The organism is Pseudomonas sp. FP2335, assembly GCF_030687535.1.
Classification (GTDB): Bacteria; Pseudomonadota; Gammaproteobacteria; order Pseudomonadales; family Pseudomonadaceae; genus Aquipseudomonas.
In genome coordinates this window covers 5,300,536-5,355,482 of sequence record NZ_CP117437.1, presented here as the reverse complement: position 1 = coordinate 5,355,482, position 54,947 = coordinate 5,300,536, and the positions used below count along the sequence as shown (strand labels likewise).

60 protein-coding genes and 1 pseudogene (2 of these 61 only partly in view) are annotated in these 54,947 nt (G+C 60.6%); 32 read left to right on the top strand and 29 right to left on the bottom strand.

Annotated elements, in window-relative coordinates:
• Positions 1-654, top strand: partial view of a catalase gene (locus tag PSH81_RS24110; RefSeq protein WP_192299099.1) — the 3' portion only. It extends 795 nt beyond the left edge of the window; the window shows 654 of its 1,449 coding nt (coding positions 796-1,449); its start codon lies beyond the left edge, outside the window; it ends in the stop codon at positions 652-654.
• 155 nt (positions 655-809) lie between these two features.
• Positions 810-1,274, top strand: a complete 465-nt coding sequence (gene bfr / locus PSH81_RS24105; protein WP_003176400.1) for a bacterioferritin — start codon at positions 810-812, stop codon at positions 1,272-1,274.
• A gap of 67 nt (positions 1,275-1,341) precedes the next feature.
• Here bfr and uvrA read toward each other — a convergent pair whose 3' ends face one another.
• Positions 1,342-4,176 carry an excinuclease ABC subunit UvrA gene (uvrA, locus tag PSH81_RS24100; RefSeq protein WP_305391612.1) on the bottom strand — a complete coding sequence of 945 codons (2,835 nt, stop codon included), beginning with the start codon at positions 4,174-4,176 and terminating at the stop codon, positions 1,342-1,344.
• 178 nt (positions 4,177-4,354) lie between these two features.
• Here uvrA and PSH81_RS24095 point away from each other — a divergent pair, with 178 nt between their 5' ends.
• From PSH81_RS24095 to tam, 4 genes are all read left to right on the top strand, one after another.
• Entirely contained in the window at positions 4,355-5,749 is a 1,395-nt protein-coding gene (locus tag PSH81_RS24095; protein WP_192299097.1) for an MFS transporter, read from the top strand.
• Positions 5,750-5,758: 9 nt separating this feature from the next.
• Entirely contained in the window at positions 5,759-6,274 is a 516-nt protein-coding gene (locus tag PSH81_RS24090; RefSeq protein ID WP_003232445.1) for a single-stranded DNA-binding protein, read from the top strand.
• 96 nt (positions 6,275-6,370) lie between these two features.
• Positions 6,371-7,204 carry a hypothetical protein gene (locus tag PSH81_RS24085; RefSeq protein ID WP_305391611.1) on the top strand — a complete coding sequence of 278 codons (834 nt, stop codon included), beginning with the start codon at positions 6,371-6,373 and terminating at the stop codon, positions 7,202-7,204.
• Between the two features lie 81 nt (positions 7,205-7,285).
• Positions 7,286-8,047, top strand: a complete 762-nt coding sequence (gene tam, locus PSH81_RS24080; protein WP_226455845.1) for a trans-aconitate 2-methyltransferase — start codon at positions 7,286-7,288, stop codon at positions 8,045-8,047.
• A 21-nt stretch (positions 8,048-8,068) separates the two neighbouring features.
• Here the strand turns inward: tam and PSH81_RS24075 are convergent, their stop codons facing one another.
• Positions 8,069-8,632, bottom strand: coding sequence for a cysteine hydrolase family protein (locus PSH81_RS24075; RefSeq protein ID WP_192299094.1), 564 nt, complete (start codon positions 8,630-8,632; stop codon positions 8,069-8,071).
• Between the two features lie 96 nt (positions 8,633-8,728).
• Here PSH81_RS24075 and PSH81_RS24070 point away from each other — a divergent pair, with 96 nt between their 5' ends.
• From PSH81_RS24070 to PSH81_RS24060, 3 genes are all read left to right on the top strand, one after another.
• Positions 8,729-9,688 carry a GlxA family transcriptional regulator gene (locus tag PSH81_RS24070; RefSeq protein ID WP_192299093.1) on the top strand — a complete coding sequence of 320 codons (960 nt, stop codon included), beginning with the start codon at positions 8,729-8,731 and terminating at the stop codon, positions 9,686-9,688.
• Positions 9,689-9,858: 170 nt separating this feature from the next.
• Positions 9,859-10,968 carry a DUF3182 family protein gene (locus tag PSH81_RS24065; RefSeq protein WP_305391610.1) on the top strand — a complete coding sequence of 370 codons (1,110 nt, stop codon included), beginning with the start codon at positions 9,859-9,861 and terminating at the stop codon, positions 10,966-10,968.
• On the top strand, positions 10,958-11,713 hold the full coding sequence (locus PSH81_RS24060; protein WP_305391609.1) for a S9 family peptidase: 756 nt from the start codon (positions 10,958-10,960) through the stop codon (positions 11,711-11,713). The genes PSH81_RS24065 and PSH81_RS24060 overlap by 11 nt, the downstream gene beginning before the upstream one ends.
• Before the next feature lie 149 nt (positions 11,714-11,862).
• Here PSH81_RS24060 and PSH81_RS24055 read toward each other — a convergent pair whose 3' ends face one another.
• The 3 genes from PSH81_RS24055 to PSH81_RS24045 are packed head-to-tail and all read right to left on the bottom strand — an operon-like array spanning position 11,863 to position 14,847.
• Positions 11,863-12,819, bottom strand: coding sequence for a lysylphosphatidylglycerol synthase domain-containing protein (locus PSH81_RS24055; protein ID WP_305391608.1), 957 nt, complete (start codon positions 12,817-12,819; stop codon positions 11,863-11,865).
• A complete protein-coding gene (gene clsB / locus PSH81_RS24050) occupies positions 12,809-14,071 on the bottom strand; it encodes a cardiolipin synthase ClsB (RefSeq protein WP_226455841.1) in 1,263 nt (420 codons plus the stop codon). The genes PSH81_RS24055 and clsB overlap by 11 nt, the downstream gene beginning before the upstream one ends.
• Positions 14,068-14,847 (bottom strand): endonuclease/exonuclease/phosphatase family protein, encoded by a 780-nt coding sequence (locus PSH81_RS24045; protein WP_192299090.1) that lies wholly within the window; start codon positions 14,845-14,847, stop codon positions 14,068-14,070. Before PSH81_RS24045 ends, clsB begins: the two co-directional genes overlap by 4 nt.
• A gap of 170 nt (positions 14,848-15,017) precedes the next feature.
• Here PSH81_RS24045 and PSH81_RS24040 point away from each other — a divergent pair, with 170 nt between their 5' ends.
• Both PSH81_RS24040 and PSH81_RS24035 read left to right on the top strand, forming a co-directional pair.
• A complete protein-coding gene (locus PSH81_RS24040; RefSeq protein ID WP_305391607.1) occupies positions 15,018-17,102 on the top strand; it encodes a mechanosensitive ion channel family protein in 2,085 nt (694 codons plus the stop codon).
• Between the two features lie 87 nt (positions 17,103-17,189).
• Entirely contained in the window at positions 17,190-18,074 is an 885-nt protein-coding gene (locus PSH81_RS24035; protein ID WP_226455838.1) for a sugar nucleotide-binding protein, read from the top strand.
• Between the two features lie 155 nt (positions 18,075-18,229).
• On the opposite strand, the gene PSH81_RS24030 is transcribed toward PSH81_RS24035, so the two are convergent.
• The 5 genes from PSH81_RS24030 to PSH81_RS24010 form a co-directional block, all read right to left on the bottom strand.
• Entirely contained in the window at positions 18,230-18,928 is a 699-nt protein-coding gene (locus PSH81_RS24030) for an OmpW family protein (protein WP_192299087.1), read from the bottom strand.
• Between the two features lie 97 nt (positions 18,929-19,025).
• On the bottom strand, positions 19,026-19,544 hold the full coding sequence (locus tag PSH81_RS24025) for a DUF3299 domain-containing protein (protein WP_192299086.1): 519 nt from the start codon (positions 19,542-19,544) through the stop codon (positions 19,026-19,028).
• Between the two features lie 11 nt (positions 19,545-19,555).
• A complete protein-coding gene (locus tag PSH81_RS24020; protein ID WP_192299085.1) occupies positions 19,556-20,821 on the bottom strand; it encodes an ABC transporter permease in 1,266 nt (421 codons plus the stop codon).
• 1 nt (position 20,822) lies between these two features.
• On the bottom strand, positions 20,823-21,533 hold the full coding sequence (locus tag PSH81_RS24015; RefSeq protein WP_305391606.1) for an ABC transporter ATP-binding protein: 711 nt from the start codon (positions 21,531-21,533) through the stop codon (positions 20,823-20,825).
• 6 nt (positions 21,534-21,539) lie between these two features.
• Positions 21,540-22,133 carry a DUF2796 domain-containing protein gene (locus tag PSH81_RS24010; protein WP_226455835.1) on the bottom strand — a complete coding sequence of 198 codons (594 nt, stop codon included), beginning with the start codon at positions 22,131-22,133 and terminating at the stop codon, positions 21,540-21,542.
• Between the two features lie 131 nt (positions 22,134-22,264).
• Between PSH81_RS24010 and PSH81_RS24005 the strand changes: the two genes are divergently transcribed.
• The gene (locus PSH81_RS24005; protein WP_305391605.1) at positions 22,265-22,606 is read left to right on the top strand and encodes a hypothetical protein; all 342 of its coding nucleotides are present in this window, start codon (positions 22,265-22,267) and stop codon (positions 22,604-22,606) included.
• Here the strand turns inward: PSH81_RS24005 and trxA are convergent.
• The 3 genes from trxA to PSH81_RS23990 all read right to left on the bottom strand — a co-directional run bounded on the left by trxA (position 22,603) and on the right by PSH81_RS23990 (position 24,754).
• Positions 22,603-23,475 carry a thioredoxin gene (trxA, locus tag PSH81_RS24000; protein WP_192299081.1) on the bottom strand — a complete coding sequence of 291 codons (873 nt, stop codon included), beginning with the start codon at positions 23,473-23,475 and terminating at the stop codon, positions 22,603-22,605. The genes PSH81_RS24005 and trxA overlap by 4 nt on opposite strands.
• 170 nt (positions 23,476-23,645) lie before the next feature.
• Positions 23,646-24,302, bottom strand: a complete 657-nt coding sequence (locus tag PSH81_RS23995) for a methyltransferase (protein WP_305391604.1) — start codon at positions 24,300-24,302, stop codon at positions 23,646-23,648.
• The gene (locus tag PSH81_RS23990) at positions 24,299-24,754 is read right to left on the bottom strand and encodes a YbaY family lipoprotein (protein ID WP_192299079.1); all 456 of its coding nucleotides are present in this window, start codon (positions 24,752-24,754) and stop codon (positions 24,299-24,301) included. Before PSH81_RS23990 ends, PSH81_RS23995 begins: the two co-directional genes overlap by 4 nt.
• A 139-nt stretch (positions 24,755-24,893) precedes the next feature.
• On the opposite strand from PSH81_RS23990, the gene nrdR reads away from it, so the two are divergent.
• Positions 24,894-25,358 (top strand): transcriptional regulator NrdR, encoded by a 465-nt coding sequence (gene nrdR / locus PSH81_RS23985; RefSeq protein WP_185708644.1) that lies wholly within the window; start codon positions 24,894-24,896, stop codon positions 25,356-25,358.
• Positions 25,355-26,491, top strand: a complete 1,137-nt coding sequence (gene ribD, locus PSH81_RS23980) for a bifunctional diaminohydroxyphosphoribosylaminopyrimidine deaminase/5-amino-6-(5-phosphoribosylamino)uracil reductase RibD (RefSeq protein ID WP_192299077.1) — start codon at positions 25,355-25,357, stop codon at positions 26,489-26,491. The genes nrdR and ribD overlap by 4 nt, the downstream gene beginning before the upstream one ends.
• A 60-nt stretch (positions 26,492-26,551) precedes the next feature.
• Here the strand turns inward: ribD and PSH81_RS27635 are convergent.
• Positions 26,552-26,602, bottom strand: a pseudogene (locus tag PSH81_RS27635) (hypothetical protein); the annotation flags it as partial.
• Here PSH81_RS27635 and PSH81_RS23975 point away from each other — a divergent pair.
• From PSH81_RS23975 to PSH81_RS23935, 9 genes are all read left to right on the top strand, one after another.
• Positions 26,581-27,201: a riboflavin synthase gene (locus PSH81_RS23975; protein WP_370694927.1), complete on the top strand. Its 621-nt coding sequence runs from the start codon at positions 26,581-26,583 to the stop codon at positions 27,199-27,201. The pseudogene PSH81_RS27635 and the gene PSH81_RS23975 sit on opposite strands and share 22 nt — an antisense overlap.
• A 15-nt stretch (positions 27,202-27,216) precedes the next feature.
• On the top strand, positions 27,217-28,308 hold the full coding sequence (gene ribBA / locus PSH81_RS23970) for a bifunctional 3,4-dihydroxy-2-butanone-4-phosphate synthase/GTP cyclohydrolase II (protein ID WP_192299076.1): 1,092 nt from the start codon (positions 27,217-27,219) through the stop codon (positions 28,306-28,308).
• An 88-nt stretch (positions 28,309-28,396) separates the two neighbouring features.
• Positions 28,397-28,873 (top strand): 6,7-dimethyl-8-ribityllumazine synthase, encoded by a 477-nt coding sequence (gene ribE / locus PSH81_RS23965; protein ID WP_003176356.1) that lies wholly within the window; start codon positions 28,397-28,399, stop codon positions 28,871-28,873.
• Positions 28,870-29,370, top strand: coding sequence for a transcription antitermination factor NusB (gene nusB / locus PSH81_RS23960; RefSeq protein ID WP_226455833.1), 501 nt, complete (start codon positions 28,870-28,872; stop codon positions 29,368-29,370). The genes ribE and nusB overlap by 4 nt, the downstream gene beginning before the upstream one ends.
• Positions 29,371-29,388: 18 nt before the next feature.
• The gene (gene thiL / locus PSH81_RS23955) at positions 29,389-30,354 is read left to right on the top strand and encodes a thiamine-phosphate kinase (RefSeq protein ID WP_226455832.1); all 966 of its coding nucleotides are present in this window, start codon (positions 29,389-29,391) and stop codon (positions 30,352-30,354) included.
• A 55-nt stretch (positions 30,355-30,409) separates the two neighbouring features.
• On the top strand, positions 30,410-31,129 hold the full coding sequence (locus PSH81_RS23950; protein WP_192299073.1) for an ABC transporter substrate-binding protein: 720 nt from the start codon (positions 30,410-30,412) through the stop codon (positions 31,127-31,129).
• Positions 31,130-31,258: 129 nt separating this feature from the next.
• The gene (gene ribA, locus PSH81_RS23945; RefSeq protein ID WP_016978544.1) at positions 31,259-31,876 is read left to right on the top strand and encodes a GTP cyclohydrolase II; all 618 of its coding nucleotides are present in this window, start codon (positions 31,259-31,261) and stop codon (positions 31,874-31,876) included.
• Positions 31,873-32,292 carry a nuclear FMR1 interacting 1 family protein gene (locus PSH81_RS23940; RefSeq protein ID WP_192299072.1) on the top strand — a complete coding sequence of 140 codons (420 nt, stop codon included), beginning with the start codon at positions 31,873-31,875 and terminating at the stop codon, positions 32,290-32,292. The genes ribA and PSH81_RS23940 overlap by 4 nt, the downstream gene beginning before the upstream one ends.
• Positions 32,289-33,077: a cobalamin-binding protein gene (locus PSH81_RS23935; RefSeq protein WP_226455831.1), complete on the top strand. Its 789-nt coding sequence runs from the start codon at positions 32,289-32,291 to the stop codon at positions 33,075-33,077. The genes PSH81_RS23940 and PSH81_RS23935 overlap by 4 nt, the downstream gene beginning before the upstream one ends.
• 54 nt (positions 33,078-33,131) lie before the next feature.
• Here the strand turns inward: PSH81_RS23935 and dxs are convergent, their stop codons facing one another.
• The 3 genes from dxs to PSH81_RS23920 all read right to left on the bottom strand — a co-directional run bounded on the left by dxs (position 33,132) and on the right by PSH81_RS23920 (position 36,267).
• Positions 33,132-35,030, bottom strand: coding sequence for a 1-deoxy-D-xylulose-5-phosphate synthase (gene dxs / locus PSH81_RS23930; protein WP_305391603.1), 1,899 nt, complete (start codon positions 35,028-35,030; stop codon positions 33,132-33,134).
• Between the two features lie 110 nt (positions 35,031-35,140).
• Positions 35,141-36,028 (bottom strand): (2E,6E)-farnesyl diphosphate synthase, encoded by an 888-nt coding sequence (ispA, locus tag PSH81_RS23925; RefSeq protein ID WP_305391602.1) that lies wholly within the window; start codon positions 36,026-36,028, stop codon positions 35,141-35,143.
• Positions 36,025-36,267 (bottom strand): exodeoxyribonuclease VII small subunit, encoded by a 243-nt coding sequence (locus PSH81_RS23920; RefSeq protein WP_305391601.1) that lies wholly within the window; start codon positions 36,265-36,267, stop codon positions 36,025-36,027. Before PSH81_RS23920 ends, ispA begins: the two co-directional genes overlap by 4 nt.
• A 343-nt stretch (positions 36,268-36,610) precedes the next feature.
• On the opposite strand from PSH81_RS23920, the gene PSH81_RS23915 reads away from it, so the two are divergent.
• Entirely contained in the window at positions 36,611-38,557 is a 1,947-nt protein-coding gene (locus tag PSH81_RS23915) for a hypothetical protein (RefSeq protein ID WP_305391600.1), read from the top strand.
• On the opposite strand, the gene PSH81_RS23910 is transcribed toward PSH81_RS23915, so the two are convergent.
• From PSH81_RS23910 to ycaC, 3 genes are all read right to left on the bottom strand, one after another.
• Positions 38,554-38,952: a MerR family transcriptional regulator gene (locus PSH81_RS23910; protein ID WP_226455826.1), complete on the bottom strand. Its 399-nt coding sequence runs from the start codon at positions 38,950-38,952 to the stop codon at positions 38,554-38,556. The two genes, PSH81_RS23915 and PSH81_RS23910, sit on opposite strands and share 4 nt — an antisense overlap.
• Positions 38,891-39,535, bottom strand: coding sequence for an NAD(P)H-dependent oxidoreductase (locus PSH81_RS23905; RefSeq protein ID WP_305391599.1), 645 nt, complete (start codon positions 39,533-39,535; stop codon positions 38,891-38,893). The genes PSH81_RS23910 and PSH81_RS23905 overlap by 62 nt, the downstream gene beginning before the upstream one ends.
• Positions 39,536-39,868: 333 nt before the next feature.
• Positions 39,869-40,501 (bottom strand): isochorismate family cysteine hydrolase YcaC, encoded by a 633-nt coding sequence (gene ycaC / locus PSH81_RS23900; RefSeq protein ID WP_192299065.1) that lies wholly within the window; start codon positions 40,499-40,501, stop codon positions 39,869-39,871.
• Positions 40,502-40,870: 369 nt separating this feature from the next.
• Between ycaC and PSH81_RS23895 the strand changes: the two genes are divergently transcribed.
• From PSH81_RS23895 to PSH81_RS23860, 8 genes are all read left to right on the top strand, one after another.
• Positions 40,871-41,452 carry a YjfI family protein gene (locus PSH81_RS23895; RefSeq protein ID WP_305391598.1) on the top strand — a complete coding sequence of 194 codons (582 nt, stop codon included), beginning with the start codon at positions 40,871-40,873 and terminating at the stop codon, positions 41,450-41,452.
• A 17-nt stretch (positions 41,453-41,469) separates the two neighbouring features.
• The gene (locus tag PSH81_RS23890) at positions 41,470-42,168 is read left to right on the top strand and encodes a PspA/IM30 family protein (protein ID WP_192299063.1); all 699 of its coding nucleotides are present in this window, start codon (positions 41,470-41,472) and stop codon (positions 42,166-42,168) included.
• 148 nt (positions 42,169-42,316) lie between these two features.
• Entirely contained in the window at positions 42,317-42,877 is a 561-nt protein-coding gene (locus PSH81_RS23885; protein ID WP_305391597.1) for a rhomboid family intramembrane serine protease, read from the top strand.
• A 163-nt stretch (positions 42,878-43,040) separates the two neighbouring features.
• Positions 43,041-43,703, top strand: a complete 663-nt coding sequence (locus tag PSH81_RS23880) for a DUF2491 family protein (protein ID WP_305391596.1) — start codon at positions 43,041-43,043, stop codon at positions 43,701-43,703.
• Between the two features lie 15 nt (positions 43,704-43,718).
• Positions 43,719-44,147 (top strand): DUF350 domain-containing protein, encoded by a 429-nt coding sequence (locus tag PSH81_RS23875; RefSeq protein ID WP_192299060.1) that lies wholly within the window; start codon positions 43,719-43,721, stop codon positions 44,145-44,147.
• Positions 44,148-44,165: 18 nt separating this feature from the next.
• On the top strand, positions 44,166-44,879 hold the full coding sequence (locus PSH81_RS23870) for a DUF1190 domain-containing protein (RefSeq protein WP_192299059.1): 714 nt from the start codon (positions 44,166-44,168) through the stop codon (positions 44,877-44,879).
• A gap of 12 nt (positions 44,880-44,891) precedes the next feature.
• Positions 44,892-46,049 carry a glutathionylspermidine synthase family protein gene (locus PSH81_RS23865; protein WP_226455822.1) on the top strand — a complete coding sequence of 386 codons (1,158 nt, stop codon included), beginning with the start codon at positions 44,892-44,894 and terminating at the stop codon, positions 46,047-46,049.
• A 218-nt stretch (positions 46,050-46,267) separates the two neighbouring features.
• Complete coding sequence (locus tag PSH81_RS23860; protein WP_305391595.1) at positions 46,268-47,317, top strand: DNA adenine methylase; 1,050 nt, start codon at positions 46,268-46,270, stop codon at positions 47,315-47,317.
• Between the two features lie 45 nt (positions 47,318-47,362).
• Here the strand turns inward: PSH81_RS23860 and PSH81_RS23855 are convergent, their stop codons facing one another.
• The 9 genes from PSH81_RS23855 to eat form a co-directional block, all read right to left on the bottom strand.
• On the bottom strand, positions 47,363-48,112 hold the full coding sequence (locus tag PSH81_RS23855) for a type II restriction endonuclease (protein ID WP_192299056.1): 750 nt from the start codon (positions 48,110-48,112) through the stop codon (positions 47,363-47,365).
• A gap of 414 nt (positions 48,113-48,526) precedes the next feature.
• Complete coding sequence (locus PSH81_RS23850; protein ID WP_305391594.1) at positions 48,527-49,300, bottom strand: S24 family peptidase; 774 nt, start codon at positions 49,298-49,300, stop codon at positions 48,527-48,529.
• A 213-nt stretch (positions 49,301-49,513) separates the two neighbouring features.
• Complete coding sequence (gene ppa / locus PSH81_RS23845; RefSeq protein ID WP_003219382.1) at positions 49,514-50,041, bottom strand: inorganic diphosphatase; 528 nt, start codon at positions 50,039-50,041, stop codon at positions 49,514-49,516.
• Positions 50,042-50,150: 109 nt separating this feature from the next.
• Complete coding sequence (locus tag PSH81_RS23840) at positions 50,151-50,966, bottom strand: zinc-dependent peptidase (protein WP_226455819.1); 816 nt, start codon at positions 50,964-50,966, stop codon at positions 50,151-50,153.
• 6 nt (positions 50,967-50,972) lie between these two features.
• A complete protein-coding gene (locus PSH81_RS23835) occupies positions 50,973-51,629 on the bottom strand; it encodes a DedA family protein (RefSeq protein ID WP_192299053.1) in 657 nt (218 codons plus the stop codon).
• Between the two features lie 297 nt (positions 51,630-51,926).
• Complete coding sequence (locus PSH81_RS23830) at positions 51,927-52,385, bottom strand: N-acetyltransferase (protein ID WP_192299052.1); 459 nt, start codon at positions 52,383-52,385, stop codon at positions 51,927-51,929.
• Between the two features lie 92 nt (positions 52,386-52,477).
• Positions 52,478-53,311, bottom strand: coding sequence for an ethanolamine ammonia-lyase subunit EutC (eutC, locus tag PSH81_RS23825; protein ID WP_226455818.1), 834 nt, complete (start codon positions 53,309-53,311; stop codon positions 52,478-52,480).
• Positions 53,308-54,702 (bottom strand): ethanolamine ammonia-lyase subunit EutB, encoded by a 1,395-nt coding sequence (locus PSH81_RS23820; protein WP_124525118.1) that lies wholly within the window; start codon positions 54,700-54,702, stop codon positions 53,308-53,310. Before PSH81_RS23820 ends, eutC begins: the two co-directional genes overlap by 4 nt.
• Positions 54,703-54,755: 53 nt before the next feature.
• Positions 54,756-54,947, bottom strand: partial view of an ethanolamine permease gene (gene eat / locus PSH81_RS23815; RefSeq protein WP_305391593.1) — the 3' portion only. It continues 1,242 nt past the right edge of the window; 192 of the gene's 1,434 nt are visible here — the last part of the coding sequence; the start codon falls outside the window, past its right edge; it ends in the stop codon at positions 54,756-54,758.

Genomic DNA, 54,947 nt, shown 5'->3' with positions numbered 1-54,947 from the left:
GAGGCCCAGGCCAATGCGCACTACGAGAACCCTTTTGACGTGACCAAGACCTGGTCGCAGAAGGAATTCCCGCTGATCGAAGTGGGTGAACTGGAACTCAACCGTAATCCGCAGAACTACTTCGCTGAAGTCGAACAAGCTGCGTTTGGACCGAGCAATATGGTTCCGGGTGTAGGCCTGTCGCCGGACCGCATGCTGCAGGGCCGTGTATTCGCCTACGCAGATGCCCATCGCTACCGTGTCGGCACCAACCACCAGCAGCTGCCGGTGAACGCCCCACGTAGCCCGGTGAACAGCTACCAGCGCGACGGTTCGATGGCGTTCGGCAGCAATGGCGGTGGTACACCTAACTACGAGCCGAACAGCTACGCCGATGCGCCTAAACAAGCGCCTCAGTACGCAGAGCCCGCGCTGGCCCTGAGCGGTGCCGCAGACCGTTACGATCACCGCGAAGACACGGATTACTACAGCCACGCGGGTGCACTGTTTCGCTTGATGAGCGCCGAGCAGAAAGACTTGCTCGTCAACAACATCGCCGGCGCAATGGCTGGGGTTTCCAGTGATGTGGTTCAGCGTCAACTGGCGCACTTCCAAAAGGCCGACCCGGCTTATGGAGAAGCAATCGCAAAGGCGTTGGGTGTATCGCTTAACTGACTCTAAACGATAAGCAGAACCGCCCTCATTTGGGCGGTTTTTGCGTTATTTCAGCTACTTTTCTGCGAAAATCTTCACTTTTCTGCCGTTGATCCCGTGACCTCCAAGTCATCATGGTTCAAACTACAGACTTTCAAGCAGGGAGATGTAGGGCGATGCAAGGTCACCCCGACGTAATCGATTACCTCAACACATTGCTGACGGGCGAACTGGCAGCTCGTGACCAATATTTCATCCATTCGCGTATGTACGAAGACTGGGGCTTTACTGAGCTCTACGAGCGTATCAACCACGAAATGGAAGAAGAGGCACAGCACGCCGACGCGCTGATGCGCCGTATCCTGATGCTCGAAGGCACGCCACGTATGCGTCCCGATGACCTGGATGTAGGTACGACAGTGCCTGACATGCTCGCTGCCGACCTGCGATTGGAATACAAAGTCCGTGCTGCACTCTGCAAAGGCATCGAACTCTGCGAACAGCACAACGACTATGTCACTCGTGAAATCCTCCGCGTGCAGCTGAACGATACCGAAGAAGATCACACCTACTGGCTGGAGAAGCAGTTGGGCCTGATCAAGCTCATTGGCCTGGAAAATTACCTGCAATCGCAGTTCTGATTCCCGGCTATAAAAAAGCCCCGGTCACCTTAGCGGTGACCGGGGCTTTTCATTGGGCCCGATAAAGTCAGGCCCGGTCGCGGGCCAACAACGGTTTCAAGTAGTAACCGGTGTGCGACTGAGGCATCTCGGATACCTGCTCCGGCGTACCTACCGCGATGATCTGGCCACCTTTGGAGCCGCCTTCCGGCCCAAGGTCCACCAGCCAGTCGGCGGTTTTGATCACATCCAGGTTGTGCTCGATCACGACCACCGTGTTTCCGTGGTCGCGCAAGCGGTGCAACACGTCCAGCAGTTGCTGGATGTCCGCAAAGTGCAGGCCGGTTGTCGGTTCATCGAGGATGTAGAGGGTCTTGCCGGTATCGCGCTTGGACAGCTCGCGCGACAGCTTGACCCGTTGCGCCTCACCACCGGACAACGTGGTCGCCGATTGCCCCAGCTTGATATACGACAGGCCCACATCCATCAGTGTTTGCAGCTTGCGCGCCAACGCCGGGACTGCATCGAAGAACACCCGCGCTTCCTCGATGGTCATCTCCAGGGTTTCATGGATGCTCTTGCCCTTGTATTTGATCTCCAGGGTTTCGCGGTTGTAGCGCTTGCTCTTGCACACATCACACGGCACGTAGATGTCCGGAAGGAAGTGCATTTCCACCTTGATCAAGCCATCGCCCTGACAGGCTTCGCAGCGTCCACCCTTGACGTTGAACGAGAACCGGCCTGGCCCGTAGCCCCGCGAACGGGACTCCGGAACGCCGGCAAACAATTCGCGGATCGGCGTGAACAGCCCGGTATAGGTCGCTGGGTTTGAGCGTGGCGTGCGACCGATCGGGCTCTGGTCGATGTCGACTACTTTGTCCAGGTGTTCCAGGCCCTTGATGCTGTCGTGCGCCGCTGCTTCCAGGGTGGTCGCGCCATTCAAGGCGGTAGCGCTCAGCGGGAACAGGGTGTTGTTGATCAGCGTCGACTTGCCTGAGCCGGAAACGCCTGTCACGCAGGTCAGCAGGCCAAGCGGGATTTCCAGGTCGACATTGCGCAAGTTATTCCCGCGCGCACCCTTGAGGTGCAACGCCAGCTTCTTGTTGCGCGGTGTCCGTTTGGCCGGCACTTCAATCTTGACGCGACCAGACAGGTACTTGCCGGTCAGTGAGTCCGGGTGCGCCATGACTTCGGCAGGCGTACCTTCAGCGACAATATGCCCACCATGCACACCGGCGCCCGGGCCAATGTCGACGACGTAGTCCGCCAGGCGAATCGCATCTTCGTCGTGTTCGACCACGATCACGGTGTTGCCAATGTCCCGCAGGTGTTTCAGCGTGCCGAGCAGGCGATCGTTGTCCCGTTGGTGCAAGCCAATGGACGGCTCATCAAGGATGTACAGCACCCCGACAAGACCGGCACCAATCTGGCTGGCCAGGCGAATCCGCTGGGCTTCACCGCCCGACAAGGTATCCGCGCTGCGATCCAGCGACAGGTAGTCCAGGCCCACATTGACCAGGAACTGCAGTCGCTCGCGAATTTCCTTGAGGATCTTGTCGGCAATTTCCCCGCGACGGCCTGTCAGTTTAAGCACGCCAAAGTACTCGCAGGCATCACCGATAGGCAGGTTGGTTACCGCCGGCAACGTCTTCTCGCCTACCCACACATGCCGCGCCTCGCGACGTAAACGAGTGCCCCGGCAATCCGGGCACGGTTGGGTGCTTAGGAACTTCGCCAGTTCTTCGCGCACGCTCGCCGATTCGGTTTCGCGGTAGCGGCGCTCCAGGTTCGGCACGATGCCTTCGAACGGGTGGGAGCGTTTAACGATGTCGCCACGGTCGTTCAGGTACTTGAAGTCGACATTCTGCGTGCCGCTGCCGTGGAGGATGACCTTCTGCTGATCCGCCGGCAGTTGGTTGAACGGCACTTCGAGGCTGAATTTGTAGTGTGACGCCAACGAGCCCAGCATCTGGAAGTAGTAGACGTTGCGCCGGTCCCAGCCGCGTATCGCGCCCTCCGCCAGGGTCAGCTCGCCGTTGACCAGGCGCTTGATGTCGAAGAACTGCTTCACACCGAGGCCATCGCAAGTCGGGCACGCGCCGGCCGGGTTGTTGAAGGAAAACAGCTTGGGTTCCAGCTCACTGATGGCGTGGCCACAGATCGGGCAGGCAAAGCGCGCGGAAAAGATGATTTCTTCACCCGGCTCGTCGTCCATCGGCGCCACCAGGGCAATGCCGTCTGCCAGCTTCAGTGCTGTCTCGAACGATTCCGCCAGGCGCTGTTGCAGGTCGGCCCGCACCTTGAAGCGGTCCACCACGACATCGATGGAGTGCTTCTTCTGCTTGTCGAGTTTCGGCGCTTCATCCAGCTCATAGAGCTTGCCGTTGATCCGCGCGCGTACGAAACCTTGTGCGCGAAGCTCCTCGAAGACGGAAAGGTGTTCGCCCTTGCGTTCACGAATCACCGGCGCCAGCAGCATCAGCTTGGCGCCTTCCGGCTGTGCCAGTACCAGGTCAACCATCTGGCTGACGGTCTGGGCTTCCAGGGGAATGTCGTGGTCCGGGCAGCGCGGGATACCCACGCGCGCATAGAGAAGACGCAGGTAGTCGTAGATTTCGGTGATGGTGCCCACGGTGGAGCGCGGGTTATGGGAGGTCGACTTCTGTTCGATGGAGATCGCCGGCGACAGGCCTTCAATCGTGTCGACGTCGGGTTTTTCCATCATCGACAGGAACTGCCGGGCATAGGCCGACAACGATTCCACATAGCGCCGCTGGCCTTCGGCATACAGCGTGTCGAACGCCAGGGACGATTTGCCGGACCCGGACAAGCCGGTGATGACGATCAGTTTGTCCCGGGGCAGGGTCAGGTCGATGTTCTTCAGGTTGTGGGTTCTAGCCCCACGAATCAGGATCTTGTCCAAGATGGCCTCGCACGGCGGGCGTAAATAATGCAGGAGTATACGGCTAAAGACTGGATGAATATACACTGTCAAGTGGCCGCTTGCAGCCTTACATGAAAGCTGCGCGGCAAAGCGCCGCATATACCCTCTCAATCGATGGGACTGGTAGAATCGCCGCCGGTTCACACGAGGTTTTTCCATGCACGATCCCCACAGCGAACGCATGAGTAGCGGCGAGACCCGAGCGGCAAGCGGTCTGGCCCTGGTGTTCGCCTTCCGTATGCTTGGCATGTTTATGGTGTTGCCGGTACTCGCGACCTATGGAATGGATCTCGCAGGCGCGACCCCCGCCCTCATCGGCCTGGCGATTGGCGCCTACGGCCTGACCCAGGCAATTTTCCAGATTCCGTTCGGGATCATTTCCGACCGCGTTGGCCGTCGTCCGGTGATTTACCTGGGGCTGATCGTGTTCGCCCTCGGCAGTGTGCTCGCGGCGCAGTCCGATTCGATCTGGGGCGTGATCGCCGGTCGCGTCCTACAGGGCGCCGGTGCGATCTCTGCCGCCGTCATGGCGCTGCTGTCGGACCTGACCCGCGAACAGCATCGCACCAAGGCCATGGCCATGATCGGCATGACCATTGGCCTGTCGTTTGCCGTGGCCATGGTGGTCGGCCCCTTGCTGACCCGCGCGTTCGGCTTGCACGGGCTGTTCCTCGCCACGGGCGGCATGGCGTTGTTCGGCATCGTGATCGTCGCCTTCATGGTGCCGCGCTCCACTGGCACATTGCAGCACCGTGAGTCCGGGGTTGCGCGCAAGGCGTTGTTGCCGACACTCAAGCACCCCGACCTGCTGCGCCTGGATTTAGGTATCTTCGTATTACACGCGATGCTGATGTGCAGCTTCGTCGCCTTGCCCCTGGCCCTGGTGGAAAAAGCCGGCCTGCCCAAGGAGCAGCACTGGTGGGTCTACCTCACGGCGCTGTTGATTTCGTTCTTCGCCATGATCCCGTTCATCATCTATGGCGAGAAGAAACGCAAAATGAAACAAGTGCTGCTCGGCGCCGTCGCGACGCTGATGCTCACTGAGCTATTCTTCTGGCAGTTCGGCGATAGCCTGCGAGCGCTGGTCATCGGTACGGTGGTGTTCTTCACCGCGTTCAACCTGCTGGAGGCTTCGTTGCCTTCGCTGATCAGTAAAGTTTCACCGGCCGGTGGCAAGGGCACGGCGATGGGGGTGTACTCCACCAGCCAGTTCCTTGGTTCTGCATTGGGCGGCATCATGGGTGGCTGGATGTTCCAGCATGGCGGTTTGTCGGTTGTGTTCCTCGGATGCGCTGGGCTGGCTGCACTTTGGCTAGCCTTTGCTGTTACCATGCGCGAACCCCCATACGTCACAAGCCTGCGCCTGCCGTTGTCGCCCGAAGCCATTCGTGAAGCCGGCCTGGTAGAGCGCCTGAAGGCCGTTGTTGGGGTAACAGATGCGGTAGTGATCGCCGAAGAAGCCGCCATCTACATCAAATTGGACACCGAATTATTGGATCGCGCGACGCTCGAGCAACTGGTCAATCCAGTGCCGACAGCGCGCCCAGCCTAGGAGAACGTTATGGCCCGTGGGGTTAACAAAGTCATATTGGTCGGTACATGCGGCCAGGATCCCGAAGTTCGCTACTTGCCTAACGGTAACGCCGTGACCAACCTGAGTCTGGCGACCAGCGAACAGTGGACCGACAAGCAAACCGGCCAGAAGGTCGAGAAAACCGAATGGCACCGTGTGTCGATGTTCGGCAAGGTGGCAGAGATCGCCGGTGAATACCTGCGCAAAGGTTCGCAGGTCTACATCGAAGGCAAACTGCAAACCCGCGAGTGGGAAAAAGACGGTATCAAGCGTTACACCACCGAAATCGTGGTCGACATGCAAGGCACCATGCAACTGCTGGGCGGCCGTCCACAGGGCGACCAACAGGGCCAGGGCGGCATGTCCAACTCGGCACCGCGCCCACAGCAGTCGCGTCCGCAGCCAAGCCAGCAGCCACAGCGTGAGTCGCGTCCAGCGCCACAGCAGGCTGCTCCGCAACCGGCTCCGGATTTCGACAGCTTTGATGACGATATCCCGTTCTAGGATACCGCCCGGACCTGCCGTGCAGCGTCTTTCCAAAAAGCCCCCTGAGCCCTGCTCTCGGGGCTTTTTGTTTGCCTGCGAAAAACACCCTCAAGGATGAACACCGTGCCAAACACTCTTCTGGTCTTCCTGTTCAGTGCGATTTTTGTTGGCGTCTGCACTACGCCGCAAGCGGCCCCAAACGCCTCGGCGTCCCTTGCGGGCGACAAAAAACTGGTCGTAGGCATCTGGGCCATGCAGGCGTTGAACGAAGGCAGAACCAATGTGGCCGAATTCAGGCCTGACGGCCAACTGTTGCTGCACGCGTTCAACTGTGTGGCATCCAGTCAGGAACCGACCGATGTGATGCGTTATTCCGTGGCCGATGACGGCAAGGTGATCAACATGATCTTGCCGACCAAAACCATCGAGCTGAAAGTGCTGACCTTCTCGCCGCAGTTCATGCAGCTCACCTCCCGTACCGGGGGGATGGAAATCAGGTACGACTTCGAGAAAGTCGACGACGTCGACTCAGTGTGTGAGCGATACCCGGAACTCAAGGCGGAGAAGGCGCGCAATACCCCCTATGCGAGCAGTGACTTTGTCGCCGCGCCGGCCATTCCCGAACACCCGGGCATGGAGCGATACCTTGGGACATGGGGGTCCAACAACGTCGCTGTGGTTGAAATCCTGCGAGACGCCGCCGACGGTTTTTACCTGAGCATGCCCGGCGACGGAACCTGGCATTACCTCTATAACGATGTGCATTGGGTCGGCGACGAACTGCACTTTCAGAGTTACACCTACTCGGATAATTCTTCGTCGTTTCCCTCACCCAAACACAAGCAGCGGATTCCGACCAGCCTGACGCCAATGTCCGACGGCATCTTGCGCCAAAACTTCACCCTGTTTGGCGATCCCTATCTGGGCATTTTGACGCGCATGAAATAGTCGGCGTGGTGTTTCGGCGGGTTTGTCGTCACGCCTCACAAGATTTAGGCTGTGGCCCACCCCAAGCGAAGGAGAGTCGCCATGACCTGGTCTGCCAAGCAGTACACGATGTTCGAACAACAGCGTACCCGCCCAGTCCGGGATTTGGTCGCGGCCATTCCTAACACCGAAATCCACAGCGCCGTCGACCTGGGCTGCGGCCCCGGCAATTCCACTGAAGTATTGGCCGAGCGTTTCCCAGACGCCCACGTCACTGGCATGGACAGCTCCGTCGACATGCTGGCCGACGCGCGTAAACGCCTGCCGGCGCTGAATTTCGAACTGGCGGATATTGGCGCCTGGAGCCCGGCGAAACCACTCGACGTGATCCTGGCCAACGCCTCGCTGCAATGGCTGCCGGACCACGCCACACTCTATCCGCACCTGGTCAGTCAACTGGCACCCGGCGGCACCCTGGCCGTGCAAACCCCGGACAACCTCGACGAACCCGCCCACCGGCTCGCCCGCGAAGTCGCAACTGATGGACCCTGGGCCGCCAAGATCGGTGCGGTCAGACACAACGAACGCCACACCGCGAGTTACTACTACGAGCTGCTGAGCCAACATTGCAGCACCGTCGATATATGGCGCACCACCTACCTACACCCGTTGGCGAATCACGCGGCCGTGGTGGAGTGGTTCAAGGGCTCGGCATTACGCCCATTCCTTGCAGCGCTTACCGATAGCGAAAAGGCTGCGTTCCTACAGCAATACCAGGCACGGATTACCCAAGCTTACCCAGCCCTGGCCGATGGTACTGTCCTGCTGCCATTCCCGCGCCTGTTTATCATCGCTTCCCGCTGACACCGGCCGAGCAAGTGACGGTCATGCCGCCGTCGCTTGCGCCTTCAGGTATTCGTCCGCCGAAACCACGCCTGCGTAACCGAACGCCAACGATGCCATATACGCATCGTGCACTTGCGCGGCCGGAATCACTCGGCCATTGAACTCCAAGTCCCGCGTCGCACAGGCATCGTGAATCAGCGTGACCTTGTAGCCCAGATCCGCCGCCGCCCGCACCACGGCATCGATGCACATATGGCTCATGCTGCCGACCACCACCAGTTCGGTGATGCTGCGTTGCTCCAGCAATGCACGCAGGTTGGTTTCGCGAAACGCGTTGACGAAATGCTTCAGCACCACCGGCTCGTTGCCTTGGTTCAGCACCTTTGCATGCAAATGCGCGCCTTCGGAGCCCGGTGTGAAGAACGGCGCGTCCTCGGAGGTGAACTCATGGCGCACGTGAATCACCGCATCCCCGGCCTGCCGAAACGCTTGCAGCACCTGCGCCGCCTTGTCCGCAGCGGCGTCCACGCCGTCGAGCGGCCACTTGCCCTGCGGGAAGTAGTCGTTCTGTATATCGATTAGGATGAGTGCTCTCTTGGCCATGTGTATTGCCTCGTGATGGGTTGATAGGCCCAGTATCTTAGCTGGCGTGTGCACCCGGGATTGGCTGCACCGACAAAAACAGGGGGAAAACTGACAATGGCTGTTGTTGAATTGGGTGTGTTGATCTACCAAGGCGCGCAACTGGCCGCCGTGCACGGTTTGACCGACCTGTTTGGCGTGGCCAACCGGATCGCCGCCGAGCATCAATCTGCGCAGTTGCCGTTGCTGCGGGTCAGTCATTGGCAGGTGGATGTCACCGGCACACCTGCGCGGGTATTCGACAGCCATCCTGGCCCTGATCAACCGATGATGGCCGTCTTGGTGCCACCCGCCATTGGCGACTTTACCGAAGAACAAGCGCCGCCGGCGCTGCTGGAATGGATCCGCCAGCAGCACGCGATGGGTACGGTGCTCGGCGGCGTGTGTATCGGTTCGATCATGCTGGCGCGCAGCGGTCTGTTGGACGGGCGTAGCGCCACCACCCACTGGTCCTCCGCCCAGTCCTTCGCCAGGCGCTTTCCCGCTGTGCGCCTGGAAGCGGACAAACCCATCGTCGATGACGGCGACCTGATCACCACCGCCGGGCTGATGGCCTGGTCCGAACTGGGCCTGCGCCTGGTCGACCGGCTGATGGGCCCGAGTGTTGCAGCGGATACTGCGCGTTTTCTGGTGATCGAACACAGTGACAGCGCCAGCCAATGCGGCAGCAACTTCGCGCCGATTCTCGGGCATGGCGACGGCGCGATCCTCAAGGTTCAGCATTGGCTGCAAGCCAGCGGCGCAGTGGATGTCAGCGTCGCGGCCATGGCGCAAGAGGCGGGCCTGGAAGAGCGCACTTTCCTACGGCGCTTTCGCAGTGCCACGGGGTTGAAACCCACCGAATACTGTCAGCACCTGCGTGTGGGCAAGGCGCGGCAAATGCTTGAATTCACCAACGGCACCATCGACCACATCGCCTGGACCGTGGGTTACCAAGACCCCAGCGCCTTTCGTGCCACCTTCAAGAAAATCACCGGCCTGGCCCCCAGTGATTACCGCAGTCGGTTTGGTGTCTGATCGTGCAGAACACCACCGAATCACGGCCGCCTCGTGCAGAATAAAACAGGCGTTATGCCATCGCTTTTTGCGTAAGGGCTTGATTTGACAGCCTTCTGTACTCTGCGGGCCTTGGCGTGATCCCTGCATTCCTTCCCTTACACACAGGGCTGCACAGCCGAGGGGAACGCATGACCCCGACACAACGCAAGAAACTCGTAGTCGCCCACTCCACCCGAGAGGGGGCTGCGCAGCATGAAGTCGACACCAACCACGCGCTGGCGCGCTGGCTGGCGCAGATTCTAGGCCTCAAGTTCGGCGGCAGTTACGACGCGCAGCAGCATGCCGGCCGGGAACTCTACGTGCTGCCCACCCAGACCCTGGTCGGCGCCGCGCAAGCGCGAGCGCTTCAAGTCAAAGGCCCGCAAGACCTGTGGGGCGGTTATGTCGATCACGACTTCATCTGCACCAAGGCGATCAGCCACGGCCTGTTGAACCCGCAGGCCAAGGCCCCGGAAGGCTGGTCATCCCTCTTCGCTGAGCGCGTACGAAAAGTCGTGTTGGATGGCGTGAGCGTCTTCGCGTTGGAGGACGCCAGGCCCGCCGCCGCGCACCTGCTCAAGTGTGGGCCGATCCGCCTGAAGCCCGTGCATGCTTGCGCCGGACGAGGCCAGGAAGTTATCCACAACCTGGATGAATTCGAGGCAGTGCTGGCGCGTCCCGGCGCTGCGGCACTGATTGATGAAGGCCTGGTGCTGGAGCAGGATTTGCAGGACGTGATGACCCACAGTGTCGGTCAGAGCTTTATCGGCGATCACGTATTCAGCTACTGCGGCGAGCAATACCTGACCCAGGACGGGCAGGGTGAAGGTGTCTACGGCGGCTCCGACCTGCTGGTGGTGCCGGGCGACTATGAAGACTTGCTCAAGCTCCCATTGCCTGGGGATGTACGCCTGGCTATCGAGCAAGCCCGGGTTTTCGATAACGCCGCCGACGAGGCCTATCCCGGCTTCTATGCGTCCCGGCGCAATTACGACATTGCCCAGGGCCTGGACGGCAACGGCCAGCGCCGCAGTGGTGTGCTCGAACAATCCTGGCGCATGGGCGGCGCCAGCAGTGCCGAAGTGGCGGCGCTGCAAAGCTTTATCAACCACCCCGGCCTGCGCGCCATTCGTGTGTCTTCGGTGGAGACCTACGTGGACCGGGCACTGCCGGCGGATGCGATCGAGGTGTATCGGGGCCCGGCGCAAAACAGTGACTTTCTTCTCAAGTATGTGACGGTCAAATCCTATGACGGCTAGAAGCGAAAGCATTGCAATCGACATTGACGACGAGCAAATGAGCGGCACCTTCCTGAGCCCGAAATCCAAGGTGCCAGGGGTGCTGTTCGTGCACGGCTGGGGCGGTAGCCAGGAGCGTGACCTCGAGCGCGCCAAGGGCATCGCCGGGCTGGGCTGCGTGTGTCTCACCTTCGACCTGCGCGGTCACGCCGACACAGGCATTGCGCTGTCTCGCGTGACGCGTGAAGACAACCTGCGCGATCTACTGGCGGCTTACGACCGGTTGCTCGCCCACCCGGCCATCGACACCTCGGCGGTGGCGGTGGTGGGCACCAGCTACGGCGGTTACCTGGCCGCCATCCTCACTTCCTTGCGCCCGGTACGCTGGCTGGCGCTGCGGGTGCCAGCACTGTACCGCGACCAGCAATGGCTCAAACCCAAGCGTGACCTGGATAAGGTCGACCTGATGGACTACCGCAGCACCCTGGTACACGCCGAGACCAATCGAGCCTTGCATGCCTGTGCGCAATTTACCGGCGATGTGCTGATCGTCGAATCCGAGACGGACGAGCACGTGCCCCACGCCACCATCATGAGCTACCGCGCGGCGTGCCAGCAGACTCACTCGTTGACCCACCGCATCATCGATGGTGCCGACCATTCGTTGAGCGATCCTGTGTCACAGCAGGCCTACACCTCGATCCTGGTGGACTGGATTACCGAGATGGTGGTGGGGGAGCGCTTGAGCATCATCCAGTCCCGATAAGCGGGGTGTCATTGACGCCGCCTTCGCGGGCAAGCCCGCTCCCACAGGGGAGTGCATTCCAGCAGGGAAAGTGCATTCCAGCAGGGAAAATGCATTCCAACTGTGGGAGCGGGCTTGCCCGCGAAGGCAATAGATCAATCAACAGTGATTCAAGCCGGTGCCTTCTTCACCCGCAACGCCTTGGCCTTGGCCTCCACCGCGAGGTACATCACCAATGCAATCAACAGCGGCACAATAAAATAAATCGCCCGGTAGGCAATCAACCCCGCCAATAAACTGCCCCGCGACGCCTCATGCTGCAACAGCGCGATAAACACCGCCTCCAGCACGCCCAAACCCGCAGGAACATGGGTGAGCACACCGGCAATCGCGCTGATCAGCAATACCCCCAACACCAGTGGATAATCGAGCTTGGCCGGCAGCAGGGTGAAGATCACCGCCGCCATCAGCGACCAGTTCAACGCGCCCAAGGCCAGTTGCAGGCATGCCATGCGCACCGACGGCAGATTGATCTCCATGCCCCGGATCGCCCACGCGCGCTTTTTGCAAAACTGGCACGCTGCCAGATACCCCAGGCTCGCCAGCACCAACACCAGGCCAATGCCCTGCAACGCGCCAGTGCTGACTTTCCAGCCCGGCGGCATGCGCACCAGGCCGCTGCTGAACACCACCCCTGCCAGCGCCATGTAGCCAAACCAATTGGTTGCCAGGCTCAGGCCGAGGATCTTGGCGATATTGCCGTTGCTTACCCCCAGCCGCGAATACAATCGATAGCGCATGGCAATGCCGCCGACCCATGCGCTGAGGTTGAGGTTGAACGCATAACTGATGATCCCCACCGGCAGAATCTGTTTCCAGCCCAGGTTCTGGCGGATGTAAGTGCGGCCGATCAGATCGAAGCTGGCGTACACCAGAAAACTGCACAGCGTCAGCGCGCCCGCGATCAACAAGGTGCGCAGCTTGAAATCGCCCAGGGTCTGCAGCACTTCACTCCAATCGATGCGTCGAGCGAGGAGGGTGAACAGCACAATCAGCGCCAGGAAGAACAACACGGTCAGTGGTTTCTTCCAGTTGGCAAAGCGCGAAGCACTGGCTTTAGAGGTCATGGGCCTGGCTCTCGATGGGTTTCAACCGCGGCTTGTGCGCCGGCAACCAACCCGTCAGCGCGGGGAAGTGACGCATCACATGAAACACCAGGAACCCCACGGTCAACCGCCATAGCCATAAACGCGGCTTGCGGTTTTCCGGCATGGTCTGACAGTGGTCTTTCGCTAGGGTTTGCAGGCGCTCGTACAGCTGTTGGTTGAACCGGCGGTCATGAATCAACACGTTGGCCTCCAGGTTCAGCGACAGGCTCAGCGGGTCGAGGTTGCTTGAGCCCACGGTGCTCCACTCTTCATCCACCAGCGCGACTTTGCCGTGCAATGGGCGCTGGCAATATTCGTGGATCACCACGCCGTCCTTGAGCAAGTAGTCGTAGAGCATGCGCGCCGCCAGCTTGGCCAGCAGCACATCGGGCTGGCCCTGCATGATCAGTTGCACCTGTACGCCCCGGCGCGCCGCATTGCGGATTGCGCGCAGCAGGCGGTAGCCGGGGAAGAAGTACGCGTTGGCGATCACCACACGTGTCTGCGCCTTGCCCAGGGCATGGATATAGGCTTCTTCGATGTCATCGCGGTGTTGCAGGTTGTCACGGTAAATCAGGCGCACCAGCCCCTCGCCTTGATCACCGGGCCACGCTGACGGTGGTTGCTGGCGCCGCCGCCAGCCGCGCCGCATACGCACCTGGCGACCGCTCTGCGCCAGGGCGAAGTGATGCAAGTCCGCCACCGCCGGGCCCATCACCTGCACGGCGTAATCCTGCTTGGCCTCAGGGCCGAAATCCCCCAGGTGATCCGCCGAAAAATTGATCCCGCCGATAAACGCCACGTTGGCGTCCACGACCACAATCTTGCGGTGCAAGCGGCGAAACCAGTTGGTGCGAATGCCCAGGGTCTTGGACGCGGGGTCGAACATCTGCACCGTCACGCCGGCGTCGGCCAGTTCGCCAAGAAACGCCGGCCGCAACTCACCGCAACCAAAACCGTCCAGGCTGACCACCACCTTCACCCCACGTCGGGCCGCCTCAATAAGCACGCCTTGCAGCTCAAGGCCTACCTTGTCTTCGAACAGGATAAAGGTCTCCAGCAGGATCTCCCGCTGCGCCTGGCGCAATACCTCGAACACCTTGGGGAAGTACGCTTCGCCGTTTTCCAGCAACTCAACCTGGTTACCGCTCTGCCAGCCGTAATCCAGGTCACGGGCCTTGGTTTGATCCGGCGGCTGGTCGGTGGCGATGTGTTCGACGGCAATGTTCATAGCTCGATCTCCACCGACAGCGGCACATGGTCAGACAAATGCGACCAGGGCCGCGTGGTCAACACCTGGGGGTTGTGTACCTTGAGGTTGCGCACGTAGATGCGGTCCAGAGGCAGCAACGGCAGCCGCGCCGGGAACGTGCGCGCCGGCTTGCCATGGGCCTGCACGAATACTTCGGTGAGGCCGCTCTGGCTCAAGTCGGCCTTCTGCCGCCAGTCGTTGAAATCGCCAGCAACCACCAGCGGCGCCTCGGCGGGAATCTCGCGAATACGCTGCTCCAGCAGGCGCAACTGTTGCTGGCGATGGACCTCGCGCAGGCCCAGGTGGATGCAGATCGCGTGCACCTCATGGCCGCTGCCCGGCAGGCGCAGCACACAATGCAGGAGGCCGCGGTTTTCATGGCCGCTCTGGGAAATGTCGAGGTTGTCATAGCGCACGATCTGGAATTTCGACAGCAGCGCATTGCCGTGATCGCCGTGGGGATAGACGGCGTTGCGTCCGTAGGCGAACTGCGGCCAGATGCTGTCGGCGAGGAATTCGTACTGTGGCATGTTGGGCCAGTCGCTGTAGCGCTGCGGGTGGCGTTCGTGGGTGCCATGGATTTCCTGCAGGAACACCATGTCCGCGCCCACGGCACGCACCGCTTCGCGCAGCTCGGGCAGGATGAATCGCCGGTTCAGGGCGGTAAAACCCTTATGGATATTGACCGTCAGCACCGTGAACCGAGTGATGGCGACGTTGGGCGTGATGGGCATCCAGTCGGGGATCGCAGCCATGGTTGCTCCTGAAAAAGAGTGGGGGGCTTACCCTCGTTTAAGGCTGACTCTAAGGGGCCGCGGAAAGTTTCCAGCGTCCTACGGATGGCATAAACATGGCCGCGCGGGGGAACGATCAAGCCTCAATCCCGTCAGTTCCTTACAGACCCATCTGCAAGGAGTCCGGTGTTTTGCTGAATTTCAAGACTGCATTCCTGCTCGCCGCGCTGCTGTTGTGCGCCAGCGGCGCCCTGTACGCCGCGGATTCCGCGCCCGAAGCCCAAGCGCCGGCCAAGCCTGAGTTGTTAGTGGAAGGCGGGTTGTTGGGGGCCATCAGTTCCAGCATCGACGATGTGCAACAGCAGCTCGACCTCAACCAGGGCCTCATTGACGCCTGGCGCCTGCGCGCCGATCGCGCGGCGGATGAAGTAGGGCGGTTGGTCGATCAGACGTCCGAGCGTTCGCCATGGAGCGTGGCCGGGGACTTCGTCTTGTTGTCCGGGGTGTGGGTCGGTGCGTTTGCCTTGCTGACGTTGCTCGGGCGTTTGATTGTGCAGCGCTTGGGGCGACGCGCATGGTTTGAGCCGCGCGAGCGCCTGCAGGCGCTGCTCGGGTACGTGGTGCCCTATACGATTCCCGCACTGATTTGTCTGCCGCTGACCCTCTATGTCAGCCACTTTTTACCGACTTCCGTAGGACGTGCGCTGGCGCTGTGTTTTGCCTACGCCACCAGCAGCGGGATCTTTTCCACATCGATGCTGCTCTGCGTGATCGTCATGTTCAATCTCGGCCACAAGCGTTCGGCGGTGCGGATTATTCGCAATTATTGTCCCAAGCCGCTGTTCCTGATCGGCTTCCTGGCTGCCCTCAGTGATGCCCTGACCAGCCCGCAAATCGCTCGCCAACTCGGTGGCAATATCACCAGCAGCGTCGCGGTATTTACCGGCCTGTTTGCCGCCGTGATCTTTGGCGTACTGGTCGTGCGCCTGCGCCGCCCGGTGGCCCATCTGATTCGCAATCGGCCGCTGGCCCAGCGCCTGAAACATCCGGCGTTGCAACAATCCCTGCGGGTGTTTTCCGGGCTGTGGTACTGGCCGATCCTGTTGATGGTGCTGGTCTCGGCGATCAACCTGATTGGCGCCGGCGACGACAATCAAAAAGCCCTGCGCTGCGCCTTGTTCACCACGATCCTGCTGATCGGCACCGTGTTCCTCAGTACCGTGCTGCAACATCTGTTCAAGTCGCGCAGCCAGGTGGCGATCCAGCGCAGCAGTGCCTACAAGGAGCGTTTTCTCAGCCTGCTGCACGCAATCCTGCGCATTGCCATGGCGATCGGCTTTATCGAGATCCTCGGGCGCATCTGGGGTGTCTCGTTGTTCGAGTTCGCCGAGCGCAATTCCATCGGCCGGGCGATCAGCGACTCACTCAGCAGCATCGGCCTGATCCTGTTGATGACCTGGCTGTTCTGGGTGGTGCTCGACACCGCGATCCAGGAAGCCTTGAAACCGCCGGTGAACAAACGCTCCAGCCGCCAGCCGAGCACTCGGGTGAAAACCATCCTGCCGCTGGTGCGCAATGCGGTGAAGATCATCCTGGTGGTGATCTGCGCGATCACCACCATGGCCAATCTGGGGATCAACGTTGCGCCGCTGCTGGCGGGTGCCGGAGTGGTCGGCCTGGCGATTGGTTTTGGTTCGCAGCAACTGGTGCAGGATGTGATCACCGGGCTGTTCATCATCATCGAAGACACGCTGTCCATCGGCGACTGGGTAGTGCTCGACTCGGGCCACGCCGGTACGGTCGAGGGCTTGACCATTCGCACGTTGCGCCTGCGTGACGGCAAGGGGTTTGTGCATTCGGTGCCGTTCGGGCAGATCAAGGCGGTCACCAACCAGTCGCGGCAATTTGCCTATGCGTTCTTCTCGGTGCAGTTCACCTACGACACCGATGTGGACAAGGCCGTAGAGTTGATCCGCGAGGCGGGGCAGTCGATTCGCGACGATGTGTTCCTCAAGTACAACCTGCAAGGGCCGCTGGAGGTGTTTGGCGTCGACAAGATGGACCTCAATGGCGTGGTGCTCACGGCGCAGTTCCGCACGGTGTCGGGCGGGCAATACGCGGTGAGCCGTGCGTTCAACCAGCGCTTGAAAAAGCTTGTGGATAACTGTGCCGAGGTGCAGTTCGCGCAGACTTATCCACAGCAGGTCCTGGTGCCCGCACGAGCAACCCTTGAGCATGACCCGACCGCGGCCGGCACGAAAACAGTTAATCCGTGACGGTTGCGCTACAAACCCGCAAAATGCAACGATTCTGACCAATACTTAAATAGCCATCGTTCCAAACTGACCGGGCCTGCTCAATCTATGCGAATGCGCCTTATGTTGTTGGGCGGCGGGAATGCCCTCGGGCAGGCGCTGATTCGCCTCGGTGCAGAGGAAGACATCGGTTTCCTCGCCCCCAAACCGCCCCAAGACGGCTGGGATGCCGCGAGCCTTACCCAATTGCTCGACGACACCCGTCCCGATGCGTTGATCAACCTCGCCTACTATTTCGACTGGTTCCAGGCCGAAGCCGTCAGCGAAACCCGTCTGGCCGCCCAGGAGTTCGCCATCGAACGCCTGGCCGAACTGTGCCAGCACCACACCATCACCTTGCTGCAACCCTCCAGCTACCGGGTGTTCGATGGCTCCCGCGCCACCGCCTACAGCGAAAAAGACGAGCCGGTGCCCCTGGGCCTGCGCGGCCAGGCGTTGTGGCGTATCGAACAGAGCGTGCGCGCCACCTGCCCGCAACATGTGTTGCTACGGTTTGGCTGGCTGCTGGATGACAGTGTCGACGGCTCCCTCGGGCGCTTCCTGGCCCGTGCCGAGAAACCGGACGAATTGCTGATGGCGGACGACCGTCGTGGCAATCCGACGCCTGTGGACGATGCGGCGCGGGTGATCATTTCGGTGCTCAAGCAGCTCGATTGCGCGGCGCCGTTGTGGGGCACTTATCACTACGCGGGCCAAGAGGCGACCACACCGTTGGCGCTGGGCCAGGCGATCCTCACCGAAGCGCGCAATTACCACCCATTGGCCATCGAATCACCCACCGCCCAGGCTCATGCGGCCCGGCCGGATGCGGGTGACGAACCGCAGCATGCGGTGCTGGCCTGCAAGAAGATCCTGCACACCTTTGGTATCAAGCCACGGGCCTGGCGGGCGGGGTTGCCGGCGTTGCTGGATCGTTACTACCGTCACAGCTGACACAGCCCAAACGCAAATGTGGGAGCTGGCCGCTGTGGGAGCCGGGCTTGCCCGCGATGCAGACACCTCGGTGTATCAGTGATACCGAGGTGATGCTATCGCGGGCAAGCCAGCTCCCACAGCGGCCAGCTCCCACATGGTTTATGCGCTGCCGCTTAGAACTTGTAGCCGATACCCACCATGTAGACCATCGGGTCCACGTCCACATTGACCTTGGCACGAGTGCCAGGTGCCACGGCGTTGTTTTCCACGGTGGCCTTGGTGCTGATGTCGATGTAGCGCGCCTGGGCGTTGATCATCCACTTGTCGTTGATCATGTAGTCCGCACCGATCTGTGCGGCCCAGCCCCAGGAGTTTTCAGCCTTGAAGTTGCTGAAACCGGCGCCTTGAGCGCGGCTGCCGACGTGCTCGTCGTAGATCCAGGTGTAGTTGATACCGGCGCCCACGTACGGTTGGAAGGCAGACTTGTTGTCCAGCGGGTAGTACACGACGCTCAGGGTCGGCGGCAGGTGTTTCAGGGTGCCGAGCTTGCCGTTGGCGGCGCCGAGGGCGGTGTTCTTGATCTTCACGTCATGTTCGAACGGCGTGGCGGCCAGCAGTTCGATACCGACGTGGTTGGTCAGCATGTAGGCGAAGTTCAGGCCCAGTTGGGTGTCGCTGCTCATGGTCGCTTTGCCGCCCAGGTTGGCGCCTGCCAGTGGGCCCTGGTCAACCTTTACGGTGCCGCTGTCGGCCTTCGGGTTGACGGTAATGGCACCGGCTCGAACCAGGATGTCGCCCGCTTCGTGAGCGTGGGCAACAGGGGCGACGAGGGCGAGCGCGAAGAGGGACGCGCCGAGCAGTGACTTGTTCATGGGAGCTCCAAGGGACGTTTAAAAGTTGTAGGTCCAATGGTAAAGATCGTTCCGTGCGGTCTTTTGATTCAGCTCAATGAAAGGGTGATCAGCGTTATTACTGCAGTTCGTACATGTAAATCTTCTCGGCCTCCATCTGGTAACCGGCGTCGGCCAGCTCGCTGGTGGACGGCTTGACCTGCATCGCGCCCTCGATCCAATACGGCTGGTATAGCTCATCGAGTTTCACGCCGACTTCACTTTTGACATGCACGATCTGGTTCGACGGCGGCGGTGGCACATGGATGCATGCGCCGAAATACGGCACCAGCAAGAACTCGGTGGTGCGGCCTTCTTCGCTGACTTCCAGCGGCACGATATAGCCCGGCAGGCGGATGTGCTGGCCGTCGAGGGCCTGTACCACGGGGGCGTTGGGCAGGTCCTGCTTGGCGGCCGGCGCCGCTTCGACCGATAAGGTATCGGCCATGTTCGACAGGTCGTGCAGCGGTTTCATGTTCGGTACTTCCGGCGGCGCATCCGGCGGGATCATCTCCTGCCACGACAAATCCTTGGGCTGCCCGGCAGCCCAGGCAGGCACGCTCATCAGCAGCAACAGCGCAAACAGGGCACGACGCATCGAAGCCTTCCTCATAAACGAATGGACAGGCCGTCGGCCAGGGATTGTCGATAGGCACGCCACGCGGGCACGCCTCCCATCAACAGCGCGGCGGCCAGGATACCGGCGAGCAACGTCCATTCATATTCGCTTGGCCACGCCATCGGCAAGTCCAGGCCGTAGTTGGCCTGCAAATACCCACGCGAGGCGGCGATGCACACGTACAGCAAGCCAATGCCCGCGACCACGCCGGACAGCGCCAGGGCGAAGGCCTCGAAGATCAGCAGTGTCGCGATGTGCCACGGACGTGCGCCCACCGAGCGCAAGATCGCCATTTCGCGGCGGCGCTCGTTGAGGCTGGTGAGGATCGCCGTGAGCATGCCGATCAAACCGGTCAGCACCACGAACAGCGAGATCACGAACAGCGCTTTTTCGGCGGTGCTCATCATGCTCCACAACTCTTGCAGCGCCACGCCCGGCAAGATCGCCAGCATCGGCTCGCCACGGAATTCATTGATCTCCCGTTGCAGGGCGAACGTGGAAATCTTGTTGTTCAGGCCCAGCATGAACGCAGTGATGGCCTGGGGGGTGAGGTCCATGTTGCGTGCCTGATCCGCGCTGATACGGCCTTTGCCCTGGGCCGGCACGCCGTTGTGCCAGTCGATGTGGATCGCCTCCATGCCGCCCAGGCTGATGTGCAACGTGCGGTCTACCGGGGTGCCGGTGCGTTTGAGGATGCCGACCACGGTGAAGGGTTTGTCGTCGTGCTTGACCAGGCTGACCACCGCCACGCCATGGGCCAGCACCAGCTTGTCGCCGAGCTTGTAGTGCAACGCCTCGGCGACTTCGGCGCCGAGCACCACTTCGAACGGGTCGCTGGCGAAGGCGCGGCCGCTGGCCAGTTCGAGGTGTTGCTTGCGGCCGTACTGATAGTGCTCGAAGTAGGATTCGTTGGTGCCCATCACGCGGTAGCCACGATGAGAGTCGCCGAGGGAAATCGGGATCGCCCATTTCACCTGGGGGTTGGCGGCGAAGTGCTCGTAGCTGTCCCAGCGGATGTTGTTGGTGGCATTGCCGATGCGGAACACCGAGTACAGCAGCAGGTTCACCGAGCCGGAGCGGGCGCCGACGATCAGGTCGGTGCCGCTGATGGTGCTGGCGAAACTGTTGCGCGCCTCGACGCGCACACGCTCTACCGCCAGCAGCAGGCACACCGAGAGGGCGATGGCGAAGGCCGTGAGGATCGCGGTAAAGCGGCGGTTAGCCAGGCTGGCCATGGCTAGACGGAACAGATACATCTCAAACCTCTGCGGGCGTGGCGGCGCGATTGAGTTCGGCCAGCGACAGGTGGCGGTCGAACAGCGCAGCCAGGCTTTGATCGTGGCTCACAAACAGCAGGCTGGCGCCGGCTTCGCGGCATTCGGCGAACAACAGCTGAAGGAAAGCCTCGCGGGCGTCGTAGTCCAGGGCCGAGGTGGGCTCGTCGGCGATCACCAGTTCCGGTTGGCCGATCAATGCACGGGCGGCGGCGACACGTTGTTGTTGGCCGATGGACAGTGAATCGGCGCGGCGTTCCAGCAGGGTTTTATCCTTCAAACCGAGGTGCGCGAGCAAGGTCGCGGCGGCTTGATCGACACTGCCGTGGCGCTGCCTGGCCCGTTGCGCACGCAGCTTGGAAAAGTGGCAGGGCAACTCGACGTTCTCGCGCACCGACAGGAACGGCAGCAGGTTGAACTGCTGGAAGATATAGCCGGTGTGGTCGACGCGGAAGCGGTCGCGGGCGCCGGCCGAAAGCTCGGTCAGCTCCTGGCCGAGCAGGCGGATTTTGCCCTGGCTGGGCGTTTGCACACCGCCGAGCAGGCCCAGCAGCGTGGTTTTGCCGCTGCCGCTAGGGCCCTTGAGGAACAGGCTTTCACCCGCATCCAGGCGGAACGCGGGGATGTCGAGCAACTGCGGGTGACCGGGCCAGTTGAAGCCCAGGTCGGACAGTTCGATCAGTGCTTGGGTCATGTGAACTCAGAACTTCAGAGTGGCGGCTGTGGCCGTCGCGTCAACACCTTGCTGGCCGCTCGGGCCGATCAGTTGTACCTGAATTTTCTGGGTGGCGGGGAAGGTCTTGAACACCTGGGTCAGGTCGAGGTTGCTCAGGGCCGTCGGCGTGGCGCAGGTGAATTGGTAGTGGGCGTGGATTTCGCTGTGGTCGTGATGATGCTCGCCGTCTTTGGCGTCGTGATCGTGGTCATCATCGTCGTCGTGATCGGCTTCGGGCTTGTCGCCGAACAGTGGGCTGTTGAGTTCCTGGGAGCTGGCCACGCAACCGGCGGCCTTGGGCAGGTTGAACAGGGCCAGCGGGTTCTCCAGCTGTTTGCGCACGGCCGCGACCTTGGCTTTGTCGGCGGCGCTGGTGGCTGGGTGTTCGAAACCCACCAGGTTCATTGCCGGGCTGTCCAGTTCCAACTCCAGGGTCTGGCCGTCGAGCACAGCGTTGAGGCGGCCGACGCCATGTTCGTGGGCGCCGAGGCTGCCGTGCTCGTGGTCGTGCTCTTCATGGGCATGGGCAACCGCCAGTGGCAGCAGGGCAAACGGCAAAGCAAGCAACAGACGGCGCATGGGGCGGCTCCAGAGATGAAAGTTTTGTTATGTGATCTTATAACAATAGGGCTGAGAGTTTGACCGCCCGCTTGGCGTTGCGCAAGCCGCATGGGAGCATGCCCGTCAGAAAAAATGCAGGAGTACGGATGATGTTGAGAATTCGTGGAACCGTCGGCGACCTGCCGGTGGACTTGACCCTGGAGCTGGACGACGGCGATTGGGCACGCCTGGGCGCCCAGTTGCAGGCTGCCCCCGCGCCAAGTGCGCCGGCTGCAGTGCCAGTCAAGCAGGATGAAGATCTATGGCAGAAGGCCCAGGATGTATTGCGCAGCGCCGGGCAACTCAGCGGTCTGGAGTTGCTCGATCAATTGGAAGGCCTGGCCGGCGACGCCTCGGCGGGCAAGCGCCTGTTGGTGCGCCTGCGCCATAACGCCAAGGTGAAAGTCGCCAGCGGCGGGGATACGCCGCTGTACAGCTGGGTGGGTGATTAGTACAACGCAGCGAACAGCTTGCGGCGGTACACCGTGACCAGCGGGTGATCATTGCCCAGCAGTTCGAACACCTGCAGCAAGGTCTTGTGCGGCAAGCCTTCACTGTAGCTGCGGTTGCGGATAAACAACTTGAGTAAACCTTCCAGCGCCGCGTCGTACTGCTGGCGCGCCAGTTGCTGGATGCTCAGTTGGTAGGCCGCTTCGTCATCCTGCGGGTTTTGCGCCAGGCGGCTTTTCAGGTCGGCGGCGTCCGGCAGGTCGGCGGCCTGGCGCAGGAAGGTGATCTGCGCCTTGGCGCCGGCGAGGGCGGCCTTGTGCTCGTCGCTTTTGACCGCGTCGAGCACGGTTTGGGCTTCGCCCAGCTCACCGCGCTCGGCCAGGCAGCGTGCATACAGGATCAGCGCGGCGGCGTTGGTGTTGTCCTCGCCCAGCAGCGTCACCAGCACGGCCTCGGCATCGTTGATGCGGCCTTCGGCAAACAACGCCTGGGCCTGCTCCAACGGATCGGCTGCCGCCGGTGGTGGCATCTGCACATGCGGCTCCAGCATTGCCCGCACTGCCGACTCCGGCTGCGCCCCGGCAAACCCATCGACCGGCTGGCCATCCTTGAACAGTACCACCGTCGGCAGGCTGCGAATGCCAAAGCGCGCAACGATGTCCTGTTCGGCCTCGCAATCGACCTTGGCCAGCAGCAGCTCGCCCTGGTAACTCTCGGCAATCTGCGCCAACAACGGCATCAACGCCTTGCACGGCGCACACCACTCGGCCCAGAAGTCCACCAGCACGGGCTTGTGGAAGGAGTTCTCGATCACTGCCTGGTCGAATGTGGCGGTGGTGACATCGAAGATATACGGCGTGGGCTCACTCATGGGGCGTCTCGAATAAAGCGGGAATGGGGGGAACTATAAGGGCTGGCGCAGTTGGCTGAAAGCACGACGGGTTCAAGATCGCTATCGCGGGCAAGCCCGCTCCCACAGGGGAATGCATTTCAACAGGACGCGGCAGTGCGAATCTGGGAGCGGGCTTGCCGGCGATGGCCTCAAGGCCGCCGCGAGTGGTACAGGCTCACCTTGCGAAACTCCCAGGGCTCGGCCAGGTCCGGCAGCGTCAACGCGTCCAGGACCTCCAGTCTTTGATAATCCGCATGTTGAAAGTCGCGCACCCGCGAATCGGCCACCAGTGCCTCACGGCCGCGGGTCAGGAAGTGATCGAGCAGCGGCAGGTTGGCGCGGTCGTAAAGCACGTCGGCCACGAGGATCAGGTCGAAGCGGTCGGTTTCGGCAAAGAAGTCCTGTGAATACCCCAGTTCCACACCGTTGAGTTCGGCATTCGCCCGGCAAGACGCCAGCGCCAGCGGATCAAGATCGCACGCCACCACTTCCAGGGCTCCGGCCTTGACCGCCGCAATCCCGGCTACGCCGGAGCCGGCGCCAAAATCGAGCACGCGCTTGCCGGCAACCCACTCGGGATGCGCCGCCAGATACCGCGCCAGCGCCAGGCCGCTGGCCCAGCAGAAGCTCCAGTAGGGCGGTTCATGCAGGATGCGCCGGGTTTCTTCGGGGCTGAAGGCGCGGTCCATGTTGTCTGCATCCAGCAGCCATAACGACAACTCGGTGCCCGGCAGCGGGCAGGGCATCAGTTGGGCGTCGCCGATCAGCTCGCTCAGTGCCGCTTGCAGGGCCAGCGGTGGCGTCATGGTGCCTTGACGAGTTGCAGGGGGCCGGTGGTCTGGGTGATCGCCTGGGTGATGCGCACGGCGGGCAGGTGCAGGATCAACTGGCCGGACTGGCTGGCGCGGCCGCGCAATTCAACGCGGGCGCCGGCCGGGAAGGCCTGGGGGTTGAAACGCAGGCGGAAGGCCAGGGGCTTGCCATTGCCGGTGAGCACGCTGCTGGCGAGCAACTGTTGTGGGCGCGAGCGATCGTCGATCACCAGCAGGGCCATCTCGACTTCGGCGCCGGCCGGCACGTTGGTCAGGCTGCCGTTGATTTCACGCTGATAGGCCGGTAGCGGGCCGAGGTCTTCAAGGCCAGGGACTTTTTTTTCTTGCGCAGGCTGAGGGGCGGGCGCGGAAGGTTTGGGGGCTTCGCTGCTGCAGGCGACCAGGAAACTGAACACGGTAAGTAATACAAGTGGTCGTAACTGCATGTACGGCTCCAGAAAGGGCAAAATCCGTGGCTTAAAAAATATGAAACATAATAGTCAGCCTATATACCGTAAAGGCTATGGCTTGTCTTGCCACGGGGATGCGCTACCATGGCCCTCCCTTTTTTTGTTGCCTGCCACCATGCACTGTCCCTTCTGCGGTGCCAACGACACCAAGGTCATTGACTCACGTCTGGTCGCCGAGGGCGATCAAGTGCGTCGCCGGCGCGAATGCCTGGCCTGTGGTGAACGTTTCACCACCTTCGAAACCGCCGAACTGGTATTGCCGCGCCTGATCAAGTCCGACGGCAGCCGCCAGCCTTTCGACGAAGAAAAACTGCGCGCCGGTATGCAGCGCGCCCTGGAAAAACGCCCGGTGAGTGTCGAGCGGCTGGAGGCGGCGCTGGTGCATATCAAGCACAAGCTGCGTGCGACCGGCGAGCGCGAGGTCAAGAGCCTGGTGGTTGGAGAATTGGTGATGGGCGAGCTGCAAAAGCTCGACGAAGTCGCCTATATCCGTTTCGCCTCGGTCTATCGACGCTTCCAGGACCTCAATGAGTTCCGCGAAGAGATCGACCGCCTGGCCCGGGAGCCTGCCAAACAATGAACCCACCGTCTGCCGAACAAGCTGTCCTGGACGCCCACTACATGGCCCGCGCCCTCGAATTGGCGCGCAAAGGCTTGTACACCACCCATCCCAACCCTCGGGTCGGCTGCGTGATCGTGCGCGATGGGCAGATTGTCGGTGAAGGTTGGCATGAGCGCACCGGCGAGCCCCACGCCGAGCCCAACGCCCTGCGCGCCGCCGGTGACAAGGCCCGGGGCGCCACGGTGTACGTGACCCTCGAACCGTGCAGCCACCACGGGCGTACACCGCCGTGCGCCGATGCCTTGGTCACGGCCGGTGTCGCGCGCGTCGTGGCCGGCATGCAGGACCCGAACCCCGAAGTGGCCGGGCGCGGCATGCAGCGTCTGGCGCAAGCCGGGATCGAGGTCTTTAGTGGCGTGCTGGAAGCCCAGGCCCGCGCATTGAATCCGGGGTTCCTCAAGCGCATGGAACACGGCCTGCCCTTCGTGCGGGTCAAGCTGGCAATGAGCCTGGACGGTCGCACCGCCATGGCCAGTGGCGAAAGCCAATGGATCACCGGTCCGGCTGCCCGCGCCGCCGTGCAGCGCCTGCGTGCCGAGGCCAGTGTGGTGCTGACCGGCGCCGACACGGTGCTCGCCGACGGCGCCCGCCTGACCGTGCGCGCTGCCGAACTGGGCCTGGACGAAGCCACCACGGCCCTGGCCATGTCGCGCCCGCCGCTACGTGTACTGATTGACGGCCGCCTGCGCGTGCCGCTCAACGCACCGTTCTTCAAGGCCGGGCCGGCGCTGGTCATCACCTGCGTGACCCCGGAGAACCAGTTCCCACGGGGCCCCGAATGCCTGGTGGTGCCGGGTGTCGATGGCCAGGTCGACCTGCGTTCGGCACTGGTGGCGCTGGCCGCCCGTGGCGTCAACGAAGTGTTGGTCGAGGCAGGCCCGAGCCTGGCGGGGGCATTTGCCCAGCAAGGCCTGGTGGATGAGTACGTGATATTCATCGCCGGCAAGTTCCTCGGTTCCGCTGCACGGCCGTTGCTGGACTGGCCGCTTGAGAAACTGGCCGACGCCCCCCAACTCAAGATCACTGAAATGCGCGCTGTAGGCGACGACTGGCGAGTCACTGCCATCCCGCTTCCACCCGCGAGCGTATAATTCTGACCGGGCGCTCAAGTGCCCGCACCGTTTTCCAGGAGAAGGCCATGTTCACCGGCATCATCGAATCCATCGGCAGCATCCGCGCCATGACCCCAAAAGGCGGCGATGTGCGCCTGTCGGTTGAAACCGGCAAGCTCGACCTCGGCGACGTCAAGCTGGGTGACAGCATCGCGATCAACGGCGTGTGCCTGACCGTCATCGAGTTGCCGGGCAACGGCTTTGCCGCCGACGTCAGCCGGGAAACCCTGGATTGCACCGCGATGAACGACCTCAAGGCCGGCAGCCCGGTGAACCTGGAAAAAGCCCTGACCCCGACCACCCGCCTCGGCGGTCACCTGGTCAGCGGCCACGTCGACGGCGTCGGCGAAGTGGTAGCCCGCAGCGAAAACGCGCGTGCCGTGGAGTTCCGTATCCGCGCGCCCAAAGAGCTGGCCAAGTACATCGCGCACAAAGGCTCGATCACCGTCGATGGCACCAGCCTGACCGTGAACGCCGTGAACGGCGCCGAATTCGAACTGACCATCATTCCCCACACCCTCAGCGAAACCATCATGGCGTCCTACCAGCCAGGCCGCCGGGTGAACCTGGAAGTCGACTTGCTTGCCCGTTACCTGGAGCGCCTGTTACTGGGCGATAAGGCCGCAGAGCCAACCGGAAGTAACATCACCGAAAGTTTTCTGGCCGCTAACGGCTACCTGAAATCCTGACCAAGGGGGTGCCACGTGGCGCTCAATAGCATCGAAGAACTGGTTGAAGACATCCGCCAAGGCAAGATGGTCATCCTCATGGATGACGAAGACCGCGAGAACGAAGGCGACATCATCATGGCCGCCGAGGCCTGCAAGCCCGAGCACATCAACTTCATGGCCAAGCACGCCCGTGGGTTGATCTGCATGCCCATGAGCCGCGAGCGCTGCGAATTGCTCAAGCTGCCGTTGATGGCGCCGCGCAACGGCTCCGGGTTTGGCACCAAGTTCACCGTGTCCATCGAAGCGACGACGGGCGTCACCACCGGTATCTCCGCTGCCGACCGCGCACGCACCGTGCAAGCGGCCGCCGCGAAGGACGCCAAGGCCGAAGACATCGTCAGCCCCGGCCACATCTTCCCGTTGATGGCCCAACCGGGTGGCACCCTGGCCCGCGCCGGCCACACCGAAGCCGCCTGCGACCTGGCGCGCATGGCCGGTTTCGAGCCCAGCGGCGTGATCTGCGAAGTGATGAACGACGACGGCACCATGGCCCGTCGCACCGAACTCGAGGCGTTTGCCGCCGAACACGACATCAAGATCGGCACCATCGCCGACCTGATTCACTACCGGATGATCCACGAACGTACCGTTCAGCGGATTGCCGAGCAGCCACTGGACAGCGAACTGGGCCAATTCAATTTGGTGACCTACCGTGATTCAGTGGAAGGCGACGTGCACATGGCCCTGACCCTGGGCACCGTGTGCGCCGAAGAGCCGACCCTGGTGCGCGTGCACAACATGGACCCACTGCGCGATCTGCTGATGGTCAAGCAGCCGGGCCGCTGGAGCCTGCGCGCCGCGATGGCTGCGGTCTCCGAGGCCGGCAGCGGTGTGGTGCTGTTGCTCGGCCACCCGCTGGATGGCGATGTGCTGCTGGCGCATATCCGTGAAACGGCCGACCACGCGCCGGTGAAAAAGCCGACCACCTACAGCATTGTCGGTGCCGGTTCGCAGATCCTGCGTGATCTGGGCGTGCGCAAAATGCGCCTGATGAGCGCACCGATGAAATTTAATGCCATATCCGGTTTCGACCTGGAAGTTGTAGAATACGTGCCCTCCGAATAAAGGCCGGCGATTTCTGCCCCTTGTTCGCGGTTAAATCATCACTAAGGGACGCACTTTTCGCGTCCCCGCTCTTTAAGAGATTTGTCGAATGACCCTGAAGACCATCGAAGGTACCTTCATCGCCCCCAAAGGCCGCTACGCCCTGGTGGTTGGCCGCTTCAACAGCTTCGTGGTTGAAAGCCTGGTAAGCGGTGCCGTGGACGCCCTGGTTCGCCACGGTGTGAGCGAGAGCGACATCACGATCATCCGTGCGCCTGGCGCCTTCGAAATTCCGCTGGTTGCGCAAAAAGTTGCTCAACAGGGCGAATACGCGGCGATCATCGCCCTGGGCGCGGTCATTCGAGGCGGCACTCCGCACTTCGAATACGTGGCTGGCGAATGCACCAAGGGCCTGGCCCAGGTGTCCATGGAGTTCGGCGTGCCGGTTGCGTTCGGCGTTCTGACCGTTGATTCCATCGAGCAAGCCATCGAGCGTTCCGGCACCAAGGCCGGCAACAAAGGTGCTGAAGCTGCCCTGTCCGCCCTGGAAATGGTCAGCCTGCTGTCGCAGTTGGAGGCCAAGTGATTTCCGACGAGAGCGATCGTTTCAACCCACGCGACGAGCGTCCAGCCGATGCCGGCAAGCCATCGAAGAACGAGAAGCGTCGCGCTGCTCGTCAGTTGGCGACCCAGGCGCTGTACCAACGTCACCTGGCCGGTGCCTCGCTGAACGAAATCGAAGCGCAGTTTCGCGTCGACAACGATTTCACCTTCGCCGACCTGCCGTATTTCCACGACATCCTGCACGGCGTGCATGCGCACCTGACCGAGATCGACACGGCCCTGGCACCTTGCCTGGACCTGACCATCGACGAACTGGACCCGGTTGAACTGTGCGTGATGCGCCTGTCCGCTTGGGAACTGCTCTATCGCGTCGACGTGCCGTACCGCGTAGTGATCAACGAAGGCATCGAACTGGCGAAAGTCTACGGTTCGACCGACGGTCACAAGTTCGTCAATGGCGTGCTCGACAAGCTGGCCCCGCGCCTGCGCGAAGCCGAAGTGAAGGCGTACAAGCGCTAACCTGCGCTTGAATTCTTGATGGGCGAGTTTGAGCTGATCCGTAAATACTTCGCCGCCGCGCCCTGTGCGCAGGGCGGCGAAGGCATTGCCCTGGGGATCGGCGATGACTGCGCCTTGCTGGCGCTCCCCGCTGGGGAGCAGTTGGCAATCTCCACCGATACCTTGGTGGCTGGGGTGCATTTTTCCGACCCTTGCGACCCGTTCCTGCTCGGCCAGCGCTCGTTGGCCGTGGCGGTAAGCGACCTGGCGGCCATGGGCGCCCATCCCCTCGCATTTACCCTTGCCCTGACCACGCCGACCGTGGATGCCGATTGGCTGCAACGCTATGCCCAAGGTTTGAACGCCATGGCGCAGAGTTGCGGCGTGGGTCTAGTGGGCGGTGACACCACACGTGGCCCGCTGAGCCTGACCCTGACCGTGTTCGGTCGTGTGCCGGCCGGGCAGGCGTTGACCCGCAGCGGTGCGCAGCCGGGCGACCTGCTGTGCGTGGGCGGTGAGCTGGGCAACGCCGCCGGTGCCTTGCCGTTGGTCCTGGGGCAGCGCAGCGCCGACGCAGCCATCACCGAACCGTTGCTGGCCCATTACTGGTCGCCACAACCGCAACTGGCCCTGGGGCTGGCGCTGCGGGGCAAGGCTACGTCTGCGATGGACATCTCCGACGGTCTGCTGGCTGATTGCGGGCATATCGCCAAGGCTTCGGCCGTCAGCCTGTTGATCGAGCGCGAGCGATTACCGCTGTCAGAGGCGTTGCTGGCGTTTGTCGGCGATGACGAAGCGCGTGTGGCCGCGTTGAGTGGCGGCGATGATTATGTGCTGGCGTTCACCCTGCCACCTGCCGAACTGGCGCCGTTGCTGGCCAGCGGTTGGCCGGTGCGGGTGATTGGCCGGGTCGAGGTGGGGCAGGGCGTGACGCTGCTGGACGCCAACGGGCGGGACATCACCCCGGCCGTGCGCGGTTATCAGCACTTTCGCGATGCGCCGTAAGTCGGCGCGCTGCGCTACCCTCTATCCGATGGTTACGAAGTAGGAGGTTGTCCGTATGGATGTGCGCCGCTGGCTGCTTATCCTACTGTGCGCAATGACATCTTTGGCTCAGGCCGATCAGGTGCCCGGCAAGGTTCTGCTCGCCAGTGAAGCCTGGGACGACTACACCAATACCGATGGCAGCGGTCTGGCCTGGGACGTCTTGCGCCAGGTGTTCGAGCCGGAGGGAATCACCCTGCAAACCCGTACCGAACCCTATACACGCTCGGTCGGCCTTACCCAGCGCGGCGAGGTGGACGGCTGGGTGGGCGCCTATCGCGACGAAGCCACCGGGGTGTTGTATCCCCGTTCGAATTTCGACTCCGACCATATCTACGCCCTTGGACTGGCCAGCACGCCACCGCCGACGTTGGCCACATTGGGCAACTATCGCCTGGCCTGGGTGCGCGGCTACAAGTACGAGGACTACCTGCCCAATGTGCAGCGTTTCAACCAGATCGAGCGGCGCGACAGCGTCACGTCAATGCTCCTGCATGCCCGGGCGGACTTCTATATCGATGCCCTGACCGAGGTCAGCGAAGTCCTCAAGCAAGCGCCGGACCCTTCCAGGTTCAAACTGACGCATCTCGCGGAACTGCCGCTGTACGTGGGTTTTGCCGATACCGAACGAGGCCGCAGCCTGATGGCGGTATTTGACCGGCGCATGGCCGCCCTTGTGAGCAGCGGCGAGCTGAAACCGATCTTTGAACGCTGGAAACAGCCGTATCCGTTCTGACCTGCATAGAACCGGGATGAAGGCCAATCGAACCGATTGATCTTTATCAGCGATAATTCAGCTTAAGCGTCTGTAGGAACGTGCTGTTACAATGGCCGCCTTTGTAAAAACTGAAATCAGGAGCACACGGTGCCCGTCGTTTTCGTCGCCGCTTCCAAGCTGCCTACCCCTTTTGCCACGTTCACCATGAACGGCTTTCTCGAAGAAGCCACCGGCCGCGAGCACGTTGTGCTCAGCCTTGGCGACATCGCTGACGGCGCGCCGGTGCTTGGCCGCGTGCACTCCGAATGCCTGACTGGCGATGCACTGTTCAGCCAGCGTTGCGACTGTGGTTCACAACTGGAAGCCGCCATGCGTGCCATCGCCCGTGAAGGCCGTGGTGTGTTGCTGTATCTGCGCCAGGAAGGCCGTGGCATTGGCCTGATGAACAAGATCCGCGCCTATGAGTTGCAAGATGGCGGCGCCGACACCGTCGAAGCCAACGAGCGCCTGGGGTTTGCCGCCGACCAGCGGGACTATGCGATCTGCCTGCCGATGCTCGAGCACCTGGGCGTCAAGTCCCTGCGCTTGATGACCAACAACCCGCGCAAGGTCAAGGCCTTGACCGAAATGGGTATCACCGTCGCCGAGCGTGTGCCGCTGCACACCGGGCACAACCCGCACAACAAGCTTTACCTGGCCACCAAAGCCAGCAAGCTCGACCACATGATGGGCAATGAGCATCAGGGCGAGGTCGACCGCGCGTGACCCGTGGCCAGGTGAAACGGCGACTGTCCTTCAACTGGTGGCAGTACCTGGCCCTGGCGCTGCTGCCTTTGTTTGTGATCAACCTGGTGTTTGGCCAGACCGAAGCCCTGCTGCCGGTACTGGCCATGCCGTTCTTTATCGCCGGCGTGGCCTCGATGTTTCTCAGCCTGCGTTACTTTCACGGCTATAAACACGCGTTGATCGCCACCTCCAAAGCCCTCGATACCCCTGAAGAGCCCGCGGCCTGGATCACCCTGGCAGCCCGCCGACGTACCGCCTTGCTGATTGCCGCCATACCGGCCTGGATCGGCGCGCTGGCGGTGTTTGTCGGCCTCGAAGCGGTGCCACTGTTTTTGTTGGCGCTGTCGACGCTGGTGCTGTTTTACCTCTACCGCATCCCTCGCCAACTGGGATGAAGCGCCACTGGCTGGCGCTTGTGTTGCTGGCATCCAGCGTTCAGGTGCTGGCGGTTGAGCGTGTAGTCAGCCTGGCGCCATCCCTGTCTGAAATCGTGCTTGAGCTGGGCGCCGCCGACCTGCTGGTGGGCGTGCTCGACAGCGGCGAACGGCCGGCAGCCTTGGCAGAGGTGCCGTCAGTCGGGCGCTACGGCCAGTTGGACATGGAGCGTCTGCTCAGCCTCAAACCCGACCTGATCCTGCTGTGGCCCGGCAGTGTCGGCCCGGCGCAGCGTGAGCAGCTACAGCGTTTGAATATTCCGGTTTACCTCGCCGACCCCCATAGCCTTGAACAACTGGTCATTCAGGTGGACGCGATTGCCGTGCAACTGGGGCGTGCGGACGCTGGCCGCCGATTGGCCGCCAACTTGCGCGAACAACTGGTTGAACTGCGCCGGCGTTACCAGCGCGCCGAGCCGTTGCGGGTGTTTTACCAGGTGTGGAACCAGCCGCTGTATACCGTGGGCGGTGAGCAGATCATCAGTGATGCGCTGAAGGTGTGCGGCGCACGCAATGTGTTCGATGACCTCAAGCTGCCTGCGCCGCAGGTGAGCATCGAGTCGGTGTTGCAGCGTGATCCGCAGGTGATTCTGGTCGGTGATCAGGCGCAGAAAGAGGCCTGGAATGCCTGGCCGGCGATGGCGATGCGGGTTCGGGTGGTGCCGGACAAAGGGCTGGAGCGGCCCAGTGGGCAGATGGTGCAGGCGCTGGCGCGCTTGTGTCAGGTGATTGCGCCGAGCCTCTGAAGGTAGTCCAAACCAATGTGGGAAGGGCTTGCCCCTCCCACATTCTGATCCGGGTTACAGGCCCAGTTGTACCGTGCGCTTGAGTACCGCCGCCTCGATACCCGCTTCATCCAAACCACATTCCGCCAGCATTTGCGCCGGCTTGGCGTGTTCGACGTACACATCCGGCAAGCCCAGGTGCAGCACCGACTTGAGGATGTTCTCCCGCGCCAGGAACTCGCTGACCGCCGCACCCGCGCCGCCCATGATGGCGTTTTCTTCAACCGTCACCAGCAGCTCATGGCTGGCGGCCATCTCGCGGACCAAGGCTTCATCCAACGGTTTGACGAAGCGCATGTCGACCACGGTAGCGTCGATCTTCTCGGCCACTTTCAGGGCTTCGGCCAGTTGCACGCCAAACACCAGGAACGCTGTCTTGCGGCCTTGGCGTCGCACGATGCCCTTGCCGATCTCGATAGGCGCCAGGTCCTTCTCGATCACTGCATTCGGGCCATTGCCGCGGGGGTAACGCACGGCGGCCGGACCGTTGTAGAGGTGGCCGGTGCTGAGCATCTTGCGCAGTTCGTTCTCGTCGCTCGGGGTCATCACCAGCATGCCGGGGATGCAGCGCAAGTAGGACAAATCGAAGCTGCCGGCGTGGGTCGGGCCGTCTTCGCCAACCAGGCCGGCGCGGTCGATGGCGAAGAGCACGTCGAGGTTCTGCACGGCGACGTCATGTACCAGTTGGTCGTAGCCGCGTTGCAGGAACGTGGAGTAGATCGCCACCACCGGCTTGGCACCTTCGCAGGCCATGCCAGCGGCGAACGTCACCGCGTGCTGCTCGGCAATCGCCACGTCGAAGTAGCGCAGCGGGAAGCGCTCGCTGAAGGCCACCAGGTCGGAGCCCTCCTTCATCGCCGGGGTGATCCCCACCAGGCGCGGGTCGGCAGCGGCCATGTCGCACAGCCATTCGCCGAACACGCCGGAGTACTTCGGCCCACTGGCCTTTTTCGGCGCGGCGGCGGGGGCGTCCAGCGGTTCCAGCTTGGTGATGGCGTGGTAGCCAATCGGGTCGACTTCCGCAGGCGCGAAGCCTTTGCCTTTCTTGGTGACGATGTGCAGGAACTGCGGGCCCTTGAGGTCACGCATGTTGCGCAGCGTGGCGATCAGGGTCGGCAGGTCATGGCCGTCGATCGGGCCGATGTAGTTCCAGCCCAATTCTTCGAACAGGGTGCCGGGAACCAGCATGCCCTTGGCATATTCTTCGGTGCGCCGGGCAATTTCCCACGCGCCGGGCAGGCGCGAGAGCACTTTCTTGCTGCCTTCGCGCATGCTGGCGTAGGTGCGGCTGGAAAGGATTTTTGCCAGGTAATTGGACAAGCCACCGACGTTGCGCGAGATCGACATGTCGTTGTCGTTGAGGATCACCAACATGTTGGCGTCCACTTCCGGCGCGTGGTTCAACGCTTCGAAGGCCATGCCGGCGGTCAGCGCGCCATCACCGATCACCGCAATCGCCTTGCGATCGCTGCCTTGCAGGCGGGCGGCAATCGCCATGCCCAGCGCGGCACTGATGGAGGTGCTGGAGTGACCGACGCCAAAGGTGTCGTACTCGCTCTCGGAGCGACGCGGGAAGGCGGCAATGCCGTCCTTCTGGCGCAGGCTGCCCATCTGGTCGCGGCGGCCCGTGAGGATTTTATGCGGATACGCCTGATGGCCCACGTCCCACACCAGCCGGTCGTCCGGGGTGTCGAACACGTAATGCAGGGCGATAGTCAGCTCGATGACGCCCAGGCCGGCACCGAAATGCCCACCGGTCTGGCCGACCGTGTAGAGCAATTCCAGGCGCAACTCATCGGCCAGGGTTTCCAGCTCGGCTTCACCCAGACGACGCAGGCCGGCCGGCGTGGCAGCACGGTCGAGCAGGGGCGTGGACGGGCGCTTGCGGGGAATCTCTTGAAACGTCGTGGGCATCAGGCGAATCGTTATAGGTATAGAAGAGGCGGCAGTTTACCTCAAGCATCGCAAACTGCCCACGCAGAGCGCCGAACTTGGCTGATATGCGGCTGCAATGGCCGCAGTAATCAGTGCCGGCGTTCGACGATATACCGCGCCAGGTCGCGCAGTGGCTCGGCTGCCGCGTCGAAAGGTCGCAGGGCGTCCAGGGCCTGGTCGCGTAGTTCCAAGGCGTAGGCCTTGGCCGATTCAAGCCCAAGCAGCGCAGGATAAGTCGGTTTGTCCCGTGCGATGTCGGCGCCCTGGCGTTTGCCCAGGGTCGCGGTGTCACTTTCGACGTCGAGGATGTCGTCCTGCACCTGGAAAGCCAGGCCGATGGCGCGGGAATAGGTTTTCAACGCAGCCAACTGCGCAGCGTCGGCACGGCCACTGGCCAGGGCGCCGAGTTGCACGGCAGCTTCGATCAGCGCACCGGTCTTGTGGCGGTGCATGTATTCCAGGGCGTGTTGATCGAGCTTCTGGCCGACCGAACCCAGGTCGATGGCCTGGCCGCCGACCATACCGGCGGGGCCCGCCGCCAGGGCCAGGGCGGTGACCATGCGCAAGCGGATCTCGGCGTTGGCGTCGCTCAGCGTCGGGTCCAGCAGTGCGCTGAACGCCAGGCTTTGCAGGCCGTCACCGGCCAGAATCGCGCAGGCTTCGTCAAAGGCTTTGTGGGTGGTGGGCTGGCCGCGACGCAGATCGTCATCGTCCATGGCCGGCAAATCGTCATGCACCAGGGAATAGGCGTGGATCAACTCCACCGCACACGCCGCGCCGTTGGCCTGCTCGGCAGGCGCGCCGAGGGCTTCGCAGGCGGCATAGGCCAATAACGGGCGCACGCGCTTGCCGCCATTCATCACGCTATAGCGCATGGCTGCATAAAGACGTGTGAGTTCGGGGCTTGGCGCAACAAACAAGGGCTCCAGCGCCGCATTGACCCGGGCTTGGCTACTGGCCTGATACGCGTCGATCATTCCGGCTGTTCCGCATCGAAAGGTTCTTCGGCCATTTCCCCGTCACGCTCCAGCAGCACCTGGACCTTCTGCTCCGCCTGCGCCAAGGCGCTCTGGCAGTCGCGGGTCAGGCCGATGCCTTGCTCAAACGCTGTCAACGAGTCTTCCAGCGACAACTCGCCGTTCTCCAGACGCTCGACCAGGGTTTGCAGGTCGGCGAGGGATTGTTCGAAATCGAGTGCAACTTTTTTGCGGGCCATGGCGGCTATTCCGGTAGACGGTAAACCGGCGCGACACTAGCAGACATGGGGGATGGGGGCAAATGAGTGGGGGCTCGATCGTCTGGGCCAGTGATTTGATAGCGCATACCGCGACCCTTATAGGGCGATGCCTTAAAAGGCACCGTTGGTCGATCAGGCCGTGCTGATCCACGCTGTACTGCTCGACGTTGCTGCATAGAAATGTGGTCAGCAGGCGTGTGAGCCGATTGTGTAGCCTAATTGACGGTTATCTCGATGATGGCCCGGTGCTATTCTGCGTCACGACCTGCAGCCATCCGTGGACAGTGCAGGCAAAAAAAAGCGCGTTTGAGGAGATAGGGATATGTCGTTGTTGGCGTTCTTGCAGGCCAGGAAATACTCAAGCTCGGGGCGTGTCTATGTAGCACCCAATATTCCCAAGAAGCTGCTGAGCAACGCGCTGGCCGCTTACGATTTGACGCTGGACCCCAGCGACGTGGTGGTGTTGGTCGACGACACCATGTTTGGCAGCGGCAAGGACGGTTGCCTGATCGCGCACGACTGCCTGGCGATCCGTGAAACCTTCACTGACGCTGTCACCTACGCCTACAGCGAGGTGCAGTCGCTGGAGCTCCAGGGCAGCAAACTCTTCCTCAACAAGCGTCAGGCAATTGCCTTCAACATGCCGGACAAGGCGGATCTGAACCGCTGTTTCGCATTGGTCCTGGAGTGGATGAGCAGCCAGTCCGATGCTGCGCCTTCGGCCAAGCGCACCGAAGTGAAAGCTGCCGCCGGCAATCAGGAGTTGAGCGCCGCCCAAGTCGAGTCGGTGGTGCAGATGAGCGTCAACCTGGCCGAGCGCCTGGGCTTGGAGCGCGTTTACGTGCGCCCGCACATTCCGCAGAAAAAACTGCAAGCGGCGCTGGAGTCTTACGGCGCCAATATGCGTGAAGACGAAGTGCTGGTGCTGATCGATGACACCCTGTTCGGTGGCGCCAAGGAAGGCGTGCTGATGGGCGAGAGCAAGCTGGCGCTGAAAATGGTGTTTGAAGCACCGCGCCTGTTTTTCTGGCGCCATCTGGAGGGGCTGGCGGTGGAGAAGCGCGACCTGTACGTCAACTCGCGTAAGGTCGGCTCCTTCACTCAGGTAGGCGAAAAGGAATTGGGCGAGTTCTTTTCGCTGATCGACCAGGCGTTGATCGATGTGCGCCAGGCCTCGGTCGACTACACCCCTGCGCCCCAGCAGGTGGTGCCCGAGCCTGAACCTGAGGTGTTGGAGCCTGCGCAGGTGGAAGAAATTTCTGCCCTGGCGGTCATCGAAGACACACCAGTACGTAGTCCCGCCGAGCAGCAGAGCAAGGTCAGCGGCAAAGACAAACTGCTCGGTTATGTCGCCGTGGCCATCGAGCAAAACAAGCCCAAGATCCTGCCGTTTCTCAAGGAAAAAACCGGCGAGGCGTCCCTGGCTGCACTGCGTGATGACGCCAACGTCGAGAAGCTGGGCGTGTTCATTTATGCCTTCCTGCCGGGGGTGGTTCGTCTCGCGCTGAAGGAAGATACCTTCGTGCGCTTCATGCTGGAAAACCGCAACAAACTCCTCGACAAACTATTGACCGGCGAAGCCGAACGCGTCGCTGCCTTGCCGGACATCACGCCGGCGGCGCCCGTGAGCCGTGGCTACCATGCCGATCTGGACGACCTGTTGATGGACGATGAACCCGAGCTGCGGCCGGGGCAGCAACCCGTCGACATCCTGCGTGCGATTTTGCAGGAGATGAAACAGGATCAGCTCGAAGACCCGGATGCCGAGTTCATCTGGCAGTTGCCCATTGATTTCCTGGAAGCGCTGATTCCCAAGGCGGAAAAACTGATTGGCGCTCCCGATAAAAAGGTCGAGGACCAGGTCTTCTTTGTGCTGGCGCTGATGTACGGTTTTTCCTTCCACAAGGTGCCGGAGGCCGTGCGTACTCAGGAGAACATTTTCGAGACATTCCTCAACGGTTTCGGCGTGATCTGCAGCAGCTACGAGGAACGTAACCCCGCCAGCACCTTCAATCTGGACGATGATGTGCTGCCGATGTTGTTGATCATGACCAAAGTGGCGAGCAAGCAGCAGCTCAACGAGCTGGTCAGGAAAATGCTCGACGAGCACAGCACCGTCAGTGAACCGGGTGACTTCGAGATGGATGACATCATGTTGCTGCTTCGTGCCGCCAACACCGGCGCGGTGGCCTGGGTGGACGCACTGACCCGTGTCTGCGTCGCCCAGGAGCGCGAAGTGCAACGCAAATGGGGAGACGTGCTCAACTAAGTGCGGGACGGGCGGCCAGTTTCAACCAGGCGTTCAAACTGGCATTGCCCCTGCGCGTCTTGCAGGCTGGCCTCAAAGGCCAGCAAACCGGCCAGCACCTGCTGCTGGGCTGCAATCTGCGTGACCAGTTCATGCTTCTTTTGCGCAATCGCCGCCGTCGCCCGTTGTTGTGCCAACGCACCTGCCGGGGCGCCGTGGAGAATTTCCTGCAACTCCTTGAGCTTGAATCCCAGTTGCTGGGCGCACTTGATGAACATCAGCAGCTCGACACTTTGCTCTGAATAGACCCGGTATTGGCCCTCGCGCCGGGCCGTCGGCAGCAGGCCGATCGCCTCATAGTGACGAATCGCCTTGATGGTCGTGCCCGACAGTTGCGCGGCTTTGCCGATGTACATGAAAACTCCCTTTTTCCAGAAGTGCGCCGGCTTGTTTCAGCCAGGCGTCGCGCTGCGTGGATGTCGATCCGAGGACCGGCCCGAACAGCAACGTCTTGATCGGCTTGATGCCGCAAAACGCCAGGGTGGTCTTGCGCATCTGATGTACGCCCGGCATGTGATAGAACCAACGGTAATACCACGGCGGCGTATCCAGGGTCACCAACAGGTGTGCGGTTCGGCCGCGCAGGAGTTTGTCAGGAAACGCCTTGCCTGCTCGGTATTTGAAGGCAAAACCGGGTAGGAAAATACGGTCGATAAAGCCTTTCATCAAGGCCGGTATGCCACCCCACCAGATGGGGAAAGCCAAGGTCAGGTGTGTGGCCCACAGGATGTCGGCTTGCGCGCGGAGCAGATCGGCTTCCAGGGGTTGAATCTGGTTGTAGCCGTTGTGCAGGATCGGGTCGAAATCAAGCTCGCCCAAGCGTAGGACGCGCACCTCATGGCCTGCGGTTTTTGCACTGCGGATGTAGGCGTCGGCGAGGGCAGAGCAGAGGCTGGTCGTGGAGGGGTGGCCGAGGATGACCAGGATGCGATGGGCCATGGCGGGATGTCCTGAAAGTGGGGGTTCAGGGTAGGGGGTGCTGTATAGGGGAGAGTCAAGCAATACGCCTATTTGCAATTGCCAGCAGGACGGATCTGCAATCCTTGAGAGGCCCTTCCTGAAGCGTTCGTTGTGCTTTGTGGCCTTGGATGACGCTGGCTAGCTTGCCTCAACACTCCCGCTTTGACTTTTTGAGCCTGGCGTTGGACGCGCAGGAGCACGACATAGAAACCGCGTTGATCAAGCATGTCACCGACTTTCTGCGGGGGTTAGAGGAGCGCAAACAACAAAAGCCTGCTTTTCAGGGCAGGCATTTTGTTTAACGCGCTTTGCTTAGTTCTTGTGCGCCGTCAGCGCCGCATAACCATTCATCAGGTTGCGATAGTTCGGAATGCGCTGGGACAACAGGTTGCCCAGGCCTTCGATGTCGTTGCGCCAGTCGCGGTGCAGCTCACACGCCACCGAGAACCAGTTCATCATCTGCGCGCCGGCCTGGGTCATGCGGCTCCATGCGGCCTGCTGCACGGTGGTGTTGAAGGTGCCCGAGGCATCGGTGACCACGAACACATCAAAGCCTTCGGCCAGTGCCGAGAGGGTAGGGAACGCTACGCACACATCGGTGACCACGCCGGCAATGATGATCTGCTTGCGGCCGGTGGCCTTGATCGCCTTGACGAAGTCTTCGTTGTCCCAGGCGTTGATCTGGCCTGGGCGGGCGATGTACGGCGCGTCCGGGAACATTTCCTTCAACTCTGGCACCAGCGGGCCGTTGGGGCCTTGCTCGAAGCTGGTGGTGAGGATGGTCGGCAGTTCGAAGAACTTGGCCAGGTCCGCCAGGGCGAGCACGTTGTTCTTGAACTCGTTGGGCGAGAAGTCCTGCACCAGGGAAATCAGGCCGGTCTGGTGGTCGACCAGCAGGACTACGGCGTCGTCTTTGTTCAAGCGGTTGTAGGTTGGAGTGCTCATGGTTGAATCCTTTTTTGTTTAGGTTGGTTGGGCGTTGCGTTCAACATGGGCACAGATTAATGGGTGGGTGGCGGTGGATAAATCGGCTGAAATGGGTAATACCGTCAACTCAAAAGCGACAATCGTTGAATCTTCACCCGTACGGGGAGGGACGTAGCCAAGAAAAGTCATACAAAAAATCTCACGCGTGAGCTATTGAGCGTGATGAAAATTGCCTGTAGATTTTCTCACGCGTGAGTTTTTCACTACGAGGTCAGCATCATGAAAAGCAGCTCTCCATCGAGCCCGTCCGCCGGGTCCGATTCCGATTCCGCAAGCTTTCAAGGAGAGCGCTTGAAACCGGCCGCGAAAAAGCCATCGAGCTTCTACATGAAACAGATGCGCGCGGGCCTGGCGGCCGCCGGGTATGTGAAACACGAGACTTGGGTGCTTCCCGAAAACCGAAGCCTGCTCAAGCAGATGGAGAAACAGCTCCGCCAGCCGATCCTGGTTGGCTCATTCATGTCGGAGAATTACATGAGCGCAGGTAACAACTGGAATATCGATCGCCTCTTCACCGCTCTCCAGGCCCTGGACGAAGTGGTCGCCAATGACATTACGCTTTCTCTGGTGCAAGGCTCCGAGTCCAGCATCAAGCTGGAGATGAACGACTTCGGTGGCTTGCCGATTTACATCGCGGTGGTGGGCGAGCAGATCATCGTGGATACCGTGCTGGTCGACGTCGAGTCCATCAACGACGTGCCGAAATTCAATGACGCCGTGTTGCGCAGCCGGGAAATGTTCCCGCTGTCCTCGATCGGCATCGAGTCGATGCCTAATGGGCAAGTTGTCTACAACATGTTCGGCGCGTTGAGCTCCGACTCCAGCCTGACCAACATCGTGACCGAGGTGAAAACCCTGGTCGACAACGTGCAGCGCGCCAGCGAAGCCTTCGAACGTTTCTTCAATTAAGTATTCGGGAGTACCCAATGACTCAGTCCATCTGGAGCAAATTGTTCACCGCGCTGCGTGGCGGTGCAAGCGAAGTCGGCGAGTCGATCGTCGACCAGCAGGCCCTGCGTATTCTCGACCAGGAAATCCGCGACGCCGACACCGCGCTTGCCAACGCCAAGCGTGAGTTGGTCAGCATCATGGCCAAGCACAAACTGGCGACTGATCGCGTCGGTGAGTACGACGCCAAGATCAAGGACCTGGAGTCCAAGGCGATGGCGGCTATCCAGGCCAATCGTGAAGACCTGGCCCTGGAAGTGGCCGAAGCCATTTCGACCCTGACCAACGAGCGGGATGTCGAGCAAAAGCAGGCCGCCGAGTTCGGTGGTTACGCGGACAGCATGCGCAAGGACATCACCAAGGCCGAAAGCCGGATCAAAAGCCTGCGCCAGCAAGTGGACATGGCCAAGGCGCGTGAAAGCGTGCAAAAGGCTCAAGTCAGCGCGTCCATCGCCAGTGGCGGTGCCAACGGCAAGCTGGAGACCGCTGTCGGTACGCTGAATCGCTTGCAGGCCAAGCAGCAGCAACGCGCGGCTGAACTGCAAGCCCAGGATGAACTGGCCGAGGCGTCGACGGGCTCCGACCTGGAGCGCAAGCTGCGTGAAGCCGGCATCACGCCGAATGAAGGCAGTGCCAATGCGATCCTCGAACGCCTGAAGAAAAAGTCAGCCGAGTAAGGCCGACAAGGGCGAACACTGCACCTGTGGTGAGGGCGCTTGCTCCCGCTGGACGGCGCAAACAAAAGCTGGGGGCCGCTTCGCGTCAAGCGCCCTCGCCACAGGTCAATTCTTACCCTATCTGCTTTTTAACGACGTCGAGGTCAGGATGGATGCCTTGAAGGGTTTCAAGATAATCGCAGGCCTGGCCTTGTGCATGGTTGCACTGCAACTGCTCAATGTCGCGACCGGGTACAGCCTCATGGCATTCGGCCTGGTCCCGAGAACGGTGCAGGGATTGCTTGGCATCCTCGCGTCACCGTTCCTGCACGGGTCCTTTGCCCACCTCAGTGCGAACCTGATCGCGTTTCTGGTACTGGGCACCCTGGTCATTATCGAAGGGCTCAACCGGTTCGTCAGCGTCAGCGCGATCATAATTGTACTGGGCGGCTCATTGGTCTGGCTGTTCGGTTTTGCGGGTATACACGTGGGCGCCAGCGGCTGGGTATTCGGGCTGTGGGCTTATCTGTTGTCTCGGGCCTGGTTTCACAGCAGCTGGGCCAACCTGATAACGGCCGGTGTGGTGGCGGTACTTTATGGTGGCCTGATCCTTGGTTTCCTGCCTCGCCAGGGGGTTTCCTTCGAAGGGCATCTGTTTGGTGCGTTCGCCGGATTTATTGCAGCCAAGGTACTTCTCTCGGCGCCGCGCAGCAGGTTTAATGCCGGCTGACTGCGCTTGAGCATCCTGCTTTCAGGAATCAAGTACCCAAGGAACCAGGGGCAAAAATGTCGACTTTCCTGTTGTTGCGCCAACTCTCTTCTTGCTTCGATCAGCCCGCCCAGTGCCATGCGCATTGAAGGCTGCGCCTCTACCTGCCTCAAGGAAATCTCCAATGGGATGGTTTAAACAGTTGATGGGGCTTGAGGCCCCGCGAGCCAATGCCGAGTCGAAACCGCTCTTGCCAAGCACTGGCCCATTGGGCCTGGCCCCAGGCAAAGGCGTGATGTTCGACACGAGCCTGAAGTTGCTGCTCGATGAGAAAACCTCGGTGGTGATTCCCGGCTCCCAGGAAATCTGGAGCAACGGCACCGTGGATCTCGGGCAGTCGACCTGGCTGTCGCGCTATTACATGAACGACGAGGATTACTGGTTGCAGGTCCACACCACGGGCGAGATCGCCGGGCAGGTGGAGTCCGTGATCCTGTTTAACTACCTGAGCTACGTCACCCTCAGCAGCGAAGCCGAACTGCGTCGACTGGCCGGGCCGCAGAGTCTGATCGGGTTGCCGACCTACACCCACGACGGCGTCGAATACGCCCGTGTGTGGGGCAGCGAAAACGGCCAGACAGAATTGGTGGCGATGAGCGAGCAGGTGATAAGCCCCGAGGATTCCTACAGCGTCGAGCACCGCTCGATGCTATATGCCCGTGACACCGGCCTGACCGATCGACGCGAGTTCCTGTTGTTTTCTGTCGAAGAAGACGCCGAAGGCACCATCAGCCTGAGCACGTCGCTGGGCATTTCGCTGTACACCACCGACCTGACCGCGCTCTAAAAAAGGAAGCCATCCATGCTAGAAGCTCTTTCCATTTCCCTGAACAAAGCCGCCGTACTCGGGTTTGTCCTCTACATCCTCGGTGCGGCCGTACTGTTCGTGCTGTTCCAGTTCATCTACACCCGCATCACCCCGCACAAGGAGTTCGAGCTGATCCGTGCGGGCAACGTGTCCGCGGCGGTCGCCCTGGGTGGCGCCATCATCGGTTTTGCCATTCCTGCCAGCAACGTGATTGCCTATTCGATCAGCCTTCTCGACTTCGCCGTTTGGGCGATCATCGCGGCTGTCGTCCAACTGCTGGCGTTTTTGTTGACCAGCCTGGTGCTCAAAGGCACGTCCGAGCGCATCAGGAACGGCGAGCTCGCGGCCGGCATCTACGTGGCTGCAGTGGCCATCAGCGTCGGCATGTTGAATGCCGCGTGCATGACGCCTACCCAGAACTGATCGCGCACGGAGCTCCCGATGAAACGAAGCAAGTATGTCCAGCTTTCGCTGGCAGCGTCGGTCGCCATGGCGATCTCCGGCTGTGGGCCGACGGAAAAAACCTACGATTTGCAGAAGAAGTACAACTTCCAGTCGGTTCAGCAATGTGCCGATGAGAAGCTGCCGGTGGACGTCTGCTCGGACGCCTATATGACCGCGATGGCCGAGCACCGCCGGATTGCGCCGGTGTACGACAGCCAGGCCGATTGCGATGCCGACTTTGTCGCTGACTGGTGCCAACAGGACTCCAGCGGAAAATTCATCCCCAGGCTGGGTGGTTTCGAACTGACCGCCGAAGGCCAGGTAACGCAATCCCAGGTCGATGCGGCCAACGCCCAGGCGGCGGGCGCGCAAGCGAGCAGTGGCGGCTCAGGCTTTTCCACCAGCAGCCTGCTGACTGGGCTGCTGATCGGCAACATGCTGAGCAACAATCGCAACAGCTACCGCTCCGAGCCGGTGTACCGCTATCGCGATGATCGCGGCGATTACGCCTCTTCAACGCTCAACCAACGTGTCTCGAAAGGCGCGACCTTCGGCCGCTCGAACCAGGCCAGGTACGGCAGCAGCAATTACACCAACACGCTGCGTTCCTCCAGCAAGTCCAGCTCCGTTGCGTCGGCCACCTCCCGTGGTGGCTTCGGCAGCAAGGCCAGCGCACGCAGTGGCTGGGGCGGCGGTAGGTCGAGCAGCTAAGGAGGGCTGGCCATGAAGAAAATCCAATGCGCAGAACGTCACGACTGGAAACAAACCGCCGACAGCCTCGGCTTCCTGTTCCACACCATCGACAACGAGCCCTATTGGGATGAGCGCGCGTACTACCAGTTCACGCTCAAGCAAATTGAGCAGGACCTGGAAGACCCGACCACCGAGATCCATGAGATGTGCATGGACCTCGTGGCCCGTGTGGTCCAGAGCGAAGAGTTGCTCGAGCGCCTGAGCATTCCCGCGCCGTTCTTTGACATGATCCGCACCTCATGGCTCGAAGGCCACCCGCACCTGTACGGGCGCATGGACTTTTCCTACAACGGCAACGGTCCCGCCAAACTGCTCGAACTCAACTACGACACACCGACCAGCCTCTACGAGGCTGCGGCGTTTCAGTGGGGCTGGCTGGAACAATGCATCGAGCGCGGCCTGCTGCCCAAGCACGCCGACCAGTTCAACAGCATCGACACCAAACTGCACCAGGCCTTTGCCCAATTGCAGGTGAACCAGCCGTTCTACTTCGCCTCGATGAAAGACTCGGTCGAAGACAAAGGCACCACCGACTACCTGCGCCTCGTCGCGGAAAAAGTCGGCATCGAATCCCGTCATATCGACATCGAAGACATCGGCCTGACCAGCGAAGGCCGCTTCGTCGACCTCCAGGATCGCTGGATTCCCCACCTGTTCAAGCTGCACGCCTGGGAGTTCATCTTCCATGAGCCGTTTGGTGCCGCGATTGCCCAGAGCGACACGCAGTTCTTCGAGCCGGCATGGAAATCCATCCTCTCCAACAAAGGCGTCCTTCCCCTGTTATGGGAGTTCAACAGCGGCCACCCGAATTTACTCGCGGCGCACCTGGATACCGATCCGGGTAAAGCCGTGCCGAAGGGCTGGGTGCGCAAGCCGTTCTTCTCACGGGAAGGGGCGAACATTGAACTGCAAACGGTGGATGGGCTGATCGTGAAGGAAGACGGGCCCTATACGGATGCGCCGTTCATCCTTCAGGAGTTCGCGCCGCTGCCGCGGTTTGGGGACAGTTATACGTTGATTGGTTCCTGGGTGATCGGGGACCAGGCGGCGGGGATTGGCGTGCGCGAGGATAATAGTTTGATAACGAAGGATTCGAGTCGGTTTTTGCCGCATTTGATACTGGATTGAAAACGACGGGCTTCTCGGCAATGTCTGGTGAATGTCAGTCGGTTATTGATCAGGGCTGAAGTGGAGAGGGGAACTTTGTGCACGTAGGCGATATATTGAATTAAAACAGCATGGCTTAAACATAAGCAGGTTGAGTATTAAAGTTTAATCGTGTTCTGTTTTCGGTGAATTTACCTGCATAAGCCGTTCTGATATAGTGCTCCGCTGAGGAGAGAAATATGCTATTGCCACGTTTTCCCGCAACACGCTTTCAAGGTTCAAAAAGAAAGATTCTTCCGGAAATTGCCGCACTGATAGAAGCTGAAAAGTGCGACTCAATAATTGATCTGTATTCCGGGTCCGGGATCGTGGCATTGTTATTTCGTTATCTGGGCAAAAGAGTTCTGGCAAACGATTACTTGAAATACAATCAAAATACCGCCTCTTTGTTCTTGAATTACTCACAGGAAGAGCTGAGTGCGCTGGATTTGGATGCGGACTTGGATTTCTTGCTGAATCACCGTGCCGATGATTTTGAATCTATTGTGTCTGACGAGTTTCAAGGAGTTTACTTTAAGCCTCATGAAAATAGCGAGATAGACAACTTTTGCCAGAACATACAGCGCTATTGCGGATTAAAGCAAAGCCTTTATATCTACGCAGTGGGGCAGGCGCTCATCAAGAAGAGACCTTATAATCTGTTTCATCGCGCGAATCTGGATATGCGCCTCAAGGATGTCGTCAGGTCCTTTGGCAACGCGAAGACCTGGGAAACCTCAATCAAGGAGCATGCCGTAAAGTGCATAAAGGAATTGGCAGCCTTGCCTGCTGTTGATGCACGGCAGCCGATAACAACCTGTGTTGACACGGCCTGCCTGCAAGCGCTTCCTCAAGATTATGATGTTGTGTATATGGACCCTCCCTACATGAATGGGAAGTCTGTGTCGGTTAATTACTCCAACTTTTATCATTTTTTGGAAGGCTTATGTGACTATAGCCTTTTCTCGAAAGGCGATACTCGATACCCGCACAAACCCATCGTAAATATAGAAAGCGCCTGGCATAAAAAAGAGTCTGCGCTCAAGCAATTAAAGTACATATGCGAGTATTTTCATTCGTCGACCATCATCATGAGCTATAGAAGCGACGGTACACCGTCTCCCCTTGAGATCCAGGCGGTCATGCAGGGTTGTGGCAGGCAGGTGGAGATACACACGGCAGGTGAATACAAATATGCGCTGAGCAAAAACGCGGACAATGAAGAAATTTTTATCATCGCACGCCTGTAGTTGGCGACGGGGCACTCAACTACAGGCATGCGGACGCGCAAAAGTTTACAGAAACCTCTGGAAGTCCGGGTGAGCCAGCAGGTCTTGCTGGGTTTTAATCGCGCCCTTGTAGTGGTCGTAGTTCTGCCAATAAAAGTCGCAGGCTTCTTTTACTTGAGAGAAATGTGAGAACGGCCCTTTGACTGTCGAGAACTCCTGAGGGCTTTTCAGCTTGATGGAACCAATGTTGGCGGTATTGCCGCTTCCCGCTCTCAATCCTACAACATCAGTCTTTTCTCTGATGAAGATGCTCTGCAAGTCATAAGGGCATTTGATGTCGCCGGCTTTTGGTATGTTGGTTAGATCATACTCTTCAAATGCCAGGTTTCGCGTGTAGATAAAGCCAATCACCCAATGATGGGTGTAGGTCGAATACGGATGTAAAATGTTTTTGGTGTCATTCCTGATAAACGACTTATAACTTCCCAGGGTCAGGCCCATGGGTTTTCCTTGGGCGTGATAGGTCGTTTTGATGTCGATGGCGATGCGTTGTACGACATTGCCATAGTTATCGAACTTGGTGAAGGTGAAATCGGGATACGTGGTCTGATTAGCGTTGGCTACGATAAACCCGTGATTGAGTGCGATGGTTCTGAGAACCGGGCTGGCAAGCCTTTCAAATACAGTACTGATGACTTTTGTATCGGAGTCGATGGGGTAGACCCGGTTTTGCTCGTCAATAAAACCCTGGATTTCCCAGGTCCAGCCTTTTGTGTAGTTACGAAATTCTTTTTCGAAATCATTGAGTGTGATCACTACTACCTCTTAACTCTGCCCAATCAAAAAACACATCAAGCTCCCTGTCAAAGCGCCTTGCTAGTGTCCGAGTTGTTTCAGACGCAGGATATACTGCGGGTTGGATTTGTGTCCATTTGCGCAGCTCGCTTAAAAGCAGCGCGCGCGACTATCTCCGAGGACGCGTGAGGTGGGGCCCCTGAAAGTCAATTCGGCCATTTATTGCAGGCATTAAAAAGCCGGCTTGTGGCCGGCTTCTCGGGGACTGCTTCAGCTTGTTTTTGACAAGCCTCACCAGCCTTCAAATCGCTCAGCCAACGTCGCGTCTGGCTGAATGGTAGGGGCATCCGCGGGAACTCCTCCGCATCGCCAGACAGGGGAAACAGCTGAACGCCACCCCTGCCAAATGTGCGGCGCATGATACCCACATTCACCTCAATTGCCCACCTCCGGATCCGATTTAGAGCCTTCCCAGCCCAATAATTGCTCATCCAGCGGCACGGGTGGGCGACGGGTGTTGAGTGTGGCCCACCAGAACACCCAGCCCACGATCTGGAAGTTCTGTTCAAAGCGTTGCTCGTAGGTGAGGTATTCGTCGGGATGTTCACCGGCGTTGTGGCTGCGCATGCGCAGGCCGCCGCCGGGACGGTTGTAGAGGTATTTGATGCGTAGCATGCCGTCATGTTCGACCGCGTAGATTTCGCCGTCGATGATTTGGGTGCGACCGCTGTCGATGGCGAGTATGGCGCCCTGTTGGATGATGTCGGTCATGCTGTTGTCGACCATGTACGCGCCTACTGCGCGCTCGGGGTTTACTTTGAGGGTTTCGAGGCTAATCAGGGAGACGCGGATGCACTCGGTGGACGTAAATGTGGGGTGGAGGGGGATTTCCACGTCGGTTTTTTCTGGGTTGCAGGCCGAGCCTGTGAGGTATTTGCCGGTGGTTTCGCGGGTGGGGAGTACATTCCTTGCGTTCGGGCCGTCCAACAGAAAGTTGACCGGTGGGTGTTTAGGGCCCATGCCGGTGTGCAACCACCGACTGGAGACGCACAACAACTCTGCAATCTCGTTGAGTTTGCCCATGGGGACGCCGCGTTTGAACCAGTTGTTCACGTGTTGAGGCGTGACGCCGCGGTTCTTGGCGAAGTCGGAGGCGGAAAGATGAACTTCCCGTAGCAGTGCTTTTAAACGATCACCTGATGTATTCATAAACGCAGAGTTTACTGGCGGGAAAAACAAATCAAATAAACCATGCGTTGAATTGCGCGTGTAGGTTTTTACTTAGTTGTGGCCTGATTTTTCAGTTTTCTTGTATTGTTAAACGTTAGTTTTTGTTTGTTGATCCGAGTGTTTAATTGCATGCATAAAAAAGCCCCGAATAGTCGGGGCTTTTTCTATTGCCGGGGTAATACCGGACGGGTATCAGCCTTTGTAGGCGGCAACCGATTTCAGGATCTCAGCGCGGGCGGCGTCTGCATTGCCCCAACCGTCGATCTTCACCCACTTGCCTTTTTCGAGGTCTTTGTAGTTCTCGAAGAAGTGCTTGATCTGTTCCAGCAGCAGTGGCGGCAGATCGGTGTATTCCTTCACATCCACGTACAGCTGGGACAGCTTGTCGTGTGGAACTGCGATAACTTTGGCATCGCCGCCGCCGTCGTCGGTCATGTTCAGGATGCCGACTGGACGGGCACGGATAACCGAGCCTGGGGTCACCGGGTAAGGGGTTACCACCAGCACGTCGAGGGGGTCACCGTCGTCAGCCAGGGTGTTAGGGATGAAACCGTAGTTGGCCGGGTAGAACATCGGGGTGGCCATGAAACGGTCAACGAACAGGCAGTCGCTGTCTTTGTCGATTTCGTATTTGATCGGCGCGTGGTTGGCCGGAATCTCGATGGCGACGTAGATGTCGTTCGGCAGGTCTTTGCCAGCCGGAATCTTGCTGTAGCTCATTGGGCGTTGCCCCCGTTAATTGGCCAAGAAACTTGGCCGGATTGGCCTAAAAGTGGCGGCGATTATAGGCACATTCCGCCGCCGATGCCATGCGCCAGACGTCGTACGGTTATTCGCCCTGCGGCTGATAACGCGGGTCCGTGGCTTGCAGCTGGTTCAAGCGGGCCAGGGTGTCCTGGCGATAAAAGCGGCTGAGTTGGGCGTACACCTGTGGATAACTATTGACCAGTAAATCCGGGGCGCTGAAAAAATATTCGCTGGTAACGGCAAAGAATTCCGCCGGGTTTTCCGCCGCGTAGGGGTCGATCTCGGTTTCGGCGTCCGGGTTGGCGTCCAGCTGGCGATTGAGGTCGTCGTAGGCGCTTTGCATCACGCTGGCCCATTCCTGCACGCGCATGTCGCTGTGCAGCGGCGGCAGGCCATTGGCGTCGCCGTTGAGCATGTCGAGTTTGTGCGCCAGTTCGTGGATGACCAGGTTGTAGCCTTCCCAGTTGCCACTGGCCAGTACGCCTGGCCAGGCCAGGATCACCGGACCCTGTTGCCAGGCTTCGCCACTGTGCTCACCGTCCCACTCGTGTTCGATGCCGCTACTGTCGCGATGGCGTTGGGGGCTGAGAAAGTCGTCGGGGTACAGCACGATTTCGTGGAAACCCCGATACCAATCGAGGTCGCCCAGGTTCATCAACGGCAGTTGCGCCTGGGCGGCGAGCAGCAGGCGTTGTTCCTGATGCAGCTCGACGCCGGGGAGGGCGGTGAGGTGTTTTTCGGCGAGAAATACCACGCAGGCTTCGCGCAGCCATTGATCCTGCTCGGCGCTGATGCCGTCGAGAAAGGTCAGGTGCTGGCGCACCCGCTGCCAGGTGTCATCGGCAATCGGGTGCTTGGCCAGCAGGCGCCGGCGACGCCAGGCGCTGAGGGACCACATCCGCGGTTACTGCGGCTTGGCTTCGGAGGAGGCGCGACCAAAGCGGCTGCGAAACACGCCAATGATCATCGGCACCAGCGACAGCAGGATGATGAACACCACCAGCAGCGAGAGGTTCTTCTTGATGAACGGCACGTTGCCGAAGAAGTAACCCAGGGTCACCAGGCCACCGACCCAGAGGATAGTGCCCAGCACGCTGAAACCGAAGAAGCGTGCGTAAGGCATTTTGGCGATGCCGGCGACAAATGGTGCAAAGGTCCGCAGGATCGGCAGGAAGCGCGCCAAGGTCACGGTTTTGCCGCCGTGCTTGTCGTAGAAGTCGTGGGTTTTCTGCAGGTAGTCGCGTCGGAAGATCTTCGAGTTCGGGTTGCTGAACAGGCGCTCTCCCGCTGTTCGTCCGATGACGTAGTTGGTGCTGTCCCCGAGGATCGCCGCCAACATCAGCAGGCCGGCCAGCAAGACCGGGTCCATGCCGCCGCCTGCGGCGACCGCACCGGCGATGAACAGCAGCGAATCACCGGGCAGGAAGGGCATGACCACCAGGCCGGTTTCGCAAAAAATCACCAGGAACAAAATAGCGTAGATCCACGGACCGTAATTGGTTACCAGCAGGTCGAGGTAGACGTCGAGATGCAGGATAAGGTCGAGCGGGTTGAAATCCATGGATGGCACCTGTGTGAATGGCTCGGCTCAGCAGGCCAGTGCGGAAGCTGGGGTAAGTAAGGCTACAAGGGTATGTCGCGATTCTTACATCCCTGAAAGGTCCGCATTATACGGATCGAGAGGTGAAAAGCCTGTTGGTTTTGTAGCGGGGGATGTCGCGGTTTTCGAAAATATACACCGATCCAAATGTGGGAGCGGGCTTGCTCGCGAAAGCGGCGTGTCAGTCAGCACATCTGATGCTGAACCACCGCATTCGCGGGCAAGCCCGCTCCCACAGGGGATTTTGGGGGGCAGTGGTCAGTCTTCGCTGATCGGCAGCACGTAGTTCTTGAACTCGGTGTCTTCACGAAACCCGATCGACTCATACGTCTTCTGCGCCACTTGATTGTCACTGCTGGTAGACACCCGCAGCCTTACCGCATGGGTCTCCTTGGCCATTTTCTTCGCGGTGCGCATCAGGTTGTCGGCCACCAGTTGCCGACGAGCGTCTTCGGCCACATAGATGTCATTGAGGATCCACACGCGCTTGAGCGACAGCGAAGAAAAGCTCGGATACAGCTGGCAAAAACCGAGCAGTTTTTTATCGTCATCATCGGCCAGGGCCAGGTAGATCACCGATTCCTTGCGGCGCAGGCGCTTTTCCAGGAAGGCCCGCGACGAGTCTGGGAAGGGCAACGCGCCGTAGAATTCGCGGTATTTGACGAACAATGGGGTCAACAGGTCCAGGTGTTCCAGGGTCGCTTGAGTAATCCGCATGCCAGGCCTCAACTTCCAAATGGGGTATGACCACACAAGCGGCCGTGACTCGATGCTGCCTAACGGCGCGAAAAAGCGCAATCATGCAGCGTTCAGTCATCCGGTGAACTGAGCAGGAAATTACCTTTCATCAGGTCCGGATCATCCGATTCGATGGTCTGAACCTGCGCCTCATCCTTGAGGTTGACCCCCGACAGTTGCCGGCGACACGCCTCTCGCATCAAGTAAAGCAGGCGATGGGCTGCCATGCCGTAGCTCAAGCCCTCCAGGCGTACGTTGGAGATGCAATTGCGATACGCATCGGTGAGGCCGACCTTGGGGTTGTAGGTGAAATACAACCCCAGGCTGTCCGGCGAGCTGAGCCCTGGCCGTTCGCCGATCAGGATCACCACCATCTTGGCGCCGAGCAATTGGCCAATCTCATCGGCCACGGCCACACGGCCTTGTTCGACCAGGATGACGGGTGACAAGGACCAGCCTTCGGCGTGGGTCTGTTCTTCCATGCGTGTCAGAAACGGCAACGTATGTTTATGCACCGCCAGTGCGGACAAGCCATCTGCCACCACCACTGCCAGGTCCACACCACCGGGATTGGCCGCCGCATGCGCGCGCAGCGCCTGGGCCGACTCATCACTCAAGCGCCGCCCCAGGTCCGGGCGTTGCAGGTAGCTGTGCCGGTCAGTTGCGGCGCTGTGCAGCAACAGGCTCTCACGGCCGCGTTCGGCCAGTTGGCCGCTGAGGCCGGCATGGTCGAAGGGCAGGTGCACGGCGTCCCGCGCCTGGGCGTGGGCGAACTGGAAGTCCAGTTGCGCCTGCGTGGGAATGCTGGTGCCGGTACGGCCCAGGGCAATGCGCGCCGGGGTCAGGCGGCGCAGTTCCAGCCACGGGTTCTCAGGTAGGTCGAGTTGCACGGGCGGCTCCTTCATCCCAATTGCGCCAAGGCTTGGCGAAACGCCGGTGGCAGGCTGTTACCGAAGCGTACCTTGCCATCGGCTTGCGTGAAGATACCCATCTTCGCCAGCCACTGTTCAAACTCCGGTGCCGGCTTCAAGCCCAGGGTCTGGCGGGCGTACAGGGCATCGTGGAACGAGGTGGTCTGGTAGTTGAGCATGATGTCGTCAGAGCCGGGGATGCCCATGATGAAGTTGATCCCCGCCACGCCGAGCAGGGTCAGCAGGGTGTCCATGTCGTCCTGGTCGGCTTCGGCGTGGTTGGTGTAGCAGATGTCGCAACCCATCGGCACGCCCAGTAGCTTGCCGCAGAAGTGGTCTTCGAGGCCGGCGCGGATGATCTGCTTGCCGTTGTACAGGTACTCCGGGCCGATAAAACCGACCACGGTGTTGACCAGGAACGGCTTGAAATGCCGCGCCACCGCATAGGCCCGGGTTTCACAGGTTTGCTGGTCGACCCCAAAGTGCGCGTTGGCCGACAAAGCACTGCCCTGGCCGGTTTCGAAATACATCAGGTTCTGGCCCAGGGTACCGCGATTGAGGCTCAGGCCCGCGTCGTAACCTTCCTGCAACACGTTGAGGTTGATGCCGAAACTGGCGTTGGCCGCTTCGGTGCCGGCAATCGACTGGAACACCAGATCCAGCGGCACGCCACGGTTGATCGCTTCGATGGAGGTGGTGACGTGGGTCAGCACGCAGGCCTGGGTCGGGATCTCGTAGCGCTGGATGATTGCGTCGAGCATTTCCAGCATGGCGCAGATCGAGGCGATGCTGTCGGTGGCCGGGTTGATGCCGATCATGGCGTCGCCGTTACCGTACAGCAGGCCGTCGAGAATGCTCGCGGCGATACCGGCCGGCTCATCGGTTGGGTGGTTGGGCTGCAGGCGTGTGGATAAACGCCCGCGCAGGCCCATGGTGCCGCGGAACTGGGTGACGACGCGGATCTTCTGCGCCACCAGCACCAGATCCTGCACGCGCATGATCTTGGACACGGCGGCAGCCATTTCCGGCGTCAGCCCAGGCGCCAGCGCGCGTAGGCTATGTTCGTCGGCCGCGTCGCTCAGCAGCCAGTCGCGCAAGCCGCCGACGGTCAGGTGGCTGACCACGGCAAACGCCTGCTTATCGTGAGTGTCGATGATCAGCCGGGTGACTTCATCGCTTTCATAGGGGATCAGCGCTTCTTCGAGGAAGTGTTTCAGCGGGATATTCGCCAGCGCCATCTGCGCGGCCACCCGTTCACCGTCGTTTTGCGCGGCCACGCCAGCGAGAAAGTCCCCGGAGCGTGCAGGACTGGCCTTGGCCATCACGTCCTTGAGGCTGTCGAAGCGGTAGGTTTGTGTACCCACCGCGTGGGAAAAGCTTGCCATACAGTGTCTCCTTGACGACGCGGGCACAGCGCTCGCGTCGAGGTTTACGGCAGTCAGTGCAAGGCGGCCTCTGCGGCCTGGATCGCCGCGAATTCCTCTTCGGGCGTGCCTGCTACCAAGTGATGCCGGCTGTAGAAAGCAAAGTAAGCAATTAATACTCCATAGATGATCGCAGCGCCAATCACCACCCGTGGATCGACCAGGAAGCCCGCCACTACGGCCACGCAAGCCAGTACCAAGGCGAC

Excerpts from the sequence above, each read along its gene's own strand:
- bfr (WP_003176400.1), top strand. The coding sequence starts at position 810 with ATGCAAGGTCACCCCGACGTAATCGATTACCTCAACACATTGCTGACG.
- PSH81_RS24095 (WP_192299097.1), top strand. The coding sequence starts at position 4,355 with ATGCACGATCCCCACAGCGAACGCATGAGTAGCGGCGAGACCCGAGCG.
- PSH81_RS24090 (WP_003232445.1), top strand. The coding sequence starts at position 5,759 with ATGGCCCGTGGGGTTAACAAAGTCATATTGGTCGGTACATGCGGCCAG.
- PSH81_RS24085 (WP_305391611.1), top strand. The coding sequence starts at position 6,371 with ATGAACACCGTGCCAAACACTCTTCTGGTCTTCCTGTTCAGTGCGATT.
- tam (WP_226455845.1), top strand. The coding sequence starts at position 7,286 with ATGACCTGGTCTGCCAAGCAGTACACGATGTTCGAACAACAGCGTACC.
- PSH81_RS24075 (WP_192299094.1), bottom strand. The coding sequence starts at position 8,632 with ATGGCCAAGAGAGCACTCATCCTAATCGATATACAGAACGACTACTTC.
- PSH81_RS24070 (WP_192299093.1), top strand. The coding sequence starts at position 8,729 with ATGGCTGTTGTTGAATTGGGTGTGTTGATCTACCAAGGCGCGCAACTG.
- PSH81_RS24065 (WP_305391610.1), top strand. The coding sequence starts at position 9,859 with ATGACCCCGACACAACGCAAGAAACTCGTAGTCGCCCACTCCACCCGA.
- PSH81_RS24060 (WP_305391609.1), top strand. The coding sequence starts at position 10,958 with ATGACGGCTAGAAGCGAAAGCATTGCAATCGACATTGACGACGAGCAA.
- PSH81_RS24055 (WP_305391608.1), bottom strand. The coding sequence starts at position 12,819 with ATGACCTCTAAAGCCAGTGCTTCGCGCTTTGCCAACTGGAAGAAACCA.
- clsB (WP_226455841.1), bottom strand. The coding sequence starts at position 14,071 with ATGAACATTGCCGTCGAACACATCGCCACCGACCAGCCGCCGGATCAA.
- PSH81_RS24045 (WP_192299090.1), bottom strand. The coding sequence starts at position 14,847 with ATGGCTGCGATCCCCGACTGGATGCCCATCACGCCCAACGTCGCCATC.
- PSH81_RS24035 (WP_226455838.1), top strand. The coding sequence starts at position 17,190 with ATGCGAATGCGCCTTATGTTGTTGGGCGGCGGGAATGCCCTCGGGCAG.
- PSH81_RS24030 (WP_192299087.1), bottom strand. The coding sequence starts at position 18,928 with ATGAACAAGTCACTGCTCGGCGCGTCCCTCTTCGCGCTCGCCCTCGTC.
- PSH81_RS24025 (WP_192299086.1), bottom strand. The coding sequence starts at position 19,544 with ATGCGTCGTGCCCTGTTTGCGCTGTTGCTGCTGATGAGCGTGCCTGCC.
- PSH81_RS24020 (WP_192299085.1), bottom strand. The coding sequence starts at position 20,821 with ATGTATCTGTTCCGTCTAGCCATGGCCAGCCTGGCTAACCGCCGCTTT.
- PSH81_RS24015 (WP_305391606.1), bottom strand. The coding sequence starts at position 21,533 with ATGACCCAAGCACTGATCGAACTGTCCGACCTGGGCTTCAACTGGCCC.
- PSH81_RS24010 (WP_226455835.1), bottom strand. The coding sequence starts at position 22,133 with ATGCGCCGTCTGTTGCTTGCTTTGCCGTTTGCCCTGCTGCCACTGGCG.
- PSH81_RS24005 (WP_305391605.1), top strand. The coding sequence starts at position 22,265 with ATGTTGAGAATTCGTGGAACCGTCGGCGACCTGCCGGTGGACTTGACC.
- trxA (WP_192299081.1), bottom strand. The coding sequence starts at position 23,475 with ATGAGTGAGCCCACGCCGTATATCTTCGATGTCACCACCGCCACATTC.
- PSH81_RS23995 (WP_305391604.1), bottom strand. The coding sequence starts at position 24,302 with ATGACGCCACCGCTGGCCCTGCAAGCGGCACTGAGCGAGCTGATCGGC.
- PSH81_RS23990 (WP_192299079.1), bottom strand. The coding sequence starts at position 24,754 with ATGCAGTTACGACCACTTGTATTACTTACCGTGTTCAGTTTCCTGGTC.
- nrdR (WP_185708644.1), top strand. The coding sequence starts at position 24,894 with ATGCACTGTCCCTTCTGCGGTGCCAACGACACCAAGGTCATTGACTCA.
- ribD (WP_192299077.1), top strand. The coding sequence starts at position 25,355 with ATGAACCCACCGTCTGCCGAACAAGCTGTCCTGGACGCCCACTACATG.
- PSH81_RS23975 (WP_370694927.1), top strand. The coding sequence starts at position 26,581 with ATGACCCCAAAAGGCGGCGATGTGCGCCTGTCGGTTGAAACCGGCAAG.
- ribE (WP_003176356.1), top strand. The coding sequence starts at position 28,397 with ATGACCCTGAAGACCATCGAAGGTACCTTCATCGCCCCCAAAGGCCGC.
- thiL (WP_226455832.1), top strand. The coding sequence starts at position 29,389 with ATGGGCGAGTTTGAGCTGATCCGTAAATACTTCGCCGCCGCGCCCTGT.
- PSH81_RS23950 (WP_192299073.1), top strand. The coding sequence starts at position 30,410 with ATGGATGTGCGCCGCTGGCTGCTTATCCTACTGTGCGCAATGACATCT.
- PSH81_RS23935 (WP_226455831.1), top strand. The coding sequence starts at position 32,289 with ATGAAGCGCCACTGGCTGGCGCTTGTGTTGCTGGCATCCAGCGTTCAG.
- dxs (WP_305391603.1), bottom strand. The coding sequence starts at position 35,030 with ATGCCCACGACGTTTCAAGAGATTCCCCGCAAGCGCCCGTCCACGCCC.
- ispA (WP_305391602.1), bottom strand. The coding sequence starts at position 36,028 with ATGATCGACGCGTATCAGGCCAGTAGCCAAGCCCGGGTCAATGCGGCG.
- PSH81_RS23920 (WP_305391601.1), bottom strand. The coding sequence starts at position 36,267 with ATGGCCCGCAAAAAAGTTGCACTCGATTTCGAACAATCCCTCGCCGAC.
- PSH81_RS23915 (WP_305391600.1), top strand. The coding sequence starts at position 36,611 with ATGTCGTTGTTGGCGTTCTTGCAGGCCAGGAAATACTCAAGCTCGGGG.
- PSH81_RS23910 (WP_226455826.1), bottom strand. The coding sequence starts at position 38,952 with ATGTACATCGGCAAAGCCGCGCAACTGTCGGGCACGACCATCAAGGCG.
- PSH81_RS23905 (WP_305391599.1), bottom strand. The coding sequence starts at position 39,535 with ATGGCCCATCGCATCCTGGTCATCCTCGGCCACCCCTCCACGACCAGC.
- ycaC (WP_192299065.1), bottom strand. The coding sequence starts at position 40,501 with ATGAGCACTCCAACCTACAACCGCTTGAACAAAGACGACGCCGTAGTC.
- PSH81_RS23895 (WP_305391598.1), top strand. The coding sequence starts at position 40,871 with ATGAAACAGATGCGCGCGGGCCTGGCGGCCGCCGGGTATGTGAAACAC.
- PSH81_RS23890 (WP_192299063.1), top strand. The coding sequence starts at position 41,470 with ATGACTCAGTCCATCTGGAGCAAATTGTTCACCGCGCTGCGTGGCGGT.
- PSH81_RS23885 (WP_305391597.1), top strand. The coding sequence starts at position 42,317 with ATGGATGCCTTGAAGGGTTTCAAGATAATCGCAGGCCTGGCCTTGTGC.
- PSH81_RS23880 (WP_305391596.1), top strand. The coding sequence starts at position 43,041 with ATGGGATGGTTTAAACAGTTGATGGGGCTTGAGGCCCCGCGAGCCAAT.
- PSH81_RS23875 (WP_192299060.1), top strand. The coding sequence starts at position 43,719 with ATGCTAGAAGCTCTTTCCATTTCCCTGAACAAAGCCGCCGTACTCGGG.
- PSH81_RS23870 (WP_192299059.1), top strand. The coding sequence starts at position 44,166 with ATGAAACGAAGCAAGTATGTCCAGCTTTCGCTGGCAGCGTCGGTCGCC.
- PSH81_RS23865 (WP_226455822.1), top strand. The coding sequence starts at position 44,892 with ATGAAGAAAATCCAATGCGCAGAACGTCACGACTGGAAACAAACCGCC.
- PSH81_RS23860 (WP_305391595.1), top strand. The coding sequence starts at position 46,268 with ATGCTATTGCCACGTTTTCCCGCAACACGCTTTCAAGGTTCAAAAAGA.
- PSH81_RS23850 (WP_305391594.1), bottom strand. The coding sequence starts at position 49,300 with ATGAATACATCAGGTGATCGTTTAAAAGCACTGCTACGGGAAGTTCAT.
- ppa (WP_003219382.1), bottom strand. The coding sequence starts at position 50,041 with ATGAGCTACAGCAAGATTCCGGCTGGCAAAGACCTGCCGAACGACATC.
- PSH81_RS23840 (WP_226455819.1), bottom strand. The coding sequence starts at position 50,966 with ATGTGGTCCCTCAGCGCCTGGCGTCGCCGGCGCCTGCTGGCCAAGCAC.
- PSH81_RS23835 (WP_192299053.1), bottom strand. The coding sequence starts at position 51,629 with ATGGATTTCAACCCGCTCGACCTTATCCTGCATCTCGACGTCTACCTC.
- PSH81_RS23830 (WP_192299052.1), bottom strand. The coding sequence starts at position 52,385 with ATGCGGATTACTCAAGCGACCCTGGAACACCTGGACCTGTTGACCCCA.
- eutC (WP_226455818.1), bottom strand. The coding sequence starts at position 53,311 with ATGAAGGAGCCGCCCGTGCAACTCGACCTACCTGAGAACCCGTGGCTG.
- PSH81_RS23820 (WP_124525118.1), bottom strand. The coding sequence starts at position 54,702 with ATGGCAAGCTTTTCCCACGCGGTGGGTACACAAACCTACCGCTTCGAC.